Origin of the sequence: Geothrix fuzhouensis (assembly GCF_024609325.1) — a bacterium.
Taxonomy (GTDB): Bacteria; Acidobacteriota; Holophagae; order Holophagales; family Holophagaceae; genus Geothrix; species Geothrix fuzhouensis.
This window is the reverse complement of sequence record NZ_JANHMQ010000001.1, coordinates 226,221-281,269: the sequence shown is the minus strand read 5'-3', so window position 1 is coordinate 281,269 and position 55,049 is coordinate 226,221. Positions and strand designations below refer to the sequence as shown.

Annotated in this window: 57 protein-coding genes and 1 tRNA gene (2 of these 58 cut by a window edge); 16 read left to right on the top strand and 42 right to left on the bottom strand. The window is 65.2% G+C overall.

Annotation, left to right across the window (positions count from 1 at the left end; translation table 11 throughout):
* On the bottom strand, positions 1-1,003 hold the 5' portion of the coding sequence (locus NOV74_RS01315) for an aspartate:alanine exchanger family transporter (protein ID WP_257308607.1). 680 nt of this gene lie to the left of the window's left edge; the window shows 1,003 of its 1,683 coding nt (coding positions 1-1,003); the start codon lies at positions 1,001-1,003; the stop codon falls past the left edge of the window.
* 33 nt (positions 1,004-1,036) lie between these two features.
* Entirely contained in the window at positions 1,037-2,071 is a 1,035-nt protein-coding gene (locus NOV74_RS01310; RefSeq protein WP_257308606.1) for a cysteine desulfurase family protein, read from the bottom strand.
* A 234-nt stretch (positions 2,072-2,305) separates the two neighbouring features.
* Here NOV74_RS01310 and NOV74_RS01305 point away from each other — a divergent pair, with 234 nt between their 5' ends.
* Positions 2,306-3,217: a 5'-nucleotidase gene (locus NOV74_RS01305; RefSeq protein WP_257308604.1), complete on the top strand. Its 912-nt coding sequence runs from the start codon at positions 2,306-2,308 to the stop codon at positions 3,215-3,217.
* A 10-nt stretch (positions 3,218-3,227) separates the two neighbouring features.
* On the opposite strand, the gene NOV74_RS01300 is transcribed toward NOV74_RS01305, so the two are convergent.
* Entirely contained in the window at positions 3,228-3,836 is a 609-nt protein-coding gene (locus tag NOV74_RS01300) for a YajG family lipoprotein (protein ID WP_257308602.1), read from the bottom strand.
* A gap of 110 nt (positions 3,837-3,946) precedes the next feature.
* On the opposite strand from NOV74_RS01300, the gene ftcD reads away from it, so the two are divergent.
* Positions 3,947-5,794: a glutamate formimidoyltransferase gene (gene ftcD / locus NOV74_RS01295; protein WP_257308601.1), complete on the top strand. Its 1,848-nt coding sequence runs from the start codon at positions 3,947-3,949 to the stop codon at positions 5,792-5,794.
* Between the two features lie 48 nt (positions 5,795-5,842).
* Here the strand turns inward: ftcD and NOV74_RS01290 are convergent, their stop codons facing one another.
* On the bottom strand, positions 5,843-6,526 hold the full coding sequence (locus NOV74_RS01290; RefSeq protein ID WP_257308599.1) for a DUF6445 family protein: 684 nt from the start codon (positions 6,524-6,526) through the stop codon (positions 5,843-5,845).
* 284 nt (positions 6,527-6,810) lie between these two features.
* Between NOV74_RS01290 and NOV74_RS01285 the strand changes: the two genes are divergently transcribed.
* Positions 6,811-7,722: an RluA family pseudouridine synthase gene (locus NOV74_RS01285; protein WP_257308597.1), complete on the top strand. Its 912-nt coding sequence runs from the start codon at positions 6,811-6,813 to the stop codon at positions 7,720-7,722.
* On the opposite strand, the gene NOV74_RS01280 is transcribed toward NOV74_RS01285, so the two are convergent.
* The 9 genes from NOV74_RS01280 to mltG all read right to left on the bottom strand — a co-directional run bounded on the left by NOV74_RS01280 (position 7,719) and on the right by mltG (position 16,419).
* The gene (locus NOV74_RS01280; protein WP_257308595.1) at positions 7,719-9,350 is read right to left on the bottom strand and encodes an ABC-F family ATP-binding cassette domain-containing protein; all 1,632 of its coding nucleotides are present in this window, start codon (positions 9,348-9,350) and stop codon (positions 7,719-7,721) included. The genes NOV74_RS01285 and NOV74_RS01280 overlap by 4 nt on opposite strands.
* Positions 9,350-11,224: a mechanosensitive ion channel domain-containing protein gene (locus NOV74_RS15270; protein WP_306672253.1), complete on the bottom strand. Its 1,875-nt coding sequence runs from the start codon at positions 11,222-11,224 to the stop codon at positions 9,350-9,352. Before NOV74_RS15270 ends, NOV74_RS01280 begins: the two co-directional genes overlap by 1 nt.
* A 97-nt stretch (positions 11,225-11,321) precedes the next feature.
* Positions 11,322-11,507, bottom strand: coding sequence for a hypothetical protein (locus tag NOV74_RS01270; protein ID WP_257308593.1), 186 nt, complete (start codon positions 11,505-11,507; stop codon positions 11,322-11,324).
* A gap of 81 nt (positions 11,508-11,588) precedes the next feature.
* Positions 11,589-12,485: a proline dehydrogenase family protein gene (locus NOV74_RS01265; protein ID WP_257308591.1), complete on the bottom strand. Its 897-nt coding sequence runs from the start codon at positions 12,483-12,485 to the stop codon at positions 11,589-11,591.
* A 162-nt stretch (positions 12,486-12,647) separates the two neighbouring features.
* Positions 12,648-12,724: transfer RNA gene (locus tag NOV74_RS01260), tRNA-Lys, on the bottom strand.
* Positions 12,725-12,786: 62 nt separating this feature from the next.
* Positions 12,787-13,776, bottom strand: coding sequence for a tryptophan--tRNA ligase (trpS, locus tag NOV74_RS01255; RefSeq protein ID WP_257308590.1), 990 nt, complete (start codon positions 13,774-13,776; stop codon positions 12,787-12,789).
* Between the two features lie 24 nt (positions 13,777-13,800).
* A complete protein-coding gene (locus NOV74_RS01250; RefSeq protein ID WP_257308588.1) occupies positions 13,801-14,550 on the bottom strand; it encodes a site-2 protease family protein in 750 nt (249 codons plus the stop codon).
* A gap of 80 nt (positions 14,551-14,630) precedes the next feature.
* A complete protein-coding gene (locus tag NOV74_RS01245; RefSeq protein ID WP_257308586.1) occupies positions 14,631-15,410 on the bottom strand; it encodes a TlyA family RNA methyltransferase in 780 nt (259 codons plus the stop codon).
* Positions 15,403-16,419 (bottom strand): endolytic transglycosylase MltG, encoded by a 1,017-nt coding sequence (gene mltG / locus NOV74_RS01240; protein WP_257308584.1) that lies wholly within the window; start codon positions 16,417-16,419, stop codon positions 15,403-15,405. The genes NOV74_RS01245 and mltG overlap by 8 nt, the downstream gene beginning before the upstream one ends.
* A gap of 47 nt (positions 16,420-16,466) precedes the next feature.
* On the opposite strand from mltG, the gene NOV74_RS01235 reads away from it, so the two are divergent.
* Both NOV74_RS01235 and NOV74_RS01230 read left to right on the top strand, forming a co-directional pair.
* Positions 16,467-17,897, top strand: a complete 1,431-nt coding sequence (locus tag NOV74_RS01235; RefSeq protein ID WP_257308582.1) for an APC family permease — start codon at positions 16,467-16,469, stop codon at positions 17,895-17,897.
* The gene (locus tag NOV74_RS01230) at positions 17,894-19,015 is read left to right on the top strand and encodes a saccharopine dehydrogenase family protein (protein WP_257308581.1); all 1,122 of its coding nucleotides are present in this window, start codon (positions 17,894-17,896) and stop codon (positions 19,013-19,015) included. The genes NOV74_RS01235 and NOV74_RS01230 overlap by 4 nt, the downstream gene beginning before the upstream one ends.
* Positions 19,016-19,031: 16 nt before the next feature.
* Here the strand turns inward: NOV74_RS01230 and rapZ are convergent, their stop codons facing one another.
* Positions 19,032-19,883, bottom strand: coding sequence for an RNase adapter RapZ (gene rapZ, locus NOV74_RS01225; RefSeq protein ID WP_257308579.1), 852 nt, complete (start codon positions 19,881-19,883; stop codon positions 19,032-19,034).
* A 98-nt stretch (positions 19,884-19,981) separates the two neighbouring features.
* Positions 19,982-22,600: a preprotein translocase subunit SecA gene (secA, locus tag NOV74_RS01220; protein WP_257308577.1), complete on the bottom strand. Its 2,619-nt coding sequence runs from the start codon at positions 22,598-22,600 to the stop codon at positions 19,982-19,984.
* Positions 22,601-22,739: 139 nt separating this feature from the next.
* On the opposite strand from secA, the gene ndk reads away from it, so the two are divergent.
* Entirely contained in the window at positions 22,740-23,159 is a 420-nt protein-coding gene (ndk, locus tag NOV74_RS01215) for a nucleoside-diphosphate kinase (RefSeq protein WP_257308575.1), read from the top strand.
* A 78-nt stretch (positions 23,160-23,237) separates the two neighbouring features.
* On the opposite strand, the gene NOV74_RS01210 is transcribed toward ndk, so the two are convergent.
* The 4 genes from NOV74_RS01210 to NOV74_RS01195 form a co-directional block, all read right to left on the bottom strand.
* Entirely contained in the window at positions 23,238-23,711 is a 474-nt protein-coding gene (locus NOV74_RS01210) for a hypothetical protein (RefSeq protein ID WP_257308573.1), read from the bottom strand.
* Positions 23,711-25,552 carry a proline--tRNA ligase gene (gene proS / locus NOV74_RS01205; RefSeq protein WP_257308571.1) on the bottom strand — a complete coding sequence of 614 codons (1,842 nt, stop codon included), beginning with the start codon at positions 25,550-25,552 and terminating at the stop codon, positions 23,711-23,713. Before proS ends, NOV74_RS01210 begins: the two co-directional genes overlap by 1 nt.
* Positions 25,553-25,683: 131 nt before the next feature.
* On the bottom strand, positions 25,684-26,133 hold the full coding sequence (locus NOV74_RS01200; RefSeq protein WP_257308569.1) for a GatB/YqeY domain-containing protein: 450 nt from the start codon (positions 26,131-26,133) through the stop codon (positions 25,684-25,686).
* Positions 26,134-26,239: 106 nt separating this feature from the next.
* Positions 26,240-26,494: a ferredoxin gene (locus NOV74_RS01195; protein ID WP_243314980.1), complete on the bottom strand. Its 255-nt coding sequence runs from the start codon at positions 26,492-26,494 to the stop codon at positions 26,240-26,242.
* A 135-nt stretch (positions 26,495-26,629) separates the two neighbouring features.
* On the opposite strand from NOV74_RS01195, the gene NOV74_RS01190 reads away from it, so the two are divergent.
* From NOV74_RS01190 to recR, 4 genes are read left to right on the top strand one after another with little or no spacing between them, the layout of a single operon-like run.
* Complete coding sequence (locus NOV74_RS01190; RefSeq protein WP_257308565.1) at positions 26,630-27,547, top strand: thiamine-phosphate kinase; 918 nt, start codon at positions 26,630-26,632, stop codon at positions 27,545-27,547.
* Positions 27,544-28,056: a DUF2062 domain-containing protein gene (locus NOV74_RS01185; protein WP_257308563.1), complete on the top strand. Its 513-nt coding sequence runs from the start codon at positions 27,544-27,546 to the stop codon at positions 28,054-28,056. The genes NOV74_RS01190 and NOV74_RS01185 overlap by 4 nt, the downstream gene beginning before the upstream one ends.
* A 1-nt stretch (position 28,057) precedes the next feature.
* A complete protein-coding gene (locus NOV74_RS01180) occupies positions 28,058-28,360 on the top strand; it encodes a YbaB/EbfC family nucleoid-associated protein (protein WP_257308561.1) in 303 nt (100 codons plus the stop codon).
* 59 nt (positions 28,361-28,419) lie between these two features.
* A complete protein-coding gene (recR, locus tag NOV74_RS01175; RefSeq protein ID WP_257308560.1) occupies positions 28,420-29,019 on the top strand; it encodes a recombination mediator RecR in 600 nt (199 codons plus the stop codon).
* A gap of 7 nt (positions 29,020-29,026) precedes the next feature.
* Here recR and NOV74_RS01170 read toward each other — a convergent pair whose 3' ends face one another.
* The 6 genes from NOV74_RS01170 to NOV74_RS01145 form a co-directional block, all read right to left on the bottom strand.
* Entirely contained in the window at positions 29,027-29,308 is a 282-nt protein-coding gene (locus NOV74_RS01170; RefSeq protein ID WP_257308559.1) for a 2Fe-2S iron-sulfur cluster-binding protein, read from the bottom strand.
* A gap of 75 nt (positions 29,309-29,383) precedes the next feature.
* Positions 29,384-30,451 (bottom strand): erythromycin esterase family protein, encoded by a 1,068-nt coding sequence (locus tag NOV74_RS15410; protein ID WP_371748412.1) that lies wholly within the window; start codon positions 30,449-30,451, stop codon positions 29,384-29,386.
* Between the two features lie 820 nt (positions 30,452-31,271).
* Complete coding sequence (locus tag NOV74_RS01160; protein ID WP_257308556.1) at positions 31,272-32,684, bottom strand: cryptochrome/photolyase family protein; 1,413 nt, start codon at positions 32,682-32,684, stop codon at positions 31,272-31,274.
* Between the two features lie 28 nt (positions 32,685-32,712).
* The gene (locus NOV74_RS01155) at positions 32,713-33,054 is read right to left on the bottom strand and encodes a P-II family nitrogen regulator (protein WP_257308555.1); all 342 of its coding nucleotides are present in this window, start codon (positions 33,052-33,054) and stop codon (positions 32,713-32,715) included.
* A gap of 19 nt (positions 33,055-33,073) precedes the next feature.
* A complete protein-coding gene (locus tag NOV74_RS01150; RefSeq protein ID WP_257308554.1) occupies positions 33,074-34,396 on the bottom strand; it encodes an ammonium transporter in 1,323 nt (440 codons plus the stop codon).
* A gap of 126 nt (positions 34,397-34,522) precedes the next feature.
* Positions 34,523-35,035, bottom strand: coding sequence for a YqgE/AlgH family protein (locus NOV74_RS01145; RefSeq protein ID WP_257308553.1), 513 nt, complete (start codon positions 35,033-35,035; stop codon positions 34,523-34,525).
* A 36-nt stretch (positions 35,036-35,071) separates the two neighbouring features.
* On the opposite strand from NOV74_RS01145, the gene NOV74_RS01140 reads away from it, so the two are divergent.
* On the top strand, positions 35,072-35,815 hold the full coding sequence (locus NOV74_RS01140) for a hypothetical protein (RefSeq protein ID WP_257308551.1): 744 nt from the start codon (positions 35,072-35,074) through the stop codon (positions 35,813-35,815).
* A gap of 52 nt (positions 35,816-35,867) precedes the next feature.
* Here the strand turns inward: NOV74_RS01140 and NOV74_RS01135 are convergent, their stop codons facing one another.
* From NOV74_RS01135 to NOV74_RS01100, 8 genes are all read right to left on the bottom strand, one after another.
* Positions 35,868-36,083, bottom strand: a complete 216-nt coding sequence (locus NOV74_RS01135; protein ID WP_257308550.1) for a hypothetical protein — start codon at positions 36,081-36,083, stop codon at positions 35,868-35,870.
* Entirely contained in the window at positions 36,080-36,565 is a 486-nt protein-coding gene (locus NOV74_RS01130) for a MogA/MoaB family molybdenum cofactor biosynthesis protein (RefSeq protein ID WP_257308549.1), read from the bottom strand. Before NOV74_RS01130 ends, NOV74_RS01135 begins: the two co-directional genes overlap by 4 nt.
* Position 36,566: 1 nt before the next feature.
* Positions 36,567-37,064: a 5-(carboxyamino)imidazole ribonucleotide mutase gene (purE, locus tag NOV74_RS01125; protein WP_257308548.1), complete on the bottom strand. Its 498-nt coding sequence runs from the start codon at positions 37,062-37,064 to the stop codon at positions 36,567-36,569.
* A gap of 85 nt (positions 37,065-37,149) precedes the next feature.
* On the bottom strand, positions 37,150-37,563 hold the full coding sequence (locus tag NOV74_RS01120) for a hypothetical protein (protein ID WP_257308547.1): 414 nt from the start codon (positions 37,561-37,563) through the stop codon (positions 37,150-37,152).
* 71 nt (positions 37,564-37,634) lie between these two features.
* A complete protein-coding gene (locus tag NOV74_RS01115; protein WP_257308546.1) occupies positions 37,635-39,296 on the bottom strand; it encodes an N-acetylmuramoyl-L-alanine amidase family protein in 1,662 nt (553 codons plus the stop codon).
* Positions 39,293-39,841 carry a hypothetical protein gene (locus NOV74_RS01110; protein ID WP_257308545.1) on the bottom strand — a complete coding sequence of 183 codons (549 nt, stop codon included), beginning with the start codon at positions 39,839-39,841 and terminating at the stop codon, positions 39,293-39,295. Before NOV74_RS01110 ends, NOV74_RS01115 begins: the two co-directional genes overlap by 4 nt.
* A gap of 1 nt (position 39,842) precedes the next feature.
* Complete coding sequence (gene rdgC / locus NOV74_RS01105) at positions 39,843-40,454, bottom strand: recombination-associated protein RdgC (protein WP_257308544.1); 612 nt, start codon at positions 40,452-40,454, stop codon at positions 39,843-39,845.
* The gene (locus NOV74_RS01100; protein WP_257308543.1) at positions 40,451-41,371 is read right to left on the bottom strand and encodes a PP2C family protein-serine/threonine phosphatase; all 921 of its coding nucleotides are present in this window, start codon (positions 41,369-41,371) and stop codon (positions 40,451-40,453) included. Before NOV74_RS01100 ends, rdgC begins: the two co-directional genes overlap by 4 nt.
* 178 nt (positions 41,372-41,549) lie before the next feature.
* On the opposite strand from NOV74_RS01100, the gene NOV74_RS01095 reads away from it, so the two are divergent.
* Genes NOV74_RS01095 through NOV74_RS01085 form a run of 3 tightly spaced genes read left to right on the top strand, consistent with a single transcriptional unit; the run spans position 41,550 to position 42,794 of the window.
* Positions 41,550-42,419 carry a 3-hydroxyacyl-CoA dehydrogenase family protein gene (locus NOV74_RS01095; RefSeq protein WP_257308542.1) on the top strand — a complete coding sequence of 290 codons (870 nt, stop codon included), beginning with the start codon at positions 41,550-41,552 and terminating at the stop codon, positions 42,417-42,419.
* Positions 42,416-42,568, top strand: a complete 153-nt coding sequence (locus NOV74_RS01090) for a hypothetical protein (protein ID WP_257308541.1) — start codon at positions 42,416-42,418, stop codon at positions 42,566-42,568. Before NOV74_RS01095 ends, NOV74_RS01090 begins: the two co-directional genes overlap by 4 nt.
* A 25-nt stretch (positions 42,569-42,593) precedes the next feature.
* Complete coding sequence (locus NOV74_RS01085; protein ID WP_257308540.1) at positions 42,594-42,794, top strand: hypothetical protein; 201 nt, start codon at positions 42,594-42,596, stop codon at positions 42,792-42,794.
* A 64-nt stretch (positions 42,795-42,858) separates the two neighbouring features.
* Here NOV74_RS01085 and NOV74_RS01080 read toward each other — a convergent pair whose 3' ends face one another.
* The 7 genes from NOV74_RS01080 to NOV74_RS01050 form a co-directional block, all read right to left on the bottom strand.
* A complete protein-coding gene (locus NOV74_RS01080) occupies positions 42,859-44,886 on the bottom strand; it encodes a type IV pilus secretin family protein (RefSeq protein ID WP_257308539.1) in 2,028 nt (675 codons plus the stop codon).
* Entirely contained in the window at positions 44,883-45,344 is a 462-nt protein-coding gene (locus NOV74_RS01075) for a pilus assembly protein PilP (protein ID WP_257308538.1), read from the bottom strand. Before NOV74_RS01075 ends, NOV74_RS01080 begins: the two co-directional genes overlap by 4 nt.
* Positions 45,345-45,354: 10 nt before the next feature.
* Complete coding sequence (locus tag NOV74_RS01070) at positions 45,355-45,966, bottom strand: type IV pilus inner membrane component PilO (protein WP_257308537.1); 612 nt, start codon at positions 45,964-45,966, stop codon at positions 45,355-45,357.
* A gap of 8 nt (positions 45,967-45,974) precedes the next feature.
* Positions 45,975-46,574 (bottom strand): PilN domain-containing protein, encoded by a 600-nt coding sequence (locus NOV74_RS01065; protein WP_257308536.1) that lies wholly within the window; start codon positions 46,572-46,574, stop codon positions 45,975-45,977.
* Entirely contained in the window at positions 46,571-47,653 is a 1,083-nt protein-coding gene (gene pilM / locus NOV74_RS01060) for a type IV pilus assembly protein PilM (protein ID WP_257308535.1), read from the bottom strand. The genes NOV74_RS01065 and pilM overlap by 4 nt, the downstream gene beginning before the upstream one ends.
* A gap of 79 nt (positions 47,654-47,732) precedes the next feature.
* A complete protein-coding gene (locus NOV74_RS01055; protein WP_257308533.1) occupies positions 47,733-48,500 on the bottom strand; it encodes a Stp1/IreP family PP2C-type Ser/Thr phosphatase in 768 nt (255 codons plus the stop codon).
* Position 48,501: 1 nt separating this feature from the next.
* A complete protein-coding gene (locus NOV74_RS01050; RefSeq protein WP_257308531.1) occupies positions 48,502-49,245 on the bottom strand; it encodes a J domain-containing protein in 744 nt (247 codons plus the stop codon).
* A 247-nt stretch (positions 49,246-49,492) separates the two neighbouring features.
* Here NOV74_RS01050 and gatA point away from each other — a divergent pair, with 247 nt between their 5' ends.
* Together gatA and NOV74_RS01040 are read left to right on the top strand one after the other, a co-directional pair.
* Positions 49,493-50,917: an Asp-tRNA(Asn)/Glu-tRNA(Gln) amidotransferase subunit GatA gene (gene gatA, locus NOV74_RS01045; protein ID WP_257308530.1), complete on the top strand. Its 1,425-nt coding sequence runs from the start codon at positions 49,493-49,495 to the stop codon at positions 50,915-50,917.
* Positions 50,918-50,926: 9 nt separating this feature from the next.
* On the top strand, positions 50,927-52,264 hold the full coding sequence (locus NOV74_RS01040; protein ID WP_257308528.1) for a dihydrolipoamide acetyltransferase family protein: 1,338 nt from the start codon (positions 50,927-50,929) through the stop codon (positions 52,262-52,264).
* Between the two features lie 44 nt (positions 52,265-52,308).
* Here the strand turns inward: NOV74_RS01040 and NOV74_RS01035 are convergent, their stop codons facing one another.
* Positions 52,309-53,682, bottom strand: coding sequence for a replicative DNA helicase (locus NOV74_RS01035; RefSeq protein ID WP_257308526.1), 1,374 nt, complete (start codon positions 53,680-53,682; stop codon positions 52,309-52,311).
* 15 nt (positions 53,683-53,697) lie between these two features.
* A protein-coding gene (locus NOV74_RS01030; RefSeq protein WP_257308524.1) for a CehA/McbA family metallohydrolase domain-containing protein crosses the window boundary here: on the bottom strand, positions 53,698-55,049 show its 3' portion. It continues 1,789 nt past the right edge of the window; 1,352 of the gene's 3,141 nt are visible here — the last part of the coding sequence; its start codon lies off the right edge, out of view; the stop codon is at positions 53,698-53,700.

Sequence of the window (55,049 nt, the reverse complement as noted above, 5' to 3'; positions counted from 1 at the left end):
CCCGTCGCACGCGGGTGATGATGGCCTGGCGCTTGTTCACCAGGTCCAGCTTGCCGAGGGGCACCCCCACCACATCCCAGTTGGAGACGAAGACCCGCGTGGCGTCCAGCGCGCTCTGGTCCCGGTCCAGCTCCACATGGCTGCGTTCCCCGATGAGGGCCGCCACCCGGACGAGATCGTCCGGCGACCCCACCACCGTCACCAGGTCGCCCAGCTTCAGCCGGAAATCCGGCCCCGGCAGGAGCAGCTCCGCGTTGCGCAGCACGCGCCCGAAGACCACCTGGAACCGGCCGGCCGTGCGGATCTCACGCTTCGTGAGGGTCTCCGCCTCAGGCTTCGTCACCCTTAGCGTCCACACCTCCAGCTTGTGATGGCCGGTCTGGTAGTCCTTGAGGCCGTCCGCCTCCGCCTGCAGGTTCACGCGGAAGAGCCGCGGGCTCACGAGGATGACCAGCATGGGCACCAGCACGCCGATGGGGTAGGCTATGGCCGAGGCCACCGTGGGCTGGGCCAGCTCCAGGGGCCCTGCGCCCATGGACTTCACGCGCTCGATGACGCCCGCCAGGGCGGGCATGTTCGTGAAGCTGCCAGTGAGCAGGCCCGCGGCGTAGCGGGCGTTGAAGCCCATGATCCGCGCCAGTAGTACGACGAAGAGCGTGGAGGTGACCATCACGAGGAAGACCACGGCGTTCTTCTGCATGCCCTCGCGGCTGAAGGCGGCCCAGAAGCTGTGGGAGATGGAGAGCCCCATGGCGTAGACGAACACCGCCAGGCCCAGTTCGTAGACCAGCTTCATCTCCCGCGAGATGTCCTTCTTGAGGCCCGGATCCAGGCCCGGCGCCATGACCAGTGCCCCCAGGGCGATGCCTGCAAAGAGGATGCTGGCGATGCCAAAGGAGGCCCCGGCAATGCGGATCTTGCTGATGGGGTAGCCCAGCGCCACCACGGCGAACAGCATCAGGAGCGGGTTCTGCGCGAAGAAGAAGAGGGTCCGCTCGATCATGCTCGCTCCGCGCCTGATGGCCTTCCTAGGGGCTCATGTCAACCGCCGGAGGGCGGCCACCAGGGCCTCCACTTCGTCGGGCCGCGCGTCTGGGAGCATCGAGAAGCGAAGCACCGATCGCGCGTCGTCCGAACTATACCCCAAGGTCAAGATTGCATGACTGGGCTTCACCGCCCCGCTGTGACAGGCGCTGCCGGTGCTGACGGCGAAGCCCGCCAGATCCAGGGCCACCTGCAGGGCCTCGCCGTTGCGGCCCCGGAACAGCACGCAACTTGTATTCGGCAGACGGGGCGAGCCCTGGCCGATGACCTCGATGTCGCGACCCCAGGCGGTGATTTCCCCCTCGAAAGCATCGCGAACCGAGGCCAATGCGCCGTTCTGGGCTTGACGCTCCGTCAAGTGACGCGCCGCTGCTGCCAGGCCCAGGATGGCGGGAAGATCCTCCGTGCCGCCCCGCCGGCGGCGCTCCTGGGGGCCTTCCATGACGGGCTCCCAGGGCAGGCCAGGCCGCATCCACAGCAGGGCCGCGCCCCTGGGGCCGCCCATCTTGTGGCCACTGAACACGGCGGCATCGCAGTCCGACAGGTCCACGGGCACCTTGCCCCAGGCCTGGCAGCAGTCTTTGACGCGGACCGCATCCAGCACGGTCGGCATCCCGTAGAGGATCCCCGTCTCGTTGCTGGCGGCCATCTGCACCACCGTGGCGCAGTCCACGGGAATCTCCGGCAGCCAACTCACCCGCGACCAGTCCCGCAGGGGGTTCAGGCAGGCGCTGTGCTCCCCCGGGAACACCGCCGCAGGCCGGTCCCCCAGGGCCGGGTGAAGGCCGCGGATGAGCAGGTGCAGGGCTTCGGTGGCGCTGGCGCAGATCACCAGCTCTCCCGGCGCCACCTTCAGGAGTGTCGCGAGTTCCCGGCGGGCCTCCTCGAGGCGGAACCGCGCCCGCTGGCCCTCCCGGTGCGTGCTGGTGGGGTTGGCCCAGTCCTCCACCATCGCCCGCCGTACCGCCTCCACCACGTCGGGATGGGGCGGCGTCGTGGCGTTGGCGTCGAAGTAGAGGCGGTCCATAGAGAAGACATTCAACCGCAGATGGCGCAGATCGCGCAGATGAAATCCGGTGGCTGATCGGGCGTTCCGCAGGGGGGAAGAAAGGGAAAGCCATGGCCATAAAGAACACAAAAACTATTTTTGTGCCCTTTGTGTTCTTGGTGGTTCTCATCTCCTCCTTTCATTTCATCTGCGGAATCCGCGACATCTCCGGTTCCAGATGTCCTGTCTATTCCTCCCGAGCTACCCTGGTGCATGCCCAAATCCCTGGAAGGTAAGCTTGTGGTGGCCATCTCGAGCCGCGCGCTCTTCGACTTCGAGGAGGAGAACCGGGTCTTCGAGGAAGCCGACGACCGGGCGTACATGGAGCTCCAGCTCTCGCGACTGGATATGCCCGCCAAGCCAGGCGTGGCGTTTCCGCTGGTGAAGAAGCTGCTGGCCTTCAATACCGAGGGGGAGAACCGCGTGGCCGTGGTGATCCTCTCGCGCAACGATCCGGTGAGTGGCCTGCGGGTCTTCCGCAGCGCCCAGGAGTCGAACCTCCAGCTGGAGCGCGGCGTCTTCACCCGGGGCCGGAATCCCTATCCCTACCTCACCTCCCTGGGCGCGAACCTGTTTCTCTCCGCCAAGGAGGAAGACGTCCGCGCCGCCCTCAACGCGGGGTTCGCCGCCGCTCGGGTCTATCCGGACAGCACCCTGGCCGCCGACAGGCATTCGGACGAGATCCGCATCGCCTTTGACGGTGACGCCGTGCTGTTCAGCGACGAGGCGGAGCGCGTGTATGCCCAGGGCGGCCTGGCGGCCTTCCAGGCCCACGAAATCGAACGGGCGGCGATCCCCCTGCCCCCCGGCCCCTTCAAGCCCCTGCTCCAGGCCCTGCAGCCTCTGCAGGACATGGGCACGGACGCGCCCATGCGCATCCGCACCGCCCTCGTCACTGCCCGCAGCGCCCCTGCCCACGAGCGCGCCATCCGTACGCTCATGGCCTGGAACATCCAGGTGGACGAGGCCATGTTCCTGGGCGGCCTGGAGAAGGCCGACTTCCTTCGTGAATTCGAACCCGACTTCTTCTTCGACGACCAGACCGGCTACTGCGACACCGCCGCCAAAGTAGGACCCACGGGGCATGTGGTCAGCGGCGTGAAAAACGAGACGTCAAAGGATTGATAGCGGGTGTTCAGGAGCCTTCCGCTGCCTTGGCCAGAGCTGCGTGGAATTCCGCCTTGCCCATGAGCTTCCGGATGGCGCCTGGGAGGGCCTGTTCATAAGCCTGCTTCACATTGCCGCCACCGGCGTACCCGATCGCATGCTTGAAGACATCCATGAAGGTATCAGTGTAGAGCTCCTTCCCCTGGGCATCTCTGACCCGCACCACAAAGCTCACTTCGGCCTGACTGTCACCGGAGAAGAACCCGGCGTTGTAGCGATGCATGAACGTCAACAACTCGATCTGGAGCGGCACCTTGCCGCCTTCGAGGTTGTACCCGCGGGCCCGCAGTTCGGTCTCGACCGAGCGCTTCACGAGCAGTTGCACATCCTCGTCATTGAAGATGGAGGCCGTCTCCGAACCGAAACCGTTGATCTTCTTGGCCACTTCCCGTGTGGGTTTCGACCGCAGATCCCTGACCTCCACCTTGACCTTGATGGCCTCCGCCCCCTTGATCTTCTCGACGGAAACGGGCGCCGGATACTCGATGTGGATGGTCTCCGTCGTGAAGGCACACCCGACCCCGGCCAGCAGGCAGGCAGCCGCAACACCACCCGTGAACTTCAAGAGCGAAGGCATGACTCCTCCTTGTGGGAAATCTGCCCAGATTATATATCTCTAGGTCAATAAACCCGTCTGCTCCGCATCAAACGTGCGCCACTGCTAGACTTGGACGTTCCGGAGGAATCATGTCCCGCAAGCTGGTGGAGTGCGTGCCGAACATCTCGGAAGGCCGGGATGCCGCGAAGATCAAGCAGGTGGTGGACGCCATCAGCGCCGTGTCCGGGGTTCAGGTGCTGGATGTGGACCCGGGCGCGGATACCAACCGTACGGTGATCACGTTCGTCGGCGAGCCAGATGTGGTGCTGGCGGGGGCCTTCGCGTGCATCGCCGAGGCTGCCAAGGTCATCGACATGCGCCAGCACCACGGGGCCCATCCCCGCATGGGCGCCACGGACGTGGTGCCCTTCGTGCCCGTGGAGGGCATGACCATGGAGGATTGCGCGGAGCTGGCCCGCCGACTGGGCGCCCGCGTGGCCGCCGAGCTGGCCATCCCCGTCTACCTCTACGAGTCCGCCGCGTCGCGGCCCGAGCGCCGCAACCTGGCCGAGGTGCGCCGCGGCGAGTACGAAGGCCTGGAGAAGAAGCTGCGGGACCCCCAGTGGGCACCGGACTTCGCCGCGGCCTACAACCCTGGCGCTGGGGCCACCATCATCGGCGCCCGGGAGTTCCTGGTGGCCTACAACGTGACGCTGAACAGCGCCGACAAGGCCCACGCCACGGACATCGCCTTCGAACTGCGCGAGAAGGGCCGCGTGGCCCGGCGCGGCCGCGTGAAGCCCTACTACCAGGCCGGCGAGCTGATCTACTACGCCGAAGGATCGTTCCCCTGCGGCAACTGCGACTTCACAGGCGGCACCTGGCAGGAAACGGTGGACCACTGCGCCTCCGCCCACGGCTACGACCTCCCCGCCCTCATGCGGCTGAACGATGTCGATCCCGCGAAACCGGTAGGCCAGAAGGTCCGCCGCCGCGGCACCTTCAACCACTGCAAGGCCATCGGCTGGTACGTGGACACGTACCGCCGGGCCCAGATCAGCGTGAACCTCACGGACTACAAGCAGACGGCTCCCCATACCGTGCTGGAAGAGGCCCGTCGCCTCGCGGCCGAGCGGGGCCTGGTGGTCACGGGCAGCGAGATCGTAGGACTGGTGCCTTTCCAGTGCCTGCTGGCCTCCGGCCGCCACTACCTGAAGGCCATGGGCAAGTCCACGGGCGTGCCCGCCTCCGACATCCTCCAGACCGCCGTGTTCTCCATGGGCCTCGGCGATGTGGCGCCCTTCGACATCGAGAAGAAGGTGCTGGGCCTGCCCACCTACGATGCGAAGGCCCTCGTCGCCATGCCCGTCCACGCCTTCACGGACGAGGTCAGCCGCGACACGCCGGCCCCCGGCGGCGGCTCCATCGCGGCCCTGGCGGGCAGCCTGGGCGCGGCGCTGGCCAGCATGGTGGCCAACCTGGCTCAGGGCGGGCCGGACGCCGAGAAGGACGCCAAGCTCATCGTCCTGGCTGAACAGGCCCAAGCGCTGAAGGATCGCCTCATGGTGGCCGTCGACGCCGACACCAACGCCTTCAACGCCTTCATGGACGCGCGGCGCCTGCCGGACGCCACCCCCGAGCAGAAGGCCGCCCGCCAGGCCGCCATGCAGGCCGGGCTCAAGGTGGCCATCGACGTGCCCCTGGATACGGCAAAGACCAGCCTCGAAGCCCTGGAACTGGCCGGCGAGGCCGCCCGCCTGGGCAAGGTGGCGTCCATCACCGACGCGGCTGTGGGGGCCCAGATGGCCTACGCTGGCGTACGCGGCGGCATCTGGAACGTGGTCATCAACCTCAAGGACATCACGGATGCGGCCTACGTCGCCGACATGCAGCGGGAGTGCGCCAGCTTGCTGACGCAAGCTGGTGAGAAATTAAAAGTCATCACGGACCATGTGGATCAGAAGCTTTTGGACCGGCTGAACAAGGCGAAGAAGTAGCCGTCATTCTCATCCGAGTAGGACATCCCTGGCGAAGCCGGGGGTGTTCTACTCCGCCATCCAGAAAAACAGCGCGGTCATGCGCTTGGTGGCGAGGTCGTGACCGAAGTAGCTGGTCGCGGAGTGCACCAGATCCGCGCGATAGAGCAGCAGGCGGTTGAAGACATTGGCCACGGAGACATCCGGATGCCAAGCCTGAAGCGGCAGCCCCGTGACGCCCAGGGCTTCGCGCAGGTTCGCGTGCGGCGGCGGACAGAGGTTTCCGCTGAGGGCGCCGTTGGGGTAACGCAGCCGATAGAAAGTGGTGCCGGCGTTTGCGGGTGCCCGGGGGGTGAGGTAGATGACGGCCGCGTAGCGACAGAGGCTGCGGGAATCCGTGTGAGGCCTTGGCCCGGACTCGTTGGCCCCGACCACCTGCACCACGTTGTGGTTGAGATAGGCACCATCGGGCGCGGTCTCGGTCCAGAGGCGCTTCGCACCTGTGAGCTTGCGGACCTGGGTCTCGATGAGTTCCAGTTCCTCCGGGCTCAGGGCGTTTCGGGAGCGCATGCCCGGCCACGTCTCCCGGGTATGCGGGAAGCCCAGTTCCCATTCCTCCAAGGCCCGGAAGCGCGCAGCCACCGCCTCAGCATCCGGCAGAACCGCGTCCACGATCCAGAAGTCCCGCCCTTCAGTGGGCTTCCGGTAGGGAAGTGACGGGAGCCGCGAGGGAACCGGAGGGGTCGTGGGCATGGGGCATGCTCCGGAAGATGGAAAGCGTCCAGCCTACCTCGGACATAAAAAAAGGGGGGTCTTGCGACCCCCCCACTCCCCCCCCCGGGGAGAGTATGTGTGAACACGTAACATATAGCCCTTTGACAGGCTCCCTGTCCACCCCTTCGGTTCTAGAGTGTCGGGACTTGAGGAGTAGTGTCAGAAAAAAACGGGTTGATTTTGGCAATATATTGAGTGCCCCCACGGCCTAACCAGGGAGTCCCGGGCCTGGGTGATAATGGGGTGCCGGCGGGTCCGGGGGAGTGACCGACCGCATGGGGTTCAACCAGGGCTATGTCCACCGGGAACAGGTCGGCGCCGAGGGGGTCGGGTGCACCCTTCTGGCCCATCTTGCGGCCCGGCATCCCTTGGCTGGTCCGGAGCTCTGGCGGGCGCGGATCCTGGAGGGCCAGGTGCGCCTGGATGAAATCTCCGCACCTCCCGAAGCACCTCTGCGCCCGGGCCAGTGGATCACCTGGGCCCGCCCCCCCTGGATCGAACCCGAAGTCCCCTTCGCCACCGCCGTGCTCTTCGAGGACGAGGAGTTGCTGGCCGTGGCCAAACCCAGCGGCCTGCCCACCTTGCCAGGGGGCGGCGAATTCCTGGAACACACCCTCCTCGCCCTGGTGCGCCGCCGGGCCCCCGAAGCCAGCCCCATGCATCGCCTCGGCCGGGGCACGTCGGGACTGGTGCTCTTCGCCCGCACCGCTGCCGCGCGGAAACCCCTCCAGGCCGTGTTCCAGGAGCGGCAGACCCGTAAGGTCTATCGCACCCTCTGCCAAGGCCAGCCCGCCTTGGATGCCTTCGAGATCACCACCCCGATTGGAGAGGTGCCCTACGCACCTCTGGGGTTGCTCCATGCGGCCACCCCCGGTGGGCGCCCTTCCCTGAGCCGGGTCACCGTCCTGGAGCGGCGAAAGGACACCTCCCTGCTGGAGGTGGAGATCCTCACCGGCCGCCCCCATCAGATCCGGATCCACTTGGCCTCCGCAGGCCATCCCCTGGTGGGCGACCCGCTGTACGGGCCTGGGGGAACGCCGCTTCCGGGAACGTGCGCCGTGCCTGGCGATCCCGGCTACCTGCTCCACGCCCAGCGGCTGGAGTTGAGGCATCCCCGGACCGGCACCTGGCTCACGCTCCAATGCCAGCCGCCTCCACCGTTGCGCTCAACCTAGTTGTGGACGCCCGGGGCTTCGCGGCCCATGCGCTCAACGTATTCGAGGTAGGAGCCTCCGAAAGCCAGCGGGCCCTCGTGCTCCTCCCCGCCCAGTTCCAGCACCCGGTTGGCCAGACCGCGCAGGAAGGTGCGGTCGTGGGACACGAAGAGCATGGTGCCTTCGAAATTCTTCAGCGCCTCGATGAGCATCTCCTTCGTGGCCAGGTCCAGATGGTTGGTGGGCTCGTCCAGGACCAGGAAGTTGGGCGGATCAAAGAGCATGCGAGCCATCACCAACCGGGACTTCTCGCCGCCCGATAGCGACCGGACCCGCTTGTCCACGTCGTCACCGGAGAACTGGAAGGCGCCCAGCAGGTTGCGTAACACCCCCAGGCCCTCCATGGGGAAGTCCTGCTGCATCTGCTCGATCACGGTGAGATCCGGGTCCAGCAGATCCAGGGCCTGCTGTGAGAAGTAGCCGAGCTTGAGGCTGGCACCCAGCTTCACGGTCCCGGCATCGGGCTGGATGGCCCCCGCCATCATCTTCAACAGGGTGGACTTGCCGGCACCGTTCCGGCCCATGACACACCAGCGCTCACCGCGCCGGATGTGGAAGGCGAACTGGTTGTAGAGCCTGCGGCTGCCGTAGGCCTTGCAGACGCCCTCCAGCATGGCCACGTCGTCGCCGGAACGGCCGGGAACACGGAAATCCCACTTCACCACGCGGCGCTTCTTGGGCGGTTCGATGCGCTCGATCTTGTCCAGAGCCTTCACGCGGCTCTGCACCTGGGCGGCCTTGGCGGCATGGGCGGAAAACCGCTCGATGAACCGCTGCTCCTTGGCCAGCTTGGCCTGCTGGCGGGCATAGGCGGCCTCCTGGTTGGCATCCCGCTGCTCACGCTCTTTGACGTAGAAATCGTAGTTACCGGAATAGGTGACGATGTCGCCGCCGTCGATCTCCAGCACCTTTGTGACGACGCGGTTCATGAAGTCCCGGTCGTGGCTGGTCATCAGCAGCGTGGCAGGCACGGACTTGAGAAAGCTCTCCAGCCAGAGGATGGATTCGATATCCAGATGGTTGGTGGGTTCGTCCATGAGCAGCACGTCGAAGTTCCCCAGCAGCACCTTGGCCATGGAGACACGCATCTTCCAGCCCCCGGAGAGGGCGCCCACGTCACCATCGATCTGCTCGTCCTCGAAGCCGAGGCCATGCAGGCAGGCCCGGGCCCGGGCCTCCAGCTCGTAGCCGCCCAGATGCTGGTACTCCTCCTGGACGTGGCCGAAGCGCTCAAGAACGGCCTCCAGTTCATCTCCTCGGCTCGGATCGGACATGGCATGTTCCAGGTCGATCAGCTCGTGGTGCAAGTCACCCAGGCGCCCGCTGCCCGCGATGGCCTCGTCGAGCACTGGGCGGCCCGCCATTTCGTCCACCTCCTGCCGGAAGTAGCCGAGGGTCAGCTTCTTGGGCAGGGTGACGGAGCCGTCATCCGGCGCCTCCTCACCCATGATCATGCGGAACAAAGTTGACTTGCCGGCCCCATTCGGGCCCACCAGGCCCACCTTCTCACCGGGATTGAGCTGGAAATCGGCTTCAATGAACAGGATCTGCCTGCCGTACTGCTTGCTCACATTGGAAAACGAAATCATCAATCCTCGGCTTTCAAGCTTGATCCACCCGCAACTCCCCGGGGGCCGTGCATCAGTTCTAAAACGGCCTGGTTCAGCCGCAGGCGGGTTTCGTGGCGTTCGAAAGCGCGAGTGATGTAGCGGGCCCTGATCTCCACACCATTCATGGCGGGCACCACGTTGAGGCCCGGAGCGGCGGAGAAGGCCTGCACGCGGTACCGCGTCGTGGCGCGCTTCCACTCCTGCTCGGCCAGCCGGGCGTTGGCCTCGGTCTGCTGCTCCACAAGCTTCTGGACGCCGTCGATGACGGGATAGGGATCCTGCCCCGGCGGGATCAGCACCCGCAGTTCGTCCCACATCCACTTCCCCGAGGTGGAGAAGTTGAAGAAGTGGCCCTCGATGGCGAAATTATTCACGAAGGCCACGCGGCGTCCCGTGGGGTGGCCCGCGTCGCTCCAGCTGCCCGTCTCCAGCACCACCGTGCGCAACAGCCCGATCTCCACCACCTCGCCACCCACGCCGCGGATCTCCACCCAGTCGCCCACACGGATGCCGTTGCGACCCATGAGGATGAACCAGCCGAAGAAGGCCACGATGAAGTCCTTGAGGGCCACCGTGAGGCCCGCGCCAGCCAGGCCCAGCACGGTCGTGATCTGTCCAGGCATGCCGAAGATCACGAAGCCGATGGCCAGGACACACAGCACCTGGACGCCAAGCTTTATCACAGTCCGCAGGGTCCCGGAGCCCTTGTTGTCGCCCGCGGCGGCGCGGTGGAAGAGCTGATCGATGGCCAGGCCCGCCAGATATGCCGCTGCCACCAGGCCCAGCACCCACAGGAGGCGCGAGAGCAGCGTGTGGAGGGCCGTATTCCGCTGGACATCGGCGATGCCCATCCAAGTGGCGTACACCTCGGCCAGTTCCTGCTGGTCGAGGATGCGCCGGTTCATGCTGGCGAGCCGTTGCTGCACATCGCCATAGCGCTTCAAATAGGAGACAGCATCTTTCGCCTGCTCCCGGCCGGCGTCCGCCCCTCCTCCGGCAGCCCCTTTCACCAGGCTTGAGGCCCAGAACCTGGCGGCTTCCCGGTCCTCTTTCTCCTTGTTGGCCTGGGCCTCGATGGTGGCGCGGCGTTGCGATAGGGCCTGGGCCTTGGCGAATGCAGCCTGACGGGCCTGGACCAGACGGGCCAGCTTGCCCCGCTGCACCCGCCATTCACTGAGGCGGGCCAGGAGGCTCCCGGCCGCGAAGGCGGAAGTGGGACGCCCCGACGCGAGGACCTGGACGGATTCCTTGTCGCCGGCCTCGAAGGCCTCCTTCAGCCTGCGGATCCGGGCCTGAGGATCGCCTCCGGCCCGGGCCAGGTCGTCAGAGGCCGCCTCCAGTTCGTCGCGATCCAGTTCCAGCTGGGCCTTGGCGACATCCAGCTGGTCCTCCAGGGGGGCTTTCCGGGACTCCCGGGCGGCCGCGAGCTGCTTGGTCAGGCGGTCAATGGTCTGCTGATCAGCTTCAAAGGTGGCCTGGGCTTTGGCCTTGAGGTCGGCCAGTGCCTTGAGTTCAGGCGTCGGCTGCACCTGGGCACTGGCCACCCGGCGAAGCGCCGCGGCAAACGCCAGATCCACCTCATGGTTGGCCAAACGCTCGGCCTGGCGGGCCAGCTGCTGTTCCTCCGGCGTCGTGGCCAAGGTCAGGAGCGTCCTCGCGTTCAGGAGGGGACTTTGGTCCACCACCCACTCGCGGGCCGGGGCCGCTCGGCGCACCCCATTCTTCAGTTTCTTCCCGGCGGTCCCTTCCTCGGATTGCACGATCGGGGGCTGCTCGCGGGTCCACACCCAGCCGGCGACGGCCGCCCCACAAAGGAGGAGGATGGCAGCAGGAAGGAATGGACGGAGTTTCATCTCCTCCAGACAACCATGAACCCGGGTGGAACGCAAAAACCCCGGAGCCAGGCTCCGGGGTTTTTGCGTTCCGGCCAGGGTGACCGGGTGTGCAGCATCATCCCTTCTTGGGGGCGGTGTCCTTCTTCTTGCTGCAATCAGAGCAATCCTTGCAGGAAGCAGCCTTGTGTTTCTCGCAGCAGGCCATTCCGCAGCCCTTCTTGGGCTCGGCCTTCTTCTCCTCGGCGGCGTAACCCGCGAAGGTGAAGGAACTCACCAGAGCCAGCACCAGCATCTTCTTCATGGAATTCTCCGTCATAGTGGGCAACAGGCCCACCGGAGCAATGTAGCCGCCTCCGGGTCTGCACTGGATGCTTAATTCCGTTCAACGCCCGAAAAGGTTCTTGATCACCATGGGCGCCATGGCCGGGTTGGCGCCCAGGCGGCGCTTCATGTAGGCCACGGCGTACTTCCAGTCCTCGGCGAAGGGGACGTAGAGACGCATGATGTTGCCGCGCTTGACGATCTCCTGCTGGAGATCCGCGCGGGGCACGCCCATCAGCATCTGGAACTCGTAGGCGTCCTTCGGCACGCCGCGCTTGTCCAGGTAGTCGATGCAGCGCCGGATCAGCGGCTCATCGTGGGTGGCGATCTCGGGATAGTGGCCGTGATCCAGCAACAGCTGCACGTACTCGAACAGCTTCTCCTTCATGTCGCGCTTGTCCTGCAGAGCTACATCCGCGGGCTCCCGGTAGATTCCAATGCAGATGCGGACCTTGCAAGGCTTGAGGTGGAGCGCCTTGATGTCTTCCGCAGTACGGAAGAGGCGACTCTGCAGCACGATGCCGAAGTTGTCGAATTCGTTCCGGATAGCTTTGAACATCCGCAGGGTGACATCCGTGAAGTGCCGGTCCTCCATGTCCAGGGTGATGTGGATGCCGTGCGCGGCCGCGGCGGCCACGATGCGGCGGAGGTTGTCCTGACAATAGGCCTCGCTCTCGTTGATGCCCAGCTGGGTGGGCTTGAGGCTGATGCTGGCGAAGGGGCGGTCCTTCACGGCCTCGATCATGCGAAAGTACACCTGGACGGTGGCTTCCACATCCTCCCGCTTGAACACCTCTTCGCCCAGCAGGTCCAGGGTGGCGGAGAGCCCGCTCTTGGTGTGAATCTCATCCGCCTTGCCCACCCCGCTGGCGATGCCTTTGCCCGCGCAGTAGGGAGCGGCAAAGGTGCGGACTAGCGCGTCCGGCATGAGGTCGAGAACGATGCGTTTCAGATCCACGGTGTTCCTCCCGTCGTTCCTGCGTTTCCCGGCCCATCCGTGAGGATTGGGCAGCCCTTCAAATATAGCGGGAGCAAGCCTTGCGCAGACGCAAGGGCAGCGGAGATGTGACGGGGGAGACACAACGAAAAAGCCCGCAGACTTTACGTCTGCGGGCTCTGTTGGTGGTCCCTCCCGGACTCGAACCGGGGACCCTCTGATTAAGAGTCAGATGCTCTAACCAGCTGAGCTAAGGGACCACGAGCAAAAGAAAGTCTACCAGGACAGCATGGGAACGCAAGAGTCAGTTCCCCGCCCGTTCTTAGAGGCTGGGCATCTTCATGGCCGAACGCACATCGGTCATGGTTTCCACCGCCACCGCCCGGGCCCGGGCGCTCCCATCCCTCAGCACTTCCTGAAGTTCGGCGGGCCGGCCCAGGTAGCCTTCGATCTTCTCGCGCACGGGTTCGACCCGGCGGATGATGGCCTCGGCCACGCGCTTCTTGCAGTCGAAACAGCCGATGCCCGCCCGGCGGCATTCGGTGTTCACCATCTGCACAGTGGCATCGTCGCTGAAAAGCTTGTGGAAGTCGAAGACGGGGCAGATATCCGGGTTGCCGGGATCGGTCTTGCGCACTCGGGCCGGATCGGAGGTCATCTGCCGTGTGCACTTCTCCAGAATCTCGGCGTTGTTATCGCGCAGGTAGATGCAGTTCCCGTAGCTCTTCGACATCTTTCGGCCGTCCAGGCCAGGCACCTTGGGCGTCTTGGTGAGCACGGCCTCGGGCTCGGGGAAGACCTCCTCCTTGAAGAGGAAGTTGAAGCGGCGGAGCACTTCCCGGGCGAGCTCCACGTGGAAGAGTTGATCCTCGCCCACGGGCACCTTGTGGGCCCGGTAGATGATGATGTCCGCAGTCATCAGCAGGGGGTAGCCCAGGAAGCCGTAGCTGCCAAGGTCCGCCAGGGAATTCTGCAGTTTTTCCTTATACGTGGGCACCCGCTCCAGCCAGGAGAGCGGCGTCACCATCGACAGCAGCAGGTGCAGTTCCGCGTGCTCCTTCACCAGGCTCTGCACGAAGATCGTGGACTTCTGTGGATCCAGGCCCGCCGCCAGATAGGTCGCGGTGAGCTCCAGCGTGGCCGGCCAAATCTCCTCGACGGACTCGTACTTCGAAGTGAGTGCGTGCCAGTCCGCGATCATGTAGAAGGCTTCGCCTTGCCCCTGCAGCCGCGTGAAGTTGTCCAGGGCTCCCACCAGGTGGCCAATGTGCTGGGAGCCCGAGGGCTGGATGCCGGAAAGGATGCGTTGCATGGAAACTCCGATGGAGCGCGTGGATCAGAAGCGGAGGACGAGGCGGGCGACCAGCTCGATGCCATAGAACAACAGCCCGAATACAGGCCCCAGGACGTAGCCCAGGAGGCCGGTGAGGGCCAGCACGATCAGGATGCCGCCCATCCAGGGTTGGGCCCGGTCGAACTTCGGCAGCCAGCGCCAGGGCAGGAACCCCCGCAGGATGCCCGCGCCGTCCAGGGGGCCCATGGGCAGCAGGTTGAAGAGGGCCAAGCCGAGGTTGATGAGCACCAGGCGGCCCAGCAACGCCAGGAAAAGTGTGGCGGTCGTGCCGAGTTGGAGCACCTGGAGGCTCTCGACCCGCATGGCCAGCAGTGAGCGGACGAACACCGGGTACTCAAGTTCAGGGGCCGGAACCACGGCCTTCACCACCAGGAACATGATCCCCAGGAAGACCACGGCCTGGATCAAGTTCGAGATGGGCCCCGCGCTGGCCACCAGGGCGTAGCCGCCCCGCTGGCTGAACCGGCGCGTCAGCTTGCGGGGGTCCACCGGCACGGGCTTGGCCCAGCCGATGAAGGGAAAGCCCGTGGCCAAGCCCATCAGGGGAAACACAAACGTGCCCAGCAGGTCCATGTGGGCCAGGGGATTCAGCGTCATCCGGCCCAGCCGCGCCGCGGTGTCGTCTTCCAGCCAATAGGCCATCGAAGCGTGGCTGGCTTCGTGCACGCTCAGGCTGAAGAGGAGGGCCACATAGCTGACGAGGATGGTGGGGATGGAAATGTTGTCGAACACCCGGACTCCGGCAATCCCCCAGTGTACAGGCTGAAGGCCGAGGACTGGGGCTCGGAGGCTTGGGATGCCAAGAGCCAGATTCAGAATCCCAGAGCTTCGAGGGCCGGGCCCAGGCTCCCGGGTGCGGCGCCCAGACCCAGCCTCAGCAGGAATTCGGTGTTGCCCTCGCCCCCCTTGATGGGGCTTTCGGCCAGGTCCAGGGGACGCAGTTCCGTACCTGAGAAGAAAGTCCAGATTTCCACCAGCACGCGTCGGTGGACGGCGGGATCGCGCACGATGCCCCCCGGCCCCACATCCCCGCGGCCGGCCTCGAACTGGGGCTTGACCAGCAATACGGCTTCGGCTCCGGCTTCAAGGCTGAGCAGAACCGGCGGAATGGCCAGGCGGAGGGAGATGAAGCTCAGGTCGGCCACCAGCAGGCTGCAGCGCTCGGGGATGCTGGCCGGCTCCCAGGTGCGGAGGTTCACATGCTCCATGGAGACCACCCGGGGATCGCTGCGGAGCTTCCAGTGGAGCTGGTTCGTGCCCACGTCCACGGCGTAGACCTTCGCCGCACCCCGCTGGAGCAGACAGTCCGTGAAACCGCCGGTGCTGGCCCCGGCATCGAAGCAGATGCGGCCCGTGGGATCGATGCCCCAGCGATCCAGGGCCCCGGCCAGCTTCAGGCCGCCCCGGCTCACGAAGGGCAGCGCATCGCCCCGCAAGCGGATGGGTGCCGCCTCATCCACGGCCGTGCCAGCCTTGGTGACGGGATGGTCATTCACCAGCACGTCCCCGGCCAGGATGCGGGCTTGCGCCTTGGCCCGGGTCTCGCACAGACCGAGCTGCACGAGGAGCAGATCCAGTCGGGACTTAGCCACGAAGGGCCTTCTTCTGCCGGGCGAGTTCCTTGCGGTAGACCCCCACATTCCGGTTGTGGTCACGCAGGTTCGGGGCGAAGTTGTGGCCGCCTTTGCCGGTAGCCACGAAATAGATATCCTTCCCGGTCTCGGGTGCTTTGGCCGCCTCCAGGGCCGAAGCGCCTGGGATAGCAATGGGCGTGGGCGGTAGCCCCTTCACCGTGTAGGTGTTGAAACGGCTTGGGCGGCGGATGTCCTGCGGCGTGGGCGCGGTGAACCGCAGGTCGCCTGAGGCCCAGCGGGCATAGAGGCTGGTGGGGTCGCACTGGAGGCGCATGCCGATGTCCAGCCGCTTCTTGTAGACCCCCGCCACCCGGGGCTGCTCCTCCGGCAGCTTCGTCTCCTTTTCCACCAGGCTGGCCAGAATCAAGGTCTGGTAGGGGGGCAGCACCCCACCCTCCAGCTTCGGCCGCACCTGGTGCCGGAAGGCCTCCACCAGCATGAGCATGATTTCTTCGGGCTCCATGGCGTGGTGCAGCTTGTAGGTGGCTGGGGCCACCAGTCCCTCGAGGCTCTCGGCCTCCTCGAAGCCAGCCGTCTTAGCCAGTCTGGGGCTCTTCCAGAGGGTCCAGAAAACCTCCTCGGGCACGAAGTCATTCAGGCGCCTCTGCACGGCCCAGGCATGGGCTCCTTCGGGAATGGAGACGGCGGTGTAGTGGATCTCGGCGCGGCGTAGCTTGCCCGCCACGTCCGACAGGCTGGCCCGGGCCGTGAAGGTGTACTCACCACGGATGAGCTGGAGCTTGCGGGCCCGGGCCCACAGCCTGAAGAGCGACGCAGACCGGATCACCCCGTCCCGCTCCAGCTGGTCAGCCATCTGGTTGATGCTGGTCCCCCGTTTCACCAGGACCGTGGCCTCCTGTCGGAGCGGCCCCTGGCCTTTCCAGGCCCACCATCCGCCAGCGACGGGAGCCGCCGCCAGGATGAGGGTGGCCAGGAAGAACCGGAGGGACATGGAAGATCGCGCCATGCCTCCAGAATGCCGTGATAGCGTGGATCCATCCACCCAAGGAACCCATGAGCGCACCTGGTTACCGTCGGCATGTCGGCCTGTTCTCCGCCACCATGCTCATCGCCGGCTCCATGATCGGCAGTGGCGTTTTTATTGTCGCCGCGGACATGGTGCGCACCGGTGGCTCCGGGGGCTTCCTGTTGGCGGCCTGGGGCCTCACAGCGATCCTCACGCTCTTCGCGGCCCTCAGCTACGGCGAACTGGCGGGGATGTTCCCCCAGGCTGGCGGCCAGTACACCTACCTGCGCGAGACCTACGGCCCGGCCGTGGGCTTCCTCTATGGCTGGACCTTCTTCGTCGTCATCGAGTGCGGCACCATCGCCGCCGTGGCCGTAGGCTTCGGGAAATACCTGGGCAGCTTCCTCCCGGCGGTCACGGATTCGGCCTGGCTGGGTCCCCACCTGGATGTGCCCCTCATGAAGGTCACCCACGCCATCGCCGTGGGGCCCTACCACCTGGGCCTCACCCCTTCACGCCTGTCCGGCATCGCCGTGGTGGTGCTGCTGAGCGCCGTGAACCTCTACGGCGTGCGGCTGGGCACCCGCATCCAGGATCTCTTCACCGTGGCCAAGATCGGCGGCCTCGCGGCCCTGATCCTGCTGGGCCTGCTGCTGAAGCCTGCCGTCGCGCCCTCGCAGGCCCCCTTCATCGCCACGGACGGCGCCGCCCTGCCCTTCCTCACAGCCCTGCTGGTGGTGCAGACAGGGAGCATGTTCTCCGCGGACGCCTGGAATTCCATCACCTTCATCGCCGGGGAGGTGAAGGCACCCGAACGGACGATTCCCTTCGCCCTGCTCATCGGCACCACCCTGGTTTGCGGCCTCTACATCCTGGCCAACGGAGCCTATCTGAAGGTGCTGGGACCCTCCGGTATCGCGAGCGCCCCGCAGGATCGCGTGGGTAGTGCCGCGCTGCAGACCCTGTTGGGGAGCGGCGGCGGACTCATCATGGCTGGCAGCATCCTCGTGTCGATGTTCGGCTGTCTCAACGGCCTGGTGCTGTCCGGTGCCCGGGTCTACCAGCGCATGGCTGAGGATGGCCTTTTCTACCCCCGCGCGGCCCTGCTCAACGAGCACGGTGTCCCGGGGTTCGGCCTGTGGATCCAGGCGCTCTGGACCTGCGCGCTCACCCTCACAGGCACCTATGGCCAGCTGCTGGACTTCGTGATGCTGCCCACGATCCTGTTCTACGTCCTGGCCGTGGGCGGGATCTTCCTCCTCCGCTGGCGGCGGCCTGACCTCGAGCGCCCGGTGAAGGTCTGGGGCTACCCCTTCGTCCCGGGGCTGTACCTCTTCGGCGCCATCGCCATCATCGGCGCCCTGTTCATCCATCGCCCCAGCTATTCCTGGCCGGGCCTGGCCCTGGTGGCCCTGGGCTGGCCGGTCTACCTCGCCGTGAAGCCCCGCGCCGCGGCCCCTGAAGGGAGTCTCCCATGACCCACGTCGTCGTTCTTGGAGCCGGTCGCGTCGGCGGCGCCATGGCCAAGGACCTGGCCCCGGATTTCAAGGTGACGGTGGCCGACCGTTCCGAGGCCGCCCTGGCCCGCATGCGGGGTGCGGGGCTGGCTACCCGGCCCGCCGACCTGGCTTCCCCGGATGGCGTAAGGGCCGCCGTGGCGGACGCGGATTTGGTGGTGGGCGCCGTGCCGGGGTTCTTGGGCTTCGCCACGGCCAAGGCCGTGCTGGAGGCCGGCAGGCCCCTCGTCGACATTTCCTTCTTCGATGAGGACTGCTTCGAGCTGGATGCCCTGGCGAAGGCCCAGGGCCTCACCGCCATCGTGGACTGCGGGGTGGCACCGGGGTGCGGCAACATCATCCTGGGCGACACGCTCCGGCAGTGGGATCACGTGGATTCCTTCGAGTGCCTGGTGGGCGGCCTGCCGGCCGTGCGGACCTGGCCCTACGAGTACAAGGCCGGCTTCAGCCCCATCGACGTCATCGAGGAATACACCCGCCCCGCCCGCTACGTGAAGGATGGCCGCACGATCACAATGCCCGCCTTGTCCGAGCCGGAACTGCTGGACTTCGAGGGCCTCGGCACCCTGGAGTCCTTCAACACGGACGGGCTGCGCAGCCTCATCCACACCATCCCCCAGGTGCCTGACATGAAGGAGAAGACCCTCCGCTACCCTGGCCACATCGAGAAGATGCGGATGCTGCGGGAGTCCGGATTTTTCAACAAGGAGAAGCTCCAGGTCGCCGGGGTGGAGATCAGCCCCCTGGACCTCACGACCGCCCTGCTCTTCCCCATGTGGTTCATGCAGGAGGGCGACGAGGACTTCACGGTCATGCGTGTCACCGTGACCGGTTTGAAGGACGGACAGCGGGTGCGCCGCGAACTGGACCTCCTGGATCGCTACGACCGCGCCACGAAGACCACGTCCATGGCGCGGACCACCGGCTACACCTGCACCGCCGCCGTGCGCCTCCTGGCCAAGGGTGGCTACGTCCGTCAGGGCATCAACCCGCCCGAGTTCCTGGGGCAGAAGCCCGGCGCCTGGGACTTCATCCGCGCGGAATTGGCGAAGCGCGGCGTGATGTTCACGGAGCGCTGATTAGGGATTGGATGGCTCAGCCGTTCAACTCCCGATGTCGCACGGTCAAAGCGGCCACATCGTTGCGTATCCGGTGGGCGAGCAGCTCCACCAGGGCCACGGAGCGGTGCTGGCCGCCGGTACAGCCGATGGCGAGGGTGTGGTAGGCCCGGCCTTCCTGGCGGACCAGGGGCAGCGACCAGCGCAGCCAGGATTCCGCCCGCTCCAGGAATTCCCTGAAATCCGGCGACTCCAGCAGGTACTCCTGCACCGCCGAGTCCTGCCCAGTCAGGGGCTTCAGCGCTTCCACATAGTAGGGATTGGGCAGGAACCGCGCGTCGAGCACCACGTCCGCATCCGCAGGCACGCCCCGCTTGAAGCCGAAGCTGAGCAGCCGCACGGCTGTGCTGCGAGTCGGCAACTGGGGTACGAGGGCGGCCACGCGTTGGCGCAGCTCCGCCAGGCTCAGGCCGGTGGTATCGAGGATGGTGGTGGCCAGGGCGCGGATCGGGGCGAGCAGTTCCCGCTCGCGCTGGATACCCTCTCCCGCCGAGCCCAGCAGCGCGAAATGGTGGGGCCGCCGAGTCTCCGAATACCGGCGCAGCAGCGCGCTGTCATCCGCCTCCACGAAGACCACCTGTACCGGCACATTGCCAGTACCGAGGCGCTCCAGCAGAGGGCCGAACTCATGCGCGAAGTCGGCCTGCCGGCTGTCCATGCCCACCACCAGGCGCTCCCGTCCTGGCCGGAGCTTCGATTCCAGCTCGATCAGGGGCTCGAGGAGCCGGGGCGGGACATTGTCCAGGGCTGTGCAGCCGCTGTCCTCCAGCGCGCCCAGCACCGAATGGCGCCCGGCTCCGGAAAGTCCCGTTACGACGATGAGTTCCATATCCAGAAACCGTAGCAGGGCCGGAGGGCCTGCCCAAGAAAATCGCAGGGGGCCGGCTGACCCCCTGCGATTTTCTCAAGTCAAAGAGGTCTGGGAAATCAGTCCTCCAACCCACCCGCGGTGAACCGCAGCACACGCTGGATGCCATCGGGAGGGTTGCCCTGCTCGTCGGGGCCCAGCTCGAACGTGTCCGAAGGACCTCGAAAAAGCTCCTCATCCGGTGTATAGGTCGGCTGAGGCTCCACGCGGTAGAGATAGGACACGATCTCGTCCTCGTAGCCGAAGCGCATCTGCTCGAAGTACTCGTAGCTCTCGCGCTTGTACTCCACGAGGGGATCCTTCTGCCCGTAGCCCCGGAAGCCGATGGCCTCCTTGAGGTGGTCCATGACCAGCAGGTGGCGCTTCCAGGCCGCGTCGATGATCTGGAGGATGGACCAGCGCTCGTAGCTGCGCATGCCCTCGCCTCCCAGCCGCTCGTCCTTGCCCTCGTAGAACCGCTGGACCAGGGCGCCCAGCGCCTCGCTGGCCTGGGCGTACGGCAACTGGCCCACCGCCTCCACTTCTTCGCCCGTCAGGGTGAAGAGCTGCTCGACACGCTCACGGAAGCCCGCCAGATCGCGCTCGCCCTTGTCGGGCAGGAAGTCATGGGCAATGCCCTCGGCGATCTCCCCCGCCACCCGGAGCACGTAATCCTTCGTGTTGCCCCCCAGGATCTCGGTGCGCAGCCCATAGAAGAAGATGCGCTGCTTGTTCATCACATCGTCGTACTCGAGCAGGTGCTTGCGGATCTCGAAGTGGTGGGCTTCCACCCGTTTCTGGCTGCGTTCGATGGCCCGGGTGACCATGCCGGCCTCGATGGGCTCGTCATCGTTCATGCCCATGGCGCCCATGAGGCTCTTGATGCGGTCACCCCCGAAGATCCGCATCAGGTCGTCCTCGAGGGACAGGTAGAAGCGGCTGCTGCCGGGATCGCCCTGGCGGCCGGCGCGGCCGCGGAGCTGGTTGTCGATGCGGCGGCTTTCGTGGCGCTCGGTACCGAGGATGTGCAAGCCACCGAGGCTGACCACCTCCTCGTGCTCGGCCGCGGTCTGTTCCCGCATCTGCTCCACGAGGGTGGAAAATTCCGGCGTTTCCAGACCCTCCTCGTCGTAGAGGGCGATGTCCTTCTTCTTGGCCTCCATCCGGGCCATGCCCTCAGGGTTGCCGCCCAGGATGATGTCAGTGCCGCGACCGGCCATGTTGGTGGCGATGGTGACGGAGCCCTTGCGGCCCGCCTGGGCCACGATCTCGGCTTCCCGCTCGTGGTGCTTGGCGTTCAGCACAACATGGGGGATCCGTGCAGCCTTGAGGGCCTCAGCCAGATCCTCGCTGCTCTCGATGCTAGCGGTGCCCACCAGGACCGGCTGCCCCTTGGTGTGAAGCTCCCGGATCTCCTCGACGATGGCCTTCTTCTTCCCCTTGCGGGTGGCATACACCGTGTCCGCGAAGTCCTTGCGGACCATGGGCATGTTCGTGGGGACGATGATTACGTCCAGCTTGTAGATGGAGTGCAGTTCCGTGGCCTCGGTCTCGGCCGTGCCGGTCATGCCGGCCAGCTTGCCGTACATGCGGAAGAAGTTCTGGAAGGTCACGGTGGCGAGCGTCTGGTTCTCGGCGTTGACCTCCACGCCTTCCTTGGCTTCGATGGCCTGGTGCAGGCCGTTGGACCAGCGGCGACCCGGCATGAGGCGGCCCGTGAACTCGTCCACGATGACCACTTCCATGCCCTTGCCATCTTCCTTGGGGTGAACCATGTAGTCCACGTCCAGGCGATACAGGTTGTGGGCCAGCAAGGCCTGGTTGAGGCCGTGCAGGGTCTCGATGCTGCCCGGATCATAGAGATTCGCCACGCCCAGCAGCTGCTCGGCATGGTGGATGCCCTCGTCAGTGAGCATCACCTGGCGATCCTTCTCGTCCACCTTGTAGTGGACTTCGGCCTTGAGCTTGGGGACGACCGCATCGATGCGGAAGTACTTGGAGGTGTCCTCCTCGCTGCTGCCAGCAATGATGAGCGGTGTGCGCGCTTCGTCGATGAGGATGGAGTCCACCTCGTCCACGATGGCGTAGTGGAAGCCGCGCTGGGTGAAGTCCTCCAGGTCCCACTTCATGTTGTCGCGGAGGTAGTCGAAACCCAGCTCGTTGTTGGTGGCGTAGGTGATGTCGCAACCGTAGGCGTCGCGGCGTTCCTGGTCATCGAGCCCGTGCTGGATGACGCCGATGGTGAGGCCCAGCCAGGAGTAGAGACGACCCATCCACTCTGCGTCACGGCGGGCGAGGTAATCGTTCACGGTGACGAGGTGGGCGCCCTTGCCCGCCAAGGCATTGAGGTACAGGGCGAGCGTGGCGGTGAGGGTCTTGCCCTCGCCCGTCCTCATCTCAGCCACCTTGCCCTCGTGGAGCACCATGCCACCCACGAGCTGCACGTCGAAATGCCGCATCTTGAGGACGCGCTTGCTGGCTTCCCGCGCCACGGCGAAGGCCTCGGGCAGGATATCGTCCAAGGTCGCGCCGTTGGCCAGCTTCTCCTTGAGATAGGGGGTCTTGGCCTTCAGAGCCTCATCGCTCAGGGCGGAAATCTCGGGTTCCAGGGCATTGATGAACTGGACCTTGGCCCACAGCCGCTTCAGCTCCCGGTCGTTCTTGGAACCGATGAGTTTCTTGAGGAGGTTGTCGATCATGAATCCGTCCAGTCGCGTAAACCATTGATTGTAGCCTGACGGATCGCCATTTCCCAGCGTGAGGACCGCCAGCCAAGCATCCTTGGTTGCCGAATTTACCTGGTCTGGGCAGACTGATCGTTTGGATTCTGGAGAAATCATGTCCCTTGAACGCACCTTTGCCATCGTCAAGCCCGACGCCGTCAAGGACGGCCACATGGGCGAGATCCTCACCGCCATCGAGCAGAGCGGCCTGAAAATCGTGGGCCTCAAGCTGACCCGGCTCACCCCTGCGATCTGCCAGGGGTTCTATCACGAACACGTGGGCAAGGGCTTCTACACAGAGTTGGAAGCCTTCATGACGGAAGGCCCGGTGGCCATCATGGTGCTCGAGGGCGAGAACGCCATCCTGCGCTGGCGCGACCTCATGGGCGCCACCAACCCCGCCAACGCCGCCGAGGGCACCCTCCGCAAGCGTTTCGGCGCCAGCATCGGCCGCAACGCCACCCATGGCAGTGACAAACCCGAGAGCGCCAAGTTCGAAGTGAGCTACTTCTTCAACGCCTTCGAACAGTTCTGATCGATGCGGGTCGAAGCCCCTGCGGAAATCGGCGCCGTTCGGCGCCGATTTCCGTTGGTGCAGAGGAGGGTCAGAACCTCACCCTTCCATCACCGCCTGCAAGGCCGCCTGGCAGAGCCTTCGCACACCCGGCAACAGGTCCGCGTTCTGTAGGCCCTTGTCGTTCAACCACTGGCCGCCGGTAGGTGGCGGGGGCAGTAGGTCCTCAGGTGCCTTGGTCCGCAGGAGGTGGCTGAGGTAGAGGCGCTGCTGGCCTTCCAGCCCCTCCAGCCTGAGCAGCCAGGGCGTGGGCAGGCGGCTCGTGCGTTCGTCGAAGACCACTGGGAGGGTTGACTTGTCCACGAAGCGGTAGGGCATGCCCCACCCGGCCTCGATCTGCGCGTTCAGCAACGCGGTGGGCAGGAAACCGGGCGACCAGGGGATCTGAGCGGGCATGAGCAGGCCCCGATGCGGGCTATGGGGCGATGGCACAAGCAGCACGAAGGGCGTCTGCTGGCCGTGGACGAGCACCCCCTCGATGAACGTCGTGAGGTGGACCCGGCCCTCGGCCATTAGCGTCCCCCCGCGGTTTCCAGCTCCTGCATGATGCGGTCGCGGGCGGCGGAAACTTCGGCGACCGCGGCCTCGGGCTTGAGCTTCACGACCTCCTTGGTGCGGCGGTCGCGCAGTTCCACCAGGCCTTCCTTGAGCCCCTTGGCACCCACGATGAGGCGCAGGGGGAAGCCCAGCAGGTCCGCGTCCTTGAACTTGGCGCCAGGGCTCATGCCTTCGCGGTCGTCATGCAGCACCTCGAAACCGGCTTTCTCCAAATCCTGCTCGACCTGGGAGGCGATCCCGGCCACCTCCGCGCTGCCGGGATCCAGGCACACGATGTGCACCTGGTAGGGCGCGATGGGCCAGGGCCAGATGATGCCGTCGGCATCGTAGTTCTGCTCGATGGCGGCGGCCACGGTGCGCGTGATGCCGATGCCGTAGCAGCCCATCACCATGGGGTTCTCCTTGCCCTGCTCGTCGAGGAAGGTGCAGCCCATGCTCTTGGAATACTTCAGGCCCAGCTTGAACACCTGCCCCACTTCGATGCCTCGGAAGGCCTGGTACGTCCCCTTCCCGCAGCGGGTGCAGGTGTCGCCCTCAGAGGCCATCCGCAGGTCCGTGTAAACGCAGCCCGGAAGATCCCGGACCGGATCCAGACCAAAGTGGTGGTAGTCCGTGCGATTCGCCCCGCAGGTCAGGTTCACCGCGCCCTCTAGGCTGCGATCCACGAGGAAGGTCACGTCCTTCAGGCCCACCGGCCCCATGAAGCCGCTCTTTGCACCGGTGAAGGCTTCGGCCTCCTCCAAAGGCATCAGCTCCATCTCCGCTGCACCGATGAAGTTCTTCACCTTTACCGGGTTCACCTCGTGGTCGCCGCGCAGGACGGCGCCCACCAGCTTCGTGCCACCCTCCGCGAACGTGACGCGGTAGAGGAAGAACTTGCTGGTCTGCGTGATGGGCATGCCGTTCGGATGATCGGCGTCGATCATCCCCGCCGCCTGCTCGACCTGGCCCACGACGCCGGGCGTGCGGAAGTGATCCTTCCTCAGGTCGAAGGCCTGACCGTGAGTGCCAACGGGCAACGCCGGAGCCTCTGTCTTCTCGATGTTGGACGTGTAGTCGCACGCGTCGCAGCTGAGGATCGCGTCCTCGCCACTGCCCGCCAGCACGTGGAACTCGTGGGTGAAGCTGCCACCGATGGCGCCGCTGTCGGCCTCCACCGGGCGGAATTTCACGCCCAGACGGCTGAAGATGCGCTTGTAGGCGTTGAACATGGCCCAGTACTCGCGGTCCGCGCAGGCATCATCCACGTGGAAGGAATAGCCGTCCTTCATGGTGAACTCGCGGCCGCGCATGAGGCCGAAGCGGGGGCGGCGCTCGTCGCGGAACTTCGTTTGGATCTGGAAGAGGTTCATGGGCAGCTGCTTGTAGCTGCGCACGTTCTTCCGGACAATGTCGGTGATCACCTCTTCGTGCGTGGGGCCGAGGCAGAAGTTGTAGAACTCGCGCTCATCTGGCTTCTCGCCGCGGGCCCGGCGCTCGGCGACCTCAGCCTTGGCCTTGCGGTCACAGAAACGGAGCAGCTCGTCGCCGTAGAACTTCCAGCGCCCGCTTTCCTGCCACAGCTCAGCTGGCAGCACTGCGGGCATGAGCAATTCCTGGCAGCCGTCCTTGGCCAATTCCTCGCGGACGATCTCCTCGAACTTGCGGATGCTCCGGAAAGCCAGAGGCAGGTAGCTGTAGATGCCAGCGGCCACTTTCTGGATCATGCCGGCCCGCATCATGAGCTGCTGGCTCACGACGTCGGCATCGCGCGGCGTCTCGCGCAGGGTCTGGATCAGGAGTTTCGACTGCTTCATGGGGGCCTCGAAACTTCGAGTTTATCCCAGGAAGGTGGGACCGCCTGCTCGCTTCGCTCGCGAAGTCCCCCCTTCGACCCCCACGCGCTGTCCAGGCGAAGCCTGGCCAGCACGTCCGCAGCTACGCCGCATCACCCCAGCAGACTCTGCACCAGTGTACTGGCGGCCTTCCCGTCGAAGGCGCCGCCATGGGTGGCCTGTAGAGCCTTCATGACCAGGCCCATGTCCTTCTTCGTCGTGGCCCCGGTCTCGGCAATGGCCGCCTTCACGGCTGCCTCCAGGGCCGGACCCTCGATCATGGCCGGCAGGTAGGGCTTCAACAGCTCAATCTCCGCCCGCTCCTGAGCCGCCCGGTCCGCCTGGCCCACCTTCTCGAACTGGGCGATGCTGTCCTCCCGGGACTTCACCAGGCGCTTGAGGACAGCCAGGGCATCCGCCTCAGCCAAGATGCCCTGGGGGCTGAGCCCTTTGGCCACCGCTTCGTTCTTGTAGGCGGCCAGGGCCATGCGGAGCACCTGGGTCCGGGCTGCGTCCCTGGCCAGCATGGCGGTTTTCAGATCGGCCTGCAGACGGGTGAGCATGGGAACCTCCGGGTGAAGCTCCATGGTGACGCAGTTCCCGCATCAAGTACAGAACGGGCGCCAACCGGCGCCCGTTCTTACCTGAAACGGCGGCGCCGTTTCAGCCCTAGGCCTTCTCGAACTTGATGACTTCCACGGGGCAACCAGCCGCGGCGGCCTCGATGCTGGCTTCCAAGTCGGTACCAAAGCTGCCGGAGAGGGGGCTCTGCTCATCCCGGTTCTCGGAATCGACGCCGTCCTCGCGCACGGAGCCATTGATGTTGCAGCTGGTGTCGGTGACGTGGAACACGTCGGGGCACTCGGCCTCGCAGGCATTGCACACGATGCAGCCTTCGTCGATCCAGACTTTGGTGATGGCCATGGTCGTCTCCTCGAAATTCAATTGGGGCCCTGGCGATGGGCGAACTCAATCAAGCTAGCATCGCCACGGCCTCGAACCAAGCTTCGCCTCGCCTTTAGGGGCGTGGGAGACTGGACTTGTGACGGAGGTCCACCCATGAGCCTGCAGGAGACGGGAATTCTTGCCCGGATCCGGGATCTGCTCCCCGGCGGCAGCAGCCTGACCGACGACTGCGGCGCCCTGCCCATGGCGCCGGCTGGACAGACCCTACTGGTGACCACGGACCTCATGGAATCCGGTCAGCACTTCCAGCTCGACTGGCACCCACCGGACCTCCTCGCCCGCAAGCTGCTGATGATCAATCTGTCGGATCTGGACGCCTCCGGAGCCCGGCCCTTCGGCTACACCCTCACGCTGGCTTTAGGGCCGCACATCGATGGCCTCTGGCTGGACAGCTTCCTGGAGGGCCTGGCCGCGGTATCCCGCGAAACCGAGGTCCAAGTGCTGGGCGGGGACACTGTAGGACGGCCCACGGGCCTGGGCCTGGGTCTCACCGCCTTCGGCTTCGCCTCCCGTTGGCTGCGGCGGGACGGCCTACGGTCCGGCGACCGGCTCTTCGTGGACCAGCGCCCCGGCGCCAGTCTGCGGGGCTTGCGAAAGCTCCAGGCAGGCCAGCGCTGGAACCCCTCGCAGCCCGACGCGGATCTGGAGGCCCATCTTTCCCCCCGACCAAGACTGGGCCTGGGCCCGCGGCTGGCGGAGATGCCTGAGGTCCACGCTTGCCTGGACCTTTCCGACGGTCTCAGCCGAGATCTGCGCAATCTGGCGGAAGCCTCCGGCCTCAGCATCACCGTGGCTCCAGACCTGGACGAGGACATGCTGCGCGGCGGCGAGGACTACGCCCGCTGTTTCGGCAGTTCCCTGCCCCAGGCGGAACTCGAGACCCGCCTCGGCCTGCCCCTCATCCCTGTGGGTGTCGCCCTGCCGCGCGGGGAATCACCACTGCTGGCCTATGATGGAGGTTTGCTCCGGCCCCTCCCCGACCTCAGCTTCGACCACTTCGGACCTTCATGAAGCATCACGACAAGACGCACATCTGGGCTCGTACCAAGCGGTTCCTGGCTGATCCGGACCTGGAACCCCACCACTTGGCCTGGAGTTTCGCCATGGGGTTCGCCATCGCATGGAATCCTCTCCTGGGAACCCATACCGGCCTGGTGGTCATGATCTGCGCACTGGCGAAGAAGCTGCATCGGCCGCTCGCTTTCCTGGGTGCCTTCACCAACAACCCTTGGACCATGGTGCCCATGGCCACTGGCTCCGCCCTGTTCGGCAACATCCTGCTGGGCCGGGGCTTGCACCTCGACCTGAGCGGCGTGGTCTGGAAGAGCATCGGCTGGCAGAGCGTCAGCACCCGCGAAGGCTTCGAGGCCGCCGCCGCCATGCTCAAGCCGATCCTCGCGCCCTATTTGCTGGGCGGTTTCGTGATGAGTGCCCTGGCCCTTCCTGTGGGATATTTTCTGATGTTGCGGCTGGCGCACCGGATGCGCAGCCCGAAGATTCAACCCCCTTCCGGAGACTGACATGGACATGCGCTTCCTCATGAAACAGGCCCAGCAGATGCAGGCGAAGCTGGCGGAAACACAGGCCAACCTGCGGGTCGAAGGCACCGCCGGCGGCGAGCTTGTGAAGGTCACCCTCAACGGTTCCAAAGAACTGATGGCCATCTCCATCGGCAAGGACGCCATGGACCCCGAGGATCCCTCCATGCTCGAAGATCTGCTGATGGCAGCCTTCCGCGATGCCACCACCAAGGTCGACGAGACCATGAAGAAGCAGATGGGCGGCATGGGCGCCGGCCTCAACCTGCCTGGCCTCGGGTTGTAGATGACAGCCAGGTGTCAGCTGTCGGCGATCGGCCGTAACGCTGGAGCTGGAGGCCTGCCGTGAGGCTGCCCGCGCCCCTCGAAGCCGTCGTGGAAAGCCTCCAGAAGCTGCCTGGTGTGGGCGCCAAGTCCGCCCAGCGCATGGCTCTGCATCTGCTCAAGGAAGGCCCGGAAGCCATGGCCCACTTGGCCCACCAGCTCCAGCAGGCCGCCGAGAAGGTGGGCTTCTGCCAGGTCTGCGGGGCCTTCACAGACCAGCCGACCTGCCCCATCTGCCTGGATCCGCGGCGCGACCCCGCCAGCCTCGTCATCGTGGCGGAGGCTTCCAACGTGCTCAGCTTCGAGCGCAGCGGCCACTTCCGGGGCCGTTACCACGTGCTGGGCGGCCTTATTTCGCCCCTGCGCGGCGTGGGACCTGACCAGCTACGCATCCGCGAATTGCTGAAACGCCTGGAGGACGGCGCCATCCAGGAGGTCATCCTGGCCACCAATCCCACGGTCGACGGCGAAGCCACCGCCAGCTGGCTGGCCCGCATCCTCGAACCCATCGGCGTCCGCACCACCCGGATCGGCCTGGGCCTGCCGATCGGCAGCGACCTCGAATATGCTGACGAACTCACCCTGGATCGGGCCATGGAGGGACGCCGGCCCGTCGCCTAGCCCGAGGCTAGTACGTCACGCTCACATCGCCCTTCGCCCAAGCCTGGCAGGCCAGACGCTGGTCGGGTTTGGCCTTGAGTACATCCAATACCCGGGTCTCAGTGATGCCTTTCTCACTCAGATGCTCGGCACCTTCCACCACGGTGACGAGGCAGGTGCCGCAGCGCGCGTGACCGCCACAGCGGTGGGGCAGCGGAACGCCTGCGCGGGTGCTGGCCGCGAGCAGCGCCGTCTCCTGCTCGCAGTCCGCGGTGCCAGCTTTCTTGCCGTCGAATCGGATGGTGTGCATGCAATACCCATAAGTCAATAAAGCAGAAGGGATAGCGGCGAACCGCTTCCTCCACTCTATCAGGGCGCCTCCGCCTTAGGGCTTTTGGCAGGCCGTGGCAGCCGTGGTCCTACTTACAAATAGCAGGGCGTCGTAGTAGTCCGTGATGGGCTCCTTCTGGAGGAAGCGATCGGCAAAAGCTGGGCTGAACCCATCCCCGACGTCCCAAGTGCCTTGGGGTGACTCGAACCAGGTCCGGACCGGCCCCTGTTCCGGCAACCGTCTCAAGTCCAACGCCAGGATGGGGAGATTCGTGGCGCCCAGCGCCGCGTCCAGTGTGCCCTTGGCCTGTGGCGTCACGGTGAAGGTCATCCCCCCATTCCGTTCTGGCCCCAGATCCCATGCCCGAAAGGCGCCATCCCGGAAGGCGAAGCCGAAGTTCCGGTAGGCCTGTCCCATGAAGCGCCGCAGGTACCAGCCCATGGAATCGGCCCCATACTTCGCCCCTGAACGATAGGCGATGTGACCGTTGTGTGCCCACAGGACCATCTTCGCGTCGGGATCTTGGGACAGCCTCCAGGCCACATTCGTCGCCATGAACTGATCCCGGAGGCCTCGATTGGCATCTCCCCTGAATGCAGCGAACTGTGCCAGCAGGCGGAGGTTCTGGATCTGGCGTTTGTCCATCTCGACAGGAACTACGGGACTCGAGGCTGCCATCCGCTTCTCCAGGCGCAGTGCGATGGCTTCGACTTCATGGGCCACCCCTTGCCACGCCTTGAGGCTCTCGGGCCCGGAGCTGCCCTGCGGCGCTCCAAGGAGTGCGCTCATCCGGTCATTCAGGCTCGCCAGATGGGCGGCCTCGCCAGGATCCTCCTGGTCCAGCCACGACTTGACGCGGGCGTAGGTTTGTTTCCGTTCCTGCATGTCGAAACCGTAGAACCGCAGCTTCCTCGAATGGGACGGGTTCGCGTTGTAGGTCCGCATCCACCGGATCAGGGCAAGCATTTCTTCGACGTTCCACACCGGATGGGTCATCGCGAGCGCCTCGGCAGGGTCGCCCTTCCCGGTAAGAACGTAGTTATCCAGAAGCGATGTTTCTGGCATGGCGGCTTCCATGGCGAAGATGGTGAATCCCTTCTTTTCCACCAGGAACTCCAGCATCCGGTGCTTGAGTTGGAAGAACTCCTTCGTTCCGTGCGTGGCTTCCCCCAATCCCAGCACCCGCGCATCACCCACGATGGCCTCCAGCGGTTGCAGATCCTGGAAACCTTGCCCTGCCAAGACGGTACGAAGAGGAATGGCGTTCCCCTTGATCCACGCCAGGACCTCAGCCCCAGCCGGGATGGGTTCGGCTTTCAATGTGATCCCGACATCCGTCTTCTCACCCTTCAGCTCGAAACGGCCACCGATGAAGGATTGATCCTTGGTGGCGGCATCAATGGTGTAAGACCCGGGGGCCAGGGTCAGATCGAAGCGTTGATGCTTCACCTCCGCAAAGAAGAGGTCGCCTTCCTCTTGGCTCCATCGAGAGAAAGCGAGACGTAACCCTTCTAAGGTGTGGCCTCTTGCTGGAGTGACGGTACCTGAAACCCGGTAGCCCCCAGGCGCCATCCTCACCTCCAGGGGCGGGATGATCTTCGCTTCGTCTAGATCCAGATTGCTGAAATGAGGAAGGAAGCCCGCGGCCGTGACCGTCAGCCCCCATTTCTTCCCGGGCGCGCCGTCCAGCGAGAAGTGGCCAGCGGCATCCACGCCACTGATCCTGGCATCGGCTGGATTGGCGGGGACCAGGGCCACCACGGCGGCGGGCACCGGATCGCCCTTCAAATCCAGAACGCGCCCTTCGACTCGGATCGAAGATGGAATCTGGGTGATCTGAGCCGGTGGTGCCTGGGCCATCAGTGACGAACCGAATATCAGGAAACACACACCGCCCAGGGTTTTGAGATGGAAATGCTTGCGCATGCTGTCTCCGGGCTGATCAGCCCATCTTCGCATGACCCAGATGTGCTTTCGCCACCGCCAAAAAGCGCTCCCGTGCGAAGGCGTGGTCCACGATGGGCTCGGGGTAGTCGAGGCGTGTGCGAACTGCCTGCGGCGCCTTCCAGGGCTCGTGGATGAAGGCGGTCGGGCAGTCGGCCAGCTCGGACACCCAGCGCCGCACGTAGTCGCCTCTCGGATCGAACTTCCGGCCCTGGGTCACAGGGTTGAAGATGCGGAACCAGGGCTGGGCGTCGCAGCCGCAGCCGGCGCACCACTGCCAGCCGGCGTTGTTCGCGGCCCAATCGCCGTCCGTGAGCCAACGCAGAAAGTGGGCCTCGCCGCGCCGGTAATCGATGAGCAGGTGCTTCGCGAGGAAGCTCGCGGCCACCATGCGGGCCCGGTTGTGGACGAAGCCTTCGGCCCACAGCTGCCGGGCGGCGGCATCCACCACGGGGTAGCCCGTGCGGCCTTCCGTCCAGGCTTCCCAGGCGGCTTCGTCGTCGCGCCAGGGGAAGCCCTCGAACGCGGGCCGGAAGGGCCGCTCCAGCAGCTCGGGCCACTCCCACAGCAGGTGGTGGCTGAACTCGCGCCACAGCAGCTCGTTGAGGTAGCGGTGCCCGGAGTCGCTTGCTCCGGCTGCCGCCACGGCCTGCCACAGGGCCCGCACGGACAGCGTGCCGAACTTCAGGTCTGCGCTGAGGCGCGACGTGCCGGGCAGATCCATGCGGTCCCGGTCCACTCCGTAGTCCGTCAGGGGACCTTCCAGGAAGGCCTTCAGGCGCTGGCGGGCCGCTCGCTCTCCGCCGGCCTGGAGGCGAGAATTGGGCGTGAGCCCCAGGGCCTCCAGCGAAGGGATTGGTACCGTTTCGGCCCAGACGTCTCCCGGAACTGGCGGGAGCGACCGCGGGGCGGCCAGCGCCGGTTCCAGATCCAGCTTCACCCCGCAGGCCCGGGCGAAGGGCGTGAACACCCGGAACATGTCGCCCTGCCCGTTCCGCACCGAGCCGGGCGGCAGCAGGGTCTCGCCCTCGAACAGGCGGAACGCGACGCCCACACGGGCCAGCCCCTCGTCCACCCGGCGGTCACGCTCCCGCGCGAAGGGCTCCACCCAGCGGTGGGCCAGCACCTGGTCGGCCTTCCATTGGGCTGCCAGGCGGGGCACCACGTCCACGCTGCGCCCCGGCACCACCAGCAGGCGCGACCCCAGGTGGGCGAGGTTGGCTTCCAGGGCGCTCAGCGATTCCAGCAGGAACTGCAGGCGATGGGGCAGGTTCCGGGCCCGTTCCGGTGCGAAGAAGAAGGGATCCAGCACGAAGAGTGGGATCACGTCGCCCGTGGCGGCGCCCTCCGCCAGGGGCCGGTGGTCCGCCACACGGAGATCCTTGCCCCGGAACCAGACGATGCTTCGCATGCAGAAAGCCTAGCCCGGAACGCGAAATTCAGATGGCCTGGCCGCCCCGCTCGCCGGTGCGGATGCGGATGCACTCCTTCAGATCCTGGACGAAGATCTTCCCATCGCCCACCTCGCCCGCGCCGTGCCGCGCCGTGCGGATGATGGTGTCCACGGTGATGTCCTCGAACTGGTCATTGCAGGCGATGGTGATCTGGACCTTGGGAATCAGGTTGGGCACGATCTTCTTGCCACGCTGGACCATGATCTCCTGCTGGCGACCGTGGCCGCTGACCCGAGTGACAGTGATTCGCTCGATCTCCGCTTCGATCAGCGCTTCGCGGACTTCGTCGAGCTTCTCTTCAGGGATGATGGCGGTGATGAGCTTCATCTGAGCCTCCTGGTTCAGCCTAGTTGAGGTTGTTCAGGCCGTAGGCGCGTTCCCCGTGCAGGTCGTGGTCGAGGCCGGTCTTCTCCACCGCCTCGGTCACGCGGAAACCGACGACCTTCTCCACCAGGAAGGCGATGAGCAGGGTCATGACCACGGAAAAGGCGATGGTGGTCCCCACCGCAAAGGCCTGGATCTTCAGCTGGGCGAGCAGGCCCCAGCCGGGAACCTTGGTCGCGGCTTCGGCCCACCAGGAATCGCGGATGAAGAAGGTGAGGCCGAGGGCCCCGACGATGCCTCCGGTGCCGTGGATCCCGAAGGCATCCAGGGAGTCGTCATACCCCAGGCGGTTCTTCAGCATGATCATGCTGTAGCAAACGCAGGAGGCGATGGCTCCGAGCACGAGGGCCCCACCCACCCGGACCACTCCGGCAGCCGGCGTGATCACCACCAGGCCCGCCAGAATGCCCGAAGCCATGCCCAGACTGGTGGGCTTGTCCTCGCGGATGATCTCGATGAGCACCCAGGTCAGGGCACCGGAGGCCGCGGCGACTTGGGTGACGGTGAGAGCCCGGGCCGTTTCCAGGTTCGAGGCGATGGAAGAACCCGCGTTGAAGCCGAACCAGCCCACCCACAACAGGCCCGCGCCGATAAGCGTGAAGGTCAGGTTGTTCGGGGCCATGGCGGTCTTCGGGTAGCCGTGGCGCGCCCCCAGGAACAGAGCGAGGGCCAGCCCGGCCACACCCGAGGAAATGTGTACCACCGTGCCGCCGGCAAAGTCGATGGCCCCCTTGGCCCCGAGGTTGAAGAAGTAGCCGTCGGACGCCCACACCCAGTGGCAGAGCGGGCAATAGACGAAGATCACCCAGAGCGTGATGAAGGCCACCCAGCCCCGGAAGGTGATCCGCTCCGCCACCGCCCCCGCGATCAGGGCGGGCGTGATGATGGCGAACTTGCCCTGGAACATGGCGAAGGCGTATTCGGGCACGCCGGCCGGCAGGATCGTGTGATCGATGCTGCGCAGTAGCACGAGCCCGCGGCTCCAGCCGATGAGGCCGCCCATGGCGTTGGGGCCGAAGCTCAGCGCGTAGCCCACCACCGTCCAGAGCACGCCCACCACGGCCATGGCCGAGAACGAATGCATCATCGTGCCCAGCACGTTCTTGGTGCGGACCAGGCCGCCATAGAACATGGCCAGCCCAGGCACCATCAGCAGCACGAGGGTGGTGGAGGTCAGCATCCACGCCGTGGTTCCCGTATCGTTCACCGGAGCACCGCTCCCGGCAACCAGGGGAAGTCCCGCACCGAGGATGGCAACGAGGCGAAGGGATCGCTTCCAGGTCATCGGTTCCTCCGAGAGCGGCGTGGTTCCAGGCTACCCGGCAGACAATCCGTTTAATGGATCATCCCATTTATATAAGAATTTTTGATGCAGGTATAACGCGCCCTTCGCGCAGAGCCGAGGTTCAACTCACCCACTGGTTTCGCTGCCCAGGGCCAACTGCCAAAGACCCATGGGATCGGGGTGCATCAACCATTCGGAGACCACGGGGCGCCGTGTCCAGGCGCCCATCTCCAGTTCCTGATCCAATTGGCCCGGGCTCCAACCCGCGTAGCCGAGGAAGAGCCGGTAGCGGGCCGTCGGATCACCCAGCAGAGCCTCCAGAAGGTCCTTGCGGTGGCTCACGAAATGGCTGAGGTCCACCACCGTGTCTTCCTCCGCCGGCAGGCCGCCCTGCACCAGGAGGATGCCCCGCTGGGGGTCCACAGGACCACCTCGCCAGGCTGTGGCTTCCTCGGAGCCCTGATACGTCAGACCGCCCTCCTCGCTGACCTGGGCCAACGCGAGCGGCAGGGGCCGGTTGAGGATCAATCCCAGGGCCCCCTCCTCGTCGTGCTCAACGATCAGCACCACCGCGTGGAGGAAGTTGGGGTCCAGGAGGGAGGGGCTGGCCACCAGGAGGCAGGGAGCTTCGGGCGTCATGATGCCGATGATGATAGCCCCGGATAGCCTGGAGGGATGCGCACGCCTCCGCCGTCCCACCTTCGCGCCCTCCGTGAAGGGCTCACCCTGGTTCGCCTGCATCCCCTGCTCGCCAGCGGGCTGGTCCTGTTGGCCATGGTGCTCACCCAGTTGGGACCCGCCCTGGAATTGGCAGCGGGGGCGGGACCCAGCCTGCTGGTCCAGCCCATCTTCGCCTTCGCGGGGCTGCTGCCGCTTGAGATGTACTTCATCCCCAGGTTGCAGGCCCAGCTGGACGCGGAGCTCCGAGACACTCCGGTCAACCCCACGGGAACCTGGCATGCCGTCTTCGAGGCTCGCTGGCTGAAGGCCTTTCTCCTGCGCCTGGGCCTCAGCATGGCCATCGGGCTGGGCCTGCTCTGCTTCCTGATCCCTGGCATTCTGGTCCTCACCCTGTTTGGCTGGGCGCCCATGCGGATGCTGCTCCGAGGGGACTCCGCGATGGCCTCTCTGCGCTGGAGCCAGGCTGCCATGGCCCGTCATTGGCCCCGGATCGTCCAGGCGGTACTGGCCATGCTGCTGGTGGCCCTGGTCTACCAGATCGCCGTGGGATGGGCCCTGGACCGCTTACTGCCCACGGCGAATCCCGACCTTGGACCTGGCGCCCTGCTCCGTCTGAAACATCCGGCCTTCTGGATCTTCAATCTCCTGGGCGGCGCCATGAACCTGTGGCTCAGCTGTTCCCTGCTGGCGCTGTACCACCGGCTGGAGGCGCTGGTGGCCGAACCCGTCGCAAGATGAGGATCCACCACCGAGACGCGGGGCCATCCGTGATGAATCGCGATCTTTGACCTCACGCCTCATCGGCGAAGAAGCCCGGATCCTCGATCTCGACCAACTCACCGGCTGCCAGGGCCCGTCGCTGCTCGGCCGTGATGACCACCTCCACCCAGCGGGGATCCGTCCGGCCGTTGAGGAAGTGGGCCGAAGGCTCCGCGGCCTCGAAGTCTTCACGGTGGCGCCAGAGGTGCACCCAGCCCACGTGGTTGATGCGCGCCCAGACCTTCATGTGCAAGGGCCCCCCGCCGCGCCTTCTTTCCGCAGCACGGACACGGCATGGACGAGCAGCGGCCAGGCCAGCTGGATCTGCTCCAGGGCCGCGGCGGGCCGTCCCGAGAGGTTCAGGATCACCGTCCGTCCGGCAATGCCGCAGACCGCGCGGCTGGCGAAGGCCAGGGGATGGCCGCCCTTGGCGCGGATCAGTTCACAGATCCCCGGCGCCTCCCGCTCCATGACGCGCCGCGTGGCCTCGGGCGTGGTATCCCGGGGCCCGAAGCCCGTGCCGCCGCAGGTGAGCACCATGGGCGCCTCCGAGGCCACGGCGGCTCGCAGGTCCGCCTCCAGAGCCTCTGGATCATCCGGCATCAGCGAGGAAGTCACCGTCTTCACCCCCTGCCCCTTGAGCCACGATGTCAGCAGCGGCGTGGACTGGTCCTGGTACTCGCCCCGGGAGGCGCGGTCGGACAGGGTGATGAGGTGGACGCGGTCCATGTCAGGGCATCACGAGATCGTCATCCGCCAGGGCCTTCTCGGTCTGCGAGTGCCGGTAGGCCAGGTAGCGGTCGCGGATGCCGGCATCCGTGAGCGAGAGGATCGACGTGGCCAACAGTGCCGCGTTGATCGCACCGGCCTTGCCGATGGCGAGGGTGCCCACGGGAATGCCCGAGGGCATCTGCACCGTGGAGAGCAGCGCGTCCATACCCTCCGTGGCCCAGCCCTTCATGGGCACCCCCAGCACCGGCAGTTGGGTCTTGCTCGCGCATACGCCCGCGAGATGGGCCGCCCCACCCGCCGCGGCGATGATCACCTTCAGGCCCCGACCCTCAGCCTCCTTGCAGAACGCCACCACCTTCTCCGGCGTCCGGTGCGCACTGGCCACATGGGCCTCGAAGGGAACCCCCAGCGCCTTCAGGGTCAGCGCTGTGTGCTGCATGGTCTCCCAGTCGTTCTTGGAGCCCATCAGGATGCCCACCAAAGGAGTCGTTGTCATGGATGCCTCTCAATCGCCGGGGGCCAGGGGGGCCGCCTCGGGAAGGGCCATTCTAGCGGAGAGCGATTCTCGCGACAGGGGTCTCCTACCACCGCGTCCACCCCAGCACCCACAGGACGCCCAGGACGGCCAGGGCATCGCGGTCGTCGGGATCCATGCGCTGGTTGCGCTCTCGGAGTTCCTCGGGGCCGGGGCCACGCATGACGACGCGGTGGGTGTCTTGGGCAGGATCCTCCAGCAGCACCCAGTCGGGAGCCGTTCGACCCACCACGGCGGCGCCGATCCTGGGCGCGCCGACCTTCCAGCGGACTTCCAGGGGCTCCCACTGCCCGGCGTTCATCACCCGCCAGGGGCCCTCGGAGGGCACGTCTCGCAAGTCCAGCACCGCGTCCCGGTCCAGATAGCGCACGATGAGCCGCGCCTGGGGCGGCGCGGTGGCTTCGGGCTTCCGGCAGCCGAAGCCCATGAGCAGGACCAGTGCCACCAGCAGCAGTCGCATCCGCCCCTCCATCCCCATTCTGATGCTTTTCCCGCCTGCGCCAAGGGCACCTTGGGGCAGTGGCCGGGCGGCTATTTCCGGTAGTACGCCCGGATCGCATTCACCACTGCGGCCGCGTAGCGCTCGCGGAAATCGGGGTCGCGCAGGTTGGCGGCGTCATCTTCGTTGGTCAGGTTGGCCACTTCGATCAGGGCCTTGGTGGCGCCGGTGCTGTAGCGGATGACGGCAGGAACCCATTTTCCGTGGCCGCGGTAGATGACGTTGCGAATAGGCCGGTTGGCGTGGATGGGGATGCTGTCTTTCCGAAGGGCCTTCAGCAGAGCCTCGGAGAATTGGCGGCTGCGGGCCTCGCCTTGCAGCTTCTCTCTGCCAGTGAAAGTCACCCGGCCGGAGCGTCTCACCTCGGCCACAAGACCAGTCCTGGCACCACCCAGCGCGAAGGTGGAGGGCACCAGGGCCGCTCCCGGTACGTAGATCATCGAGCCTCGCGCCGAGGGATGCAGGCTGTCGGCATGGAAGCTGAGGAAGAGGGTCTTCTGGGCATCGCCCTGGGTCTTCCGAAAGGCCGCGAAGAGATCATTGGCCAGGACCCAGCGCAGGTGGACACTCACCGCCGAAGGGCTTTCACCGTCCACCGCGAAGGGCGGATTGGTGAGGATCTCGGCGGCATGGCTGGGCGTCCGGATCGCTTCACGGCTCTTGAAACCCAGACCGGGATAGCGGATGGTGCTGCTCACCTGGGCCTCCGTCTCCTGCTCGAGGAGGCGACGTACCCGCATGGTGATGTCGTAGACGAAATCGGCTTCCCAGAGGCCGTTGGCCCGGGCGCCAGGGTCCACTCCGCCGTGGCCGGCGTCCAGGATGATCCGCACACCCTTGAGCATCGGGCCCGCTTCCACGCGCACTGTCCGACGCACCTCGGCGCGGACCTCACGCTCCTCAGCCAGTCCCGAGCTGCCCTCGGACTGGAAGGGATCCGCCAGAAAGTTGACGGGGATCTTGACGACCTGGCCCGGCTGGATGCCCCGCACATCAGTGATGCCGCTGCGTTTGGCGATCAGGTCCGCCAGTTCGTTCACGCCTTTGGGATCCACCCGGTCCGTGTAGCGGATGACCACGCTCGAATACAGCGCCTCGCCTTTGCGCAGGCGATAGGCGGCGTACTTGCCCTGGCCATCCTCACCGAAGGAGAGCATGCCGCGATAGGCCGCCACGCGGGCCTCGTCGTCGAGTTCGTCCTCAGGCTGGGAGCGGTCGGGCCGCTTGCCCGTCCCGCCGAGGTCCGCCGAGAGCAAGCTGCGGGGAATGCGCCAGACATCCCCCTCTCGCAGCTTCTCCGGGAGGTCGGGGTTCTCGACCATGAGCCGGTCGTAGTTCTGGCCATGGCCGGTGAAGAGCGCGGCCATGGTCCATACGGATTCCACGTCGGGATGGCCGACCCGATGGCGCACCTCCTCCTGGCGCCACTGGTCCTCGGGGAACAGCGCCGCCAGCGCCCAGCGCTTGCCCTGGGGGCTGAGGTTCTCAAACGACACCCAGCCGCTTACATCCGCTGCCTTGGTCAGAAAAGCCCTCGGCAGCGCCTTGCCTTCGACGCTGAGGCCTTTCCTGAACTGGAGCCTGAGGAGAATGGCCTTGCCTTCGGGCGTGCGGGTCTGCGCCAGCACGGGTGCGGGCTCCTGCGCCGCCGCGACGATCACCGCGGGCAGAAGCAGGACCGCAGCGTGGTTCATGCCTCCCACGGGGCCTCGCCCGTGGGCAGCGCTTCGCCCGTGCGCCCGGCCCTCACCCACGCGCGCATGGATTCCTCCAGGCGGCCTGGATCATCTGAGCGGGCCTGAAGGAAGATCTTCAGGCGGCGTTCCAGATGAGCCGCGCCCTCCTCCAGCAGGAAGAGTCGGTCGTGGAGCCGCTCGTGGGGCGCCTTGCCGGTGCTAGGCGGCAGCTTGAGCGTGCCCATGTCGAGGGTGGCGGCATTGAGGGTGAACACCCATTCCAGGTCGCCGGAAAGGATCCGCAGCTTCATCTTCGCTGGGCGCATGCCGCGGCTGAGCGACTCGAAAGCTTCGCGACTCTCCGCGGGATTGCCCTTGCGGAGACTGATTTCCTTCACCTCGCCGCGCTCAGAGGCCAGCTGGATGGCGTCGTCCACGAAGCAGCCGGAGCCATCACCATCCTCGCCGCTGGCGCCACCTTCGGTCATGCTGCGCATCCAGAGCCAGAGAAGGAACTCCTCGCCGAGGAAACGCCCCTGTTCCATAAGTTCAAGCGGCTTCAACTCAGGCCTCCTCGAGTTCGAGATCCAGCGGATCCAGGGCCATCAGGCCCTCCACGGACAATCCGGGACTGAGCCGCCCCGCCAGCACCAGAGGCGCCAGGGGGTGGATCTCGCAGCCGAAGGACTTGATGAACAGAGTCGAGAGGGCGCCCTGGGCCTTGCTGGAGGAGGCCGTGGTCCAGAGGATGCCGCCCTTGAGATCCCAGGCCACCTCCACCACTCGCGGTGTCGGCAGCACTTTGCGCAACAGTTCCAGCTTTACTTCGTCCTGGAGGGAGATGCGGGCCTCTTTGCCGATGAAGGCCAGGTCCTTCTCCTTCTGCAGGCTCTGCAGCCGCAGGTCCATATGGGCCCTGAGCAGGGTCGGTGGCACGCGGCGCGTGTCGATACGAAGACCGAAGACGGCAAAGCGCTCCTGCCCGACCCAGTCCTCATCCGGCGGCGTGATGAGCGGGTTGCGCCAGTCGCACCAACCCATGCGCTCTTCCTCCACCCCGTCCTGGAAGGGGCGGAACTGGTCCTGCTCCAGACCGGCTTGGAGATCCTTGGGGTCCGGCACTGGGCCCAGCACCAGGAAACGTTTGAGGGACACGGTCCCCTGAAGGATGCTCATGAGGTGGCGCCTCCGAAAAGCCCACGCAGACGGCCCCAGAAACCGTGTCGACGGTCCCTGGAATCGGGGTGAAGCAGGTCGATTGGTTCGCCCGGCGTGGGCAGAGGAAGCGAGGGATCATTGAGAACCAGGACCACCCCGGTGACATTGTCCCGGGCGCCCCGGGTGATGGCCTCGTCCAACAGCAGCTCCAGGCTGCGTCGGGGACTGAGGTTCTGGCTCAGAACCTCGCGGATGTGGCCGTCACCCACTTCACCGTGGAGTCCATCAGAACAGCAGAGGAGGCGATCCCCACGTCGCAGTGCGAGGCGGGAGACCGCCACCTTCAGCGGCTGCGGCGAACCCAGGGCCTGGGTGATCATGTTGCGCTGGGGATGGGTGCGCGCCTGCTCGCGGGTAAGCGAGCCCTGGGCCACCAGATCGTTCACGAGGGTCTGATCCTCGGTGAGCTGGTGCAGATCACCCTGGCGCAGCAGGTAGGCCCGGGAGTCGCCAATCTGGGCCACATAGGCGCAGCCACTCCAGATGACCGCGGCCGTCAGCGTGGAGCCCATGCCCCGGGCGGTGCGGTCGTCATCGGAATAGCGCAGAACTGCGTCGCTGGCCTCCCTCACGGCCGCTTCCAGCGCCTTGACCAGGTCCGCTTCGCGGCCCTTGCCTGGCGCGAGACGCCCCCAGTGGCCGAAAAGATAGAGGGCCACCGCCGCCAACCCTTCCCGGCTGGCCACTTCTCCCGCGGCGGCCCCGCCCATGCCATCGGCCACAGCCACGAGCAGGCCCGGCTCGCTCACCTTCAACGGCGTGGCCGGGGCATTGATGATGGGCTCTTCGCCATCCAGCGCGCTCAGCAGGTAAGCATCTTCATTGTTCCTCCGGACTTTGCCCGGATGGGTGATCGCGGCGAAATCGATGAGCATGAGGAATGAAGACCCTGGCGAGCTGCGGGTTCGGGAAGGTGCGGATGGCCCTTTCCGTTCATCATAGCGGGTAGGGAGGCGAATCAATGGCTGAAGGACCCGCGGACAAGGATCTTCTGGACCTGCTGATGGCCGGGGCCTGGCAGGCGGGGATCACCCCAGCCAATCGGGAGCAATCATGACCGGTATCTTCGCCATCCTCGGGCCGGGGGCACTCGGCCTCTCCACAGCCCAGTGGGCAGCGGAATGCGGGCTGCAGGTGCGGCTGCTCGGCCGCGACCTGGACCACGCCCGACAAGGACTCCAGGAAGTCGAGCAGCGGTGGGGAGTGGCCATGCAGAAGGGCGCTTTGTCGCCCCAGGCGCACGAAAAGGCCCGCAGCCGCCTCCAGGCAGCTCCCTTCAGCTTGGAAGCGATGGAGAGCGTATCCACTCTGCTGGAGGCCCTGCCGGAAGATCCGGGTCAGAAAACCCTAGCTCTGGCCATGGCCGCAGGCTGGGGCGGAACGGACCTGCTGCTGCTATCCGGGACCTCCGCCCTGCCCATCTCCGACCTGGCGGAGGCCGCCGGAATTCAAAAGCGCCTTCTGGGCTTTCATCTCTTCGTACCGGTGCCTCGGATGGCCGTGGTGGAAGTCGCCGTACCGTCTGGGACACCTCCGTCCTTGGTGGACCAGGGACGCGCCCTCGGCTTGGCCCTGCGGAAGCGCGTGGTCGTCGTGCAGGATCAGCCGGGTTTCGCCGCGGCCCGGATGGCCCTGGTCCAGGGCCTGGAAGCCATGCGGTTGCTGGAGGCGGGCGCCGCCACAACCGAGGACCTGGACGCCCTCATGACCCTGGGTTATGGCCACCCAGTGGGGCCGCTCGAACTCTCCGACCGCATCGGCCTGGACCTGCGTCTAAGCATTGCCGAAGGCCTCTTCCGGGCCTCCAGAAATCCTCGCTTCGAGCCACCCACCCTGCTCCGGGAGAAGGTCGCCCAGGGTGAAACGGGCCGGAAGGCTGGAAGGGGATTTTATACTTGGGATCCAGATGGGAGGCGCCTATGAGCAACACCATGCTTGTCGTCGGCGCCCTCGCCCTCCTGTTCGTGATCTACGTCGCATATCGGATCGGCAAGGCACTGCTGCGGGTCTTGGTGGGCCTCACCGTGCTGGCTCTGGTAAGCTGGGGGCTCTGGAAACTGTTCCATTCCTGACTCTCCAGCCTCCCGAGGAGCAAGCATGGCCGCCATCTCATGCACCCACTGCGGCGCCGATCTGACCGCCCCCCAAAGCGTGCGCATCGCCGAATATCACTTTGGCCGCCTAGAAAAGGTCTCCGAAGACCCTGGATTCAAATACCACTTCGAGCAGGCGGACAACTTCACCATCCTCTGCAACAGCTGCAAGCGCCTCGTCCGCACCCTCCCCATCGTCAAGTAGCTTTTGCTTTCTTCAATAAAGGAACGGCCCCGTTCGGGGCCGTTCCTTTGTGAACGGGGTAGGCCTATTGTCGCAATACCCGAGGCGTGATGAAGATCAGCAGTTCGCTGTTCGACTCGGACTTGGTATCCCTGCGGAACAGAAAGCCCAGAAGGGGGATCTTGGACAAGAAGGGGACACCGGCCCGGCCCTTGGTATGGTTGGTCACATACACACCACCCAACACCGCAGTGCCGCCATCCCGCACCAGCATTTGGGTTTCCAGCATCTTGCGGAGAATGGTCGGTGTGCCATTCACTGTGCGGCTGAAGTCGGCCTCGGCCTTCTCCAGCTTGATATCCATAATGATGGTGCCTTCGTTGGTGATTTGGGGCGTGACATCGAGTTGCAAGTTCGCGTCCACGAAGGCGACGGTGATCGCACCACCCTGGGCTCCACCCTGCTGCGTGGGATAGGGGATCTTCTCGCCGCTGAGGATGGTGGCCTTCTTGTTGTTCTGGGTCACCACCTTCGGGGAGGACACGATCTTCACGGTTCCCTCGGACTCCATGGCCTGAAGGACCGCATTGATGCTGAACCGGTTGCTCAGGAAGGAGAGCCAGACTTCACCCGCGGGAGCCGCGATGGAGGTCACACCAGGCATGCCGGGAGACCAGGCCACCGAGCTGTGCTGGCCTGAAGCAGTCCGGTTGAAGCCCTGGATGCCGTTCCAGAAAGGTGCCTGGGTGCCCACCCACGGGCCGCCGAGAGTTGCAGCACCGCCGTCGGCCTGGGGCCACTTGACGCCAAACTGACGCTGCCAGTCCTTGTTGGCCTCGACCACGCGGGCTTCGATCTGGACCTGTTGAATCTGGACATCCAGGGTGTCCAGCAGCTCCGAGATGACGGGAATGCGAGAAGGGAGATCCGTAATGATGAGGGTGTTGGTACGGTCATCCAGGATGGCTGAACCGCGCTTGGTCATCATCTCCTTGAGGATCCTCTGGACATCGCTGACCTTCGCATAGGAGAGGGGGCGGGTGATGGTCTGGAGTTCCCCAGACAGGGCCTTGGTCTCCTCCAGCTTCTTGCGTTCCTCTTCTTCCTTCTGGAGCTTCTCGACCTTGGCGACGCGCAGGACGCCGTTCTGGATTTCCTTGCCCAGGCTTGCGTTCTTCAGCACGACATCAAGGACCTGGTCCCAGGGGGTCTCGTTGAACTTGAACCCGTAATTGCCCTGTACATCGGGATCCATCACAAGGTTCAGCTTCCCGGTATCCGCAAGGATGCGCAGGAAGTCGCGGATATCCGTGTTCTGGAGGTCGATGGTGATCTTGGCACCAGTGTACTTGGTGGAAGTCTCGCCAAGGGTTCGCCCTGCGTATCGGTTGTGGGTGGGAGCCTGGGCCTTCTCGGCCTCGGGCAACTGCACCGCTTCAGGCGTGGCCACAGGCAGGGAGGTGGAAGTGGCCAATTGAGGCAGAAGCTGGAAGGAACTACCCAGAGCGGGCAGGCTGGCCAGCGGCTTTGCCGATGTTTGGACCGTCGCGGGGTTGTTGGGAGCAGGTGCAAGGACCGGCGTATGCGCGACCGTCATGGGGTCAGTGGTCTGGATGCCAGGAAGAGGCAAGGCCTCCGGGTGATAGATACCCTCAATCCGAGCCTGGACGCGCCCCTCGCCGGGGCTCAGCATCAGCTGGACGCCATCAGGGCCAGTACCCACGACCACTTGGGTCCCGGGGGCCACCTCGAGCACCAGCCGGGTCACCGGCTTGGGTGCCATTGAGAACTGGCCCAGGCGGGCCTTCTGGACCAGGGGATGTGTCAGCTGGGCCAAATCTTTTTTGGTGACGGCGGTGCCGCGTTCGACCCCGGGCAGATCCAGCACGACACGAAGGGGGCTGGAAAGGACCTGGATGGCAGGCTGTCCCGTCATACCCGGGATCCGGAGCGATACCTTGGCACCCGCGCCAGCGGGCTCCAAGGTCGCGGCGGCCAGCGTGGCCTTCGCGACGGCGGATTCTGTGGCCGGCGAGGCAAGGAGGGACCCCGTGTGGATCCCCGCCAGGACCACGCCCCCTGCGACCAGCAAGGAACTCAGGCGAGCATTCATCGTTTACCCTCCTCACGCTTGAACGTCTTCGTGATGGTGCGGAATACAGAGCGGTTTGTGGTGTTCACATCCCATTGATGGAACGTGACAGCCTTGTCAGTGATGCTGGTGATTTCCCCATCCTTGAACCGGTGTCCGGCGGGGAGCCAACGGACATTCCCGCGGCTATCGGAGACGATGGCAAAATTCTTGCCGTCTTTCCGGATCATCCCCTTGACGGAGATGTCATCGATGCGGTCGAGAGCATCGGTGGGACGGTCATCCCGGGGGGTCGCGAAAGGATCCCGCTGGATGGTGGGTTGGTAGGGCGTGATCTTGATGATGGCCACGTCCTGGGCAGGTGCTTCAGGCCCCGATGCGGCGACGACGGGCGATTCAGCGGGCTTGGCCGTCTGGCCAGTCTGGCCAGCCAGGGCGATTCCGGCGAATAGAGGAAGATACAGGAGTCGATGGATCATGGCGGGTTCCTCAATCCTCCTTGGCGCCGGCCTTGGGGGCCTTCGCCGGGGCGGGGTTCTTGGCGGGCGCCGCCGGGGGAGGTTCGGGGTTGTAGATGAAGGCGCTGATGATGCACTTCACCGTGGCCGGATAGAGGCTGCCCTTGTCGGTCTTCCGGGTGAACTCGATGTTGGAGACGTTGATGATCTTGTCATAACCCGAAACCAGTGAGGTGAACTGGCCGAAGGCGTGATACCCCACCCTGAACTCGAACTCGACGGGCTTCTCCGTGTAGTAGGTATCCTTCCGCTCGGGCCTGAGGGAGAAGGAGACCTGATCGATACCTGCGTCATCTGCGAGTTTCTTGATGCGATAGGGGATTTCGCCGTAGTCCGCCTCGGAAGGCATGATCTTGATCAATGCTTCGATACGCTTGTCCTGCTTGGCGACCTCATCGCGCAACTTCTCGTAACTCGCCTTGAGCAGGCGGCCTTTGTCCACTTCGGCCTGGAGGGTCTTCACGTCGGCCCGCACGGTTTCCAGCTCGCTCCGCTTCCCGCCGAGCAGGAAGTAGACCAAGCCGGCCAGGACGATTCCCGCCACCGCGCCGACGCCGATCTGTTTCTGAAGCTGGGGATTCATGGCCTACCTCAGACAGCGTTCTGGAGTTCGAAGGAGATCGTGAAGTCGAAGGAGCCAGTGGCCCCCCGCTTCGCATTCGGGTAATTAATCTTCTTGAACCAGCGGGTGCGAGACTGCAGGTTCCCGTAGAAGGCATTGATGGCTTCGAAATTCCGGCCCTCTCCCTCGATGGTGATGAGCGAACCCTTCTGGGAGACCTTCTTGAACCACACGTCGTCCGGCAGGCTGTTGGCGAGTTCTTCAAGGAGATGCACCGGGAGCGACTGCTGCCGCTTGAGAGTGGTCATCACCTCTTCCTTCTTCTGGAGGGCTGCCTTTTTCTCCCGGAAGGTCTTTTCCAAGGCAATATAAGGCTCGTACTGCTTCTTATCGCGTTCGAGGTCGGCCTTCTGCTGTTCGGCCTTGGTTAATTCGCTGTTCAGCCAGACATAGTAGATGCCACCGCAGGCAGCGAACACGAGACCCACGACAACACCGGCGATGGGCAGGCTCGAGCGGCTTCCGCCTTCACCCGTGTAGACCTGGACAGGCTCGGCGGCCGCCTTGCTGGCGCCCTTCTTGGTGCCGCCCTGGCTCAGGGCGTCCCCTAGCAGATTGATCTTGATCATCGGTCCCCCACATGGCGCAAGGCCAGTCCGACCACGACGGTGGCACCGCCGCCGATCTCGCGAACCGTCATGGGATCCTCGGTTCGGCCATCGATCTCAACGAGTTGGAAGGGATTGAACCGGTCCACTGAAACCCGGAGCCGATCGCTCAGTACATCCATCAATCCGTGGGTCATGGAGCCGCCGCCGCTGACGAGCACTCGGTCGAGACGGTCGACCTTGAAGCTGCTCTTGAAGAAATCAAGAGTTCGGCTGAGCTCATCGGCAAATGCGTCCGAGACGGCATTGATCGACGGATGGACTTCATCCGGCTCGTGCCCCTCCGAAGCCTGGTTCCGCTTCAGGCGCTCCGCGCCTTCGCGAGTCACGCCCCAGTCCTCCATGAGCTTCTCGGAATATCGGCTGCTGCCCCAGGCCATGTCGCGCCAGAACACGGACTTGCCACCCACCATCATCGTGAGGTTGGTGAAGGTGGCACCCATGTTCACCAGGGCCACGACTTCGTCCCGTCCGCCGCCCATGGTATTGGCCTCATAGGCGTTCTGCAGGGCGAAGACATCCACGTCCACCACCTTGGGGCTGCATCCGGCTTGGGCCACGCAGCTCACGTAGGCTTCGAGTTTGTCCTTGCGGCAAGCCACCAGCACCACATCCATGTTGCCGTCGGCGGCCCGTTCCTCGATGAGGTAGTAATCCAGGGCGTAGGAATCCAAACCTTGGCCCGCCGGGAAGAAGCTCTCAGCTTCCCAACGCACAGATTCAGCCAACTCTGCCTGACTCATGAGGGGGAATGTCACTTTTTTGACCATCACCTGCTGACCCGACACGGAGATGGCCACATCTTTGGCTTTGATTTTCTGTTCTGCCATGACCTGCCGGATAGCTGACGCCACAGCGTTACTATCCATGATGTCGCCATCCACGATGGCGTCGGGCGGTAGCGCCACCCGCCCGAGTTTCTGCAGGCGATAGCGGGTCTGGCCACTCTTTCCAATCTGCTGGAGTTCGCAGACTTTCACTGAGCTGGATCCGATATCCAAGCCAACAAGACTTTTGGGTTTGCTTCCGAAGAGACCCACCGGATGCCTCACTTGGAGAATTTAGGTATTGAAGATGGTACCGCTGGAATGGATTAGGTCAAGGTTAACTATTTTTGCATCAGGGAACTTCGGGCTCCAGATCGACCAAGATAGCCGTGATATTGTCCTCGCCGCCATGCTCCCGCGCGGTCAGAACGAGTGATTCCACAGCCTGTTGGAGGGTGCTGGACTGTGTCACGATGTCCCAGATCTGTCTGTCGCCGATCATTCCTGACAGGCCGTCGGAGCAAAGCAAAAGTCGCTCCGATTTGCCCAGCTCCATATTTTGGACCTCAATATCCAGGTCTCCCCCGTTGCCAAGAGCCTGAGTGATCACGTTCCGGAAGGGATGCACCCGGGCTTCTGAAGGGGTGAGAATACCGTTCGCCACCTGCTCGGCCACCCAGCTGTGGTCCCTCGTAACTTGCCGGATACCTTCTGGATCCAGCAGATAGGCTCGGCTATCTCCCACATGAGCCAGGGTCACCTTGGATCCGTGCAACAGACCTGCCACCACCGTGGACCCCATGGTCTCCCGTTCCGGATTGTGGCGGATATCCTCGGCGATGGCCCGGTCTGACAGCAGCAGGGCCACCTTCAGCCGGTTCCCGTCGTAGGAGAGGCTGGGATCGTACTCCATGGGCCAGGTCCGGTCCTTCTCCCGGGTCTCACCCACGAATTTGGCCACGGTATCCACGACGATCTGGCTCGCCACTTCACCGGCGGCGTGGCCACCGAGCCCATCGGCCACCACGAAAAGCCCCAGGTCCGAGTCGGCCAGGTAACTGTCCTCGTTGTGTTTACGGACACAACCGACATCGGTCTTGCCTGCGGCGCGGATCCTCATGTCAACCCTTTCCCGTCAGTCGGCCCCAGAGGTCCTTAAGTTGATCCACCAGACTCGCCGTGGCTTCAGGGGCGGCCGAAGCCGTGCCCTTCTTGCCTGGCGCCGGGGCCGCCTTGCCCCCTTTTCCGCTCTTGGGGGCGGGTTGCCGGAGTTTCGGGTGATTCGGTGCGATCTCGCGGGCGGTCTGGAGGTGCCGCTGGGCCCGGGCTGCCATGCCCAGGGTCTGGAAGTGGGCCGCCAGGCGAAGATGGCTTTCCACATCACGGGGGGAGAGCCGGATCGCAGCTTCCAGCGCTTTCACCGCCGCACGGAGATCACCCCCTCCTTGTTCCAGGAATGTGGCCAGCATCGCGTGGTACTGTGCTTTTTTATCATCCAAGCGGATCGCATACTGGATGAGTGCCTGGGCCTGATCAACCCGCCCCTCATCGAAGGCTTGCTTGGCCATGGCCGCCCAATCTTCAGGTGTCCGCTCCTGCGGGGCCTCGGTTTCCCTCTCTTTTTCCCTGGGCGCCGCGGCGGCAGTTGCTGTCTTGGGAATCTGTTGCACCAGTGCGAGCCTCTTGCCCGGATCCTTCAGCGTACTGAAGGCCTCCGCGAGTTCCCGAAACTTACTTTCCGCCTCCACCTTGGCGGCACCGGTATAGCGGTCCGGGTGCCAATGCTTGGCGAGACGATGGTACGCGGCCTTGATGTCCTCGGGCGAGGCATCAGGGGGAAGTTCCAGCACATCAAAAGGATTCATGGGGATCCACAATGCACCCTGCGTCAGCGCATCGCATGGGGAAGGAAGAACAGGGCTTGAGCAGAGGATGGTAGCCTATTTCTATTCCGCGTGCAGGCCCAGGGCAGCGAAACATGGCGGAATCTCACCAGGAGATGGCGGTCACCCGGCCGGTCCGGGCTGGAAGACACCCCAGCGTGGTGGCAAAGTAGAAGGTTCCACGGGAGCGGGCATGGCGTTGGGCACAGCGATGGACTGGCGTGGAGCAATGGATGCTGGCGACCTGTCCTCTGAGACCCTGGTGCGCGCAGCCTTCCACCGCATCCGGACCCTGGATGGAACCCTCCACGCCATCCTGGCCACGGATGAGGCGCGCAGCATTGAGCTGGCCCGGAAAGCCGACGCACGCCTGCAGGTCGGGGAACGGACGCCAGTGCTGGGCCTACCCGTCATTCTCAAAGACAACCTCCACTGGTCCGGCCTCCCCATGACCTGCGGCTCCCGCGTGCTCGAAGGGTATGTCGCGCCCTACGACGCCACGGTGGTGAGCCGCCTGATTGTGGCCGGCGCGGTTCCCATCGCCAAGGCCAATCTCGACGAGTTCGCCATGGGCTCCAGCGGTGAGTACAGTGCCTTCGGTCCCGCCCGGAACCCCTGGGATCCGTCCCTGGTGCCTGGAGGCAGCAGCAGCGGGTCCGTGGTATCCGTGGCAGCAAGGTACGCACCCTTGGCCCTGGGCAGTGACACCGGTGGTTCCGTGCGTCTGCCCGCCAGCTTCTGCAATGTGACAGCCCTCCGGCCGACCTACGGTGTCCTCAGCCGTTACGGCCTTACGGCCATGGCCTCCAGTCTGGATCAGGTGGGCCCCATCGCCGCCACCGCTGAGGATCTGGCGCTGGCCTTCAGCGTTATGGCCGGCCTCGATCCCCTGGATAGCACCTCCGTGGACCTGCCAGGGACCGAGCGGCTGGCGCGGCTGCAGGCCGCAGAACTCAAGGGCCTCCGCATCGGCCTCCCGAAGGAATACTTCGCCGACGGCCTGGAACCCGGCGTCCGCAGCCTTCTCGACACCGCCCTTCGAGTATTCGAAGACAAGGGTGCGCGACTGGTGGAAGTGAGCTTGCCCCACACGCGCTATGCCATTGATACCTACTACCTGCTTTGCACCAGCGAGGTGTCCAGCAACCTCAGCCGCTTCGACGGCGTGCGGTACGGCCTCCGCGTGCCCGTGCCAGAGGGTGGGCTGCCCGAGATGATCGCCCAGACCCGGGATCGAGGGCTGGGAGATGAAGTGAAGCGCCGCATCCTCCTTGGGACGTTTTGCTTGTCGAAGGGCTACTACGACGCCTTCTACACCAAGGCCCTCAAGGCCCGCACCCTGATCGCCGCCGATTTCCATGCGGCCTTCGCCAAGGCCGATATCCTGGCTTCCCCTGTCAGCCTCGGCCCAGCCTTCCCGTTCGGCGCCAAGACGGATGACCCCATGTCCATGTACCTCGCCGATGTCTACACCGTCCCCACCGCCCTGGCTGGGCTTCCCTGCCTGTCCATGCCGGCGGGGTTCACCGGCGGCCTCCCGGCCGGCATCCAACTCATCGGGCCAGCTCTTTCGGATGTCCGCCTGCTGGAGGTCGCCCACGCCTTCCAGTCCCTCACCCGCCACCACCTCGAAACCCCGACCCTGTCCGCATAGGAGCGAACCATGGCCTTTGACGTCGTCATGCCCCAGATGGGCGAGAGCATCGCGGAAGCCACCGTGCTGAAGTGGCACAAGCAGGTCGGCGACGTGATCGCCAAGGACGAGACCCTGTACGAGATCAGCACCGACAAGGTGGACGCGGAGATCCCCGCCCCCGCCGCCGGAACCCTGCTGGAGATCCTCGTGGAGGTGAACGCCACCGTCCCCGTAGGGACTGTGGTGGCCCGCATTGGTGGCGCCTCTGAAAAGCCCACCGGGGTTGGCCTGCCCGCCGCGGTTCCCGCCTCCGTTCCTGCGAGTGCTCCCGCGGCGGCCCCTGCCCCGCTGGCCGAGGAGGACGACAACAGCCTGGAGGGCCGCCTCCGCACCAAGAGCAGCCCCCTGGTCCGCGAAATGGCCAAGCAGCACGGCATCGACCTTGCCAGGGTCCAGGGCACCGGCCAGGCTGGGCGTGTCACCAAGGAGGATCTGGAGGCCTACCTGGCCAAAGGCCCGGCCGCCACGATCGCGGCTCCCGCTCCCTCCATCGCCCCGGCCCTGCCGGCGGTGCATGATCCCTCGGCACCAACCATGGGCCTGACACCGGGCATGTCCGCGGCCCCCGCCCCTGCCATGCCCGCCTTTGCTGCAGGCGAACGCGTCAAGGTCGAGCCCATGACCCGCATGCGCAAGATCATCGCCGACAACATGGTGGCCAGCCGCCGCACCTCGGCCCACGCCTATACGGTCTTTGAGATCGACATGACCCACGTGGCCCAGCTCCGCAACAAGCACAAGAAAGCCTTCGAGGCCCAGTTCGGCACCAAGCTGAGCTTCATGCCCTTCGTGATGATGGCCGCCTGCAAGGCCCTGCGTACCTATCCGATCGCCAATGCCTCCGTGGACGGCGACAATGTCGTCTACAAGCAGGACATCAACCTGGGCATTGCCGTAAGCCTGGACTGGGGCCTCATCGTGCCGGTGGTGAGGAACGCCGACATGATGAACCTTGGCGGCCTGGCCCGCAGCCTCAACGACCTGGCTGAGCGCGCCCGTTCCAAGCAGTTGAAGCCTGATGAGATCAGCGGCGGTACCTTCACCATCACCAACCCCGGGGTCTACGGCGACACCTTCGGTCTCCCCATCATCAACCAGCCCCAGGCTGCCATTCAGGGCGTGGGTGCCATCGTGAAGCGTCCCGTGGTCATCACCGGTCCCGATGGCACCGACTTCATCGCCATCCGCCAGATCATGTTCAGCAGCCTGGGCTTCGACCACCGCATCGTCGACGGAGCCACCGCCGATCTCTTCATGGCGTTCGCAAAAAAGGAGCTGGAGACGTCGACCTTCGGGTTGGAATAGCCCCTCACCTACGCATGAAAAGGGCGGCCGATTGGCCGCCCTTTTCATGCGTAGGAGGGCGTCTCTCTCACCATTTCCCGGTACATCGCGTACTCGCCCTGGAAGTGCAGCTGGATGATGGCGGTGGGTCCGTTACGATGCTTGGCGACGATCAGCTCGGCTGAGGGATCGGGCTCTTCGTTGGCGGACGGCATCATCTTCCTATGGATGAAGGCCACCATATCGGCGTCCTGCTCAATGGCGCCGGAATCGCGGAGGTCACTGAGCTGAGGCCGACCGCCCTGGCGGTGCTCCACTTCGCGGTTGAGCTGGGAGAGCACCACCACAGGAATTCCAAAATCCTTGGCCATGAGTTTCAGGCCGCGGCTGATTTCGCCGATACGGACAGCCTCGTTCTGCTTGGAGCCCCGGCTGTTCTCGGGACTGCTGAGCAGCTGCAGGTAGTCGATGATGACGAACTCCACCCGCCGGTTGCTCTGGCTGCCCTGCTTCACGACCATGTTCTGGATCTGGGGCACGGTGATGGAGGCCTGGTCGCAGATGAACAGTGGCATCTGCACCAGTTCGTCCCGGGACCGCATGACTTGATCCAGCCGTCCGGTGGCCCTACCGGATTGGAGATCCTTCATATTTGTCTGGCTCTGGGCCGCGAGCAGACGCAGGAAGACCTCCTCGTGGCTCATTTCAAGACTGAAGAAGGCACCACAGTGACCAGGGCGCCCATCCCGCTCCTGGGCCGCCCGCAGAATCCAGTTCAAAGCCAGGGCCGTCTTGCCGATGCCGGGTCGGGCGGCCAGTACGATCAGGTTGCCCGGCTGGAAACCTTGGGTCAGCTCGTCAAAGCGGCTGAACCCGACCCGCACGCCGGGCGACAGACGGCCCTCAAGCCGCTCGTGAAGGCGCTCCATGGCGTCGTCCGCCACAGACTGGATGGAGAGCAGCCCCTTGGCCTTGGCATCGCCCTGGGCCAGATGGAAGAGGCTCTGGGCTGTCTGGTCCACCAGCACTTCGGGGGGCTCATCTTCATCGGCGGCCCGGCGCACCAATTCGGCACCCAGGTGCACGAGGCGACGCAACTTGGCCTTGCGGCGGATCAAGTCCGCCAGCACTTGGGGCCGCTCCACATCCTCGCCAGCCAGCAATTCCACCAGGCCTGGATAACCGCCCACCTTGTTGAGGCTGTCGTCCTGATCCAGCGCATCCTTCAGGGTGAGGGAATTGACCTCGACCTGGGCCTCGATGAGGGTCCGAAGGGCCCGGAACACCGCGCGGTGGGCCGGGTGGACGAAATCCTCTTCGGCCAGCGCGAACACGGCTTCGCTGGCCGCGAAACCCGCCCCTGGCGCGCAGCAGGTGGCCAGGAACGACCGCTCCGCATCAATATCCTCCGGAAGTCGATCCGGAAGCCAATCCGCCATTGCTGCACCGCCCGTTCAGAGTCCCGGAGGAGTGTACCCCCCACCGTCCACATCCACAAAGACGGGGTTGGTGACGACAATGGGATAAATGCCCTTCATGATCTTGTTCCAGGGGGTTCCGGCCTGATAAGCCCCAGTTGTGGCCAGAGGCACGCCGGCTTCGACCACCACCCAGGCATCCTTCCCCGTGGGCATGGCGACCCCACTGAGGGTGGCGGTGCGGAGGAGGAAATCGGTAGTAGAAGCCGTGAAGCTGGTCATGGGCACCACCTGGGCCACTCCGTTCACCACCACGCGAACCTCATCCACCGGCACCCAGTCCGCTGCGTAGAGCGAGATCGCGATCGTGACGGTGGTTGCGGGCCCCGTCACCAGGCCGCCCGGACCCACACCATTGACAGTCACATCAAGCAGGGGCCCCGTGGAGGCCACGGCCGCGCCGCTACGAAGGGAGGACAGCAGGGGGTCCAGCGTCGTCTGGGCCAAGGGGGACCCAACCTTGAGGTAGGTGCGAGCCAGACCCACGGGCGTGTCCAGGCTGAACCGCGAGGCGGAAAGCCCGAGTCCCTTGGTGAAAGCGGTCGGAGTCTCCTGGCTCAGCAGGGAGAACCAGTCAGCCCGAACGGCCTTGAACTCCGTGAACCAGGCCGTGGGATCCGCCGGATCACAGCCCTCAGCCCGGATCAATTCCAGAGCATCGAAATCACCTTGGCGCTTGCCCAGGGATACGGAACCGGTCTGAGTCCACCAGGCGTTTACGCCAGTTCCGAGCGGCACTGCCGGATCGAATGCGCGCACCGTGAAGAGCCCTTGGGGCCCCCGGGGCCGGTGGACGATGGTGTAGGCACCCTCGGCCTGGGTGATGAAATCCGCCAGAGTCCAACCCTTGGAGGGGCGCGCCCCTCCGTTGCGGTCGCCGGTGGGTGTCGGGGTGAACAGCGCCGTTGCGAAACCGTCCACCAGGGTGGAGCTGCGGGCGCCGACCACGAAGGGATCGTTGCCGATGGGAGCCCGCTGGGCATCCGTGACGGAAAGGTTTTCGATCTCCGACCGGAACTCGGCCTGCAGCGCGGAGGGATCCGTCAACTCGTCTTCTTCGGTACGGGCCACCGTCTGCACCCCTTCCGCCAGGGCCGAGCTGAGCATTTCGCCGGGGTTCAGGCCGCCGGTGGTGGCCTGAGTGGGGCCCGGAACGTCGAAACTTGTCCAGCCCGCCGGCAAGGCCGGGGGGATGGTCACGAATGCATGGGTCGTATCTTGCTGGCCATCGAAGGACTTTACCGGCAGCACATCCAGATGGGACAGCGGGCCACGGGTGCCGTAGGCCAGGTAATCCCCGGGGGCGAAGAAGGCCGAGGCTGCCCCGC

Bases quoted from the DNA above. Each gene is read 5' to 3' on its own strand.
- NOV74_RS01310 (WP_257308606.1), bottom strand. From the start codon at position 2,071: ATGGACCGCCTCTACTTCGACGCCAACGCCACGACGCCGCCCCATCCC.
- NOV74_RS01305 (WP_257308604.1), top strand. From the start codon at position 2,306: ATGCCCAAATCCCTGGAAGGTAAGCTTGTGGTGGCCATCTCGAGCCGC.
- NOV74_RS01300 (WP_257308602.1), bottom strand. From the start codon at position 3,836: ATGCCTTCGCTCTTGAAGTTCACGGGTGGTGTTGCGGCTGCCTGCCTG.
- ftcD (WP_257308601.1), top strand. From the start codon at position 3,947: ATGTCCCGCAAGCTGGTGGAGTGCGTGCCGAACATCTCGGAAGGCCGG.
- NOV74_RS01290 (WP_257308599.1), bottom strand. From the start codon at position 6,526: ATGCCCACGACCCCTCCGGTTCCCTCGCGGCTCCCGTCACTTCCCTAC.
- NOV74_RS01280 (WP_257308595.1), bottom strand. From the start codon at position 9,350: ATGATTTCGTTTTCCAATGTGAGCAAGCAGTACGGCAGGCAGATCCTG.
- NOV74_RS15270 (WP_306672253.1), bottom strand. From the start codon at position 11,224: ATGAAACTCCGTCCATTCCTTCCTGCTGCCATCCTCCTCCTTTGTGGG.
- NOV74_RS01270 (WP_257308593.1), bottom strand. From the start codon at position 11,507: ATGAAGAAGATGCTGGTGCTGGCTCTGGTGAGTTCCTTCACCTTCGCG.
- trpS (WP_257308590.1), bottom strand. From the start codon at position 13,776: ATGCAACGCATCCTTTCCGGCATCCAGCCCTCGGGCTCCCAGCACATT.
- mltG (WP_257308584.1), bottom strand. From the start codon at position 16,419: ATGGCGCGATCTTCCATGTCCCTCCGGTTCTTCCTGGCCACCCTCATC.
- NOV74_RS01235 (WP_257308582.1), top strand. From the start codon at position 16,467: ATGAGCGCACCTGGTTACCGTCGGCATGTCGGCCTGTTCTCCGCCACC.
- NOV74_RS01230 (WP_257308581.1), top strand. From the start codon at position 17,894: ATGACCCACGTCGTCGTTCTTGGAGCCGGTCGCGTCGGCGGCGCCATG.
- rapZ (WP_257308579.1), bottom strand. From the start codon at position 19,883: ATGGAACTCATCGTCGTAACGGGACTTTCCGGAGCCGGGCGCCATTCG.
- secA (WP_257308577.1), bottom strand. From the start codon at position 22,600: ATGATCGACAACCTCCTCAAGAAACTCATCGGTTCCAAGAACGACCGG.
- ndk (WP_257308575.1), top strand. From the start codon at position 22,740: ATGTCCCTTGAACGCACCTTTGCCATCGTCAAGCCCGACGCCGTCAAG.
- NOV74_RS01210 (WP_257308573.1), bottom strand. From the start codon at position 23,711: ATGGCCGAGGGCCGGGTCCACCTCACGACGTTCATCGAGGGGGTGCTC.
- proS (WP_257308571.1), bottom strand. From the start codon at position 25,552: ATGAAGCAGTCGAAACTCCTGATCCAGACCCTGCGCGAGACGCCGCGC.
- NOV74_RS01200 (WP_257308569.1), bottom strand. From the start codon at position 26,133: ATGCTCACCCGTCTGCAGGCCGATCTGAAAACCGCCATGCTGGCCAGG.
- NOV74_RS01195 (WP_243314980.1), bottom strand. From the start codon at position 26,494: ATGGCCATCACCAAAGTCTGGATCGACGAAGGCTGCATCGTGTGCAAT.
- NOV74_RS01190 (WP_257308565.1), top strand. From the start codon at position 26,630: ATGAGCCTGCAGGAGACGGGAATTCTTGCCCGGATCCGGGATCTGCTC.
- NOV74_RS01185 (WP_257308563.1), top strand. From the start codon at position 27,544: ATGAAGCATCACGACAAGACGCACATCTGGGCTCGTACCAAGCGGTTC.
- NOV74_RS01180 (WP_257308561.1), top strand. From the start codon at position 28,058: ATGGACATGCGCTTCCTCATGAAACAGGCCCAGCAGATGCAGGCGAAG.
- NOV74_RS01170 (WP_257308559.1), bottom strand. From the start codon at position 29,308: ATGCACACCATCCGATTCGACGGCAAGAAAGCTGGCACCGCGGACTGC.
- NOV74_RS15410 (WP_371748412.1), bottom strand. From the start codon at position 30,451: ATGCTGGAGTTCCTGGTGGAAAAGAAGGGATTCACCATCTTCGCCATG.
- NOV74_RS01160 (WP_257308556.1), bottom strand. From the start codon at position 32,684: ATGCGAAGCATCGTCTGGTTCCGGGGCAAGGATCTCCGTGTGGCGGAC.
- NOV74_RS01155 (WP_257308555.1), bottom strand. From the start codon at position 33,054: ATGAAGCTCATCACCGCCATCATCCCTGAAGAGAAGCTCGACGAAGTC.
- NOV74_RS01150 (WP_257308554.1), bottom strand. From the start codon at position 34,396: ATGACCTGGAAGCGATCCCTTCGCCTCGTTGCCATCCTCGGTGCGGGA.
- NOV74_RS01145 (WP_257308553.1), bottom strand. From the start codon at position 35,035: ATGACGCCCGAAGCTCCCTGCCTCCTGGTGGCCAGCCCCTCCCTCCTG.
- NOV74_RS01140 (WP_257308551.1), top strand. From the start codon at position 35,072: ATGCGCACGCCTCCGCCGTCCCACCTTCGCGCCCTCCGTGAAGGGCTC.
- NOV74_RS01135 (WP_257308550.1), bottom strand. From the start codon at position 36,083: ATGAAGGTCTGGGCGCGCATCAACCACGTGGGCTGGGTGCACCTCTGG.
- NOV74_RS01130 (WP_257308549.1), bottom strand. From the start codon at position 36,565: ATGGACCGCGTCCACCTCATCACCCTGTCCGACCGCGCCTCCCGGGGC.
- purE (WP_257308548.1), bottom strand. From the start codon at position 37,064: ATGACAACGACTCCTTTGGTGGGCATCCTGATGGGCTCCAAGAACGAC.
- NOV74_RS01120 (WP_257308547.1), bottom strand. From the start codon at position 37,563: ATGCGACTGCTGCTGGTGGCACTGGTCCTGCTCATGGGCTTCGGCTGC.
- NOV74_RS01115 (WP_257308546.1), bottom strand. From the start codon at position 39,296: ATGAACCACGCTGCGGTCCTGCTTCTGCCCGCGGTGATCGTCGCGGCG.
- rdgC (WP_257308544.1), bottom strand. From the start codon at position 40,454: ATGAGCATCCTTCAGGGGACCGTGTCCCTCAAACGTTTCCTGGTGCTG.
- NOV74_RS01100 (WP_257308543.1), bottom strand. From the start codon at position 41,371: ATGCTCATCGATTTCGCCGCGATCACCCATCCGGGCAAAGTCCGGAGG.
- NOV74_RS01095 (WP_257308542.1), top strand. From the start codon at position 41,550: ATGACCGGTATCTTCGCCATCCTCGGGCCGGGGGCACTCGGCCTCTCC.
- NOV74_RS01090 (WP_257308541.1), top strand. From the start codon at position 42,416: ATGAGCAACACCATGCTTGTCGTCGGCGCCCTCGCCCTCCTGTTCGTG.
- NOV74_RS01085 (WP_257308540.1), top strand. From the start codon at position 42,594: ATGGCCGCCATCTCATGCACCCACTGCGGCGCCGATCTGACCGCCCCC.
- NOV74_RS01080 (WP_257308539.1), bottom strand. From the start codon at position 44,886: ATGAATGCTCGCCTGAGTTCCTTGCTGGTCGCAGGGGGCGTGGTCCTG.
- NOV74_RS01075 (WP_257308538.1), bottom strand. From the start codon at position 45,344: ATGATCCATCGACTCCTGTATCTTCCTCTATTCGCCGGAATCGCCCTG.
- NOV74_RS01070 (WP_257308537.1), bottom strand. From the start codon at position 45,966: ATGAATCCCCAGCTTCAGAAACAGATCGGCGTCGGCGCGGTGGCGGGA.
- NOV74_RS01065 (WP_257308536.1), bottom strand. From the start codon at position 46,574: ATGATCAAGATCAATCTGCTAGGGGACGCCCTGAGCCAGGGCGGCACC.
- NOV74_RS01055 (WP_257308533.1), bottom strand. From the start codon at position 48,500: ATGAGGATCCGCGCCGCAGGCAAGACCGATGTCGGTTGTGTCCGTAAA.
- NOV74_RS01050 (WP_257308531.1), bottom strand. From the start codon at position 49,245: ATGAATCCTTTTGATGTGCTGGAACTTCCCCCTGATGCCTCGCCCGAG.
- gatA (WP_257308530.1), top strand. From the start codon at position 49,493: ATGGATGCTGGCGACCTGTCCTCTGAGACCCTGGTGCGCGCAGCCTTC.
- NOV74_RS01040 (WP_257308528.1), top strand. From the start codon at position 50,927: ATGGCCTTTGACGTCGTCATGCCCCAGATGGGCGAGAGCATCGCGGAA.
- NOV74_RS01035 (WP_257308526.1), bottom strand. From the start codon at position 53,682: ATGGCGGATTGGCTTCCGGATCGACTTCCGGAGGATATTGATGCGGAG.